We start from the raw sequence: 57,671 nt of genomic DNA on the forward strand, positions 1-57,671 counted from the left end.
AATCACTCAAACATTTTGTTGATAGATTCGAAAAAGGTTTTCTTTTTTATGGGTATATTAGAAACTCTAAATAACATATACTTATGGGACGCAAATCATGGTCTAATGAAAAGCTATTATCTCGGCTTATTACTAATAGGTCAGATAAAACATATTGGTTGAATATTGCAGAATTGAGAATTAGGGCCACTCCTGCTTTTTTTGAACAATGTATATTATTGACTGAGTCGAATATTCCAAAGAAGAGGATGATTGGAGTTGATATTCTTTCTCAATTGAGAGATTCTGTTTCAATTAAACCTTATTCTAAAAAGGTTCTTATTCATTTCTTAAACCTGCTTAAAGTTGAAAAAGACTTGTCAGTTATAAAATCTATCCTATATGGTATAGGACATAATAATGATAATTTAGTGTCAAATGAAGATATAGAATACTTAACGAACTATTGGTTAAATAAAAATAGCTGTGTTAGAGAAGGGGTTGTTTTAGCCTTACTAGGTATTGACAATCCAATAGCTATAGATACTCTTATTAAGTTGTCAGAAGATAGGTATAGTAATATTAGAAATTGGGCAACTTTTGGATTAGGTAGTCAAATAGAAAGAGATACTCCTGAAATTAGACATGCTTTATTCTTAAGAATTTATGATAAACATCAAGAAACAAAATATGAAGCAATACTTGGTTTGGCAAAAAGAAAGGATTCCAATATTAAAAATGTTATAGAACAAGAGATCTTATCTCAATCTTATGGCACTCTTTTGCTTGAAGCTGTTGAAAAGCTACAAGATGTTGTTTTTCTCCCTCTATTGGAAGACACCTTAAAAAGATATCGGAATCAATTAAATGTTAATAATCAATGGAATGATAGATTGGAACATTGTATTAATTACTTAAAATCATTAAATTCGTCAATCGGTTGATATACACAACAAAAGCTACCGAATGTTCGATTGCTTTTTTGTTGTTTAGTTGAACACTCTATCGAATTATCGAACGATTTTATTGGGGATTGGGAAAGGATAATTAAGCTTTGTGATTATATTTGAAAAAAATAGAGTAGCATGAAAAATATATTCTTTCTTATAGTTATTGGTATAACAACAGTAACTAACGTATATTCTCAAGAATTTAAATTGAAAAACTACACATTCGATATTGATCATGAAATTATAGGTGTCGCTTATTGTAATAGTGAATTTTATTGTTTGGAATCCGATGGCAAAGTTTTCAGTATAGATTCTATATTACATAAAAAAACTATTGCAAATGCTCCAATATCATCAACTTCAATTGTCAGTATAAATGATTCTTTATTTGTAAGGACTAAAAATGATTCTACGTTCTATTTAAAAAATAATAAATTCTCCTTTACAAAAAGGAAAAACGATTTTCCTTTTTTCGAGGATGATAAATATATTGTAGAAAAATCGTGTAGTGGAGAGTGGGGTGGATCAATATATTTCATAGACAAATCAGATAAAAAGAAATACGAATGTGCATCAACATGTCCTATTATAGTAAATAAATTAAATGAAACTTATATAGTAACAGCTTCTCTCGCTGATATGGCAGGATCTACTCAGATATTAAAAATAGATGACCCTAAGGCTTTAACTTTATTCAAAAAAAGAAAAAGAAAAAAAATAAATTATGTAGGGGATGACGAATCTAAGACTACGATAGGATCTGAAATTATAGTAGATTCTGTTGGTGTTATGGTCACAACTTCCTTTTTATATGAAAGGAATCTTTTTCATATAGTTGCAGGGAACCAAGGTACATCACTTTGTAAAATTGAAAATAATGAATTTGAAGAAATAGCAAAAATATCAGATGACAGATTTTGGTCGTATAATCCAATTAACGTAAGATACTCTGAAGGTAAGACATTGTCAGTATTTCGGAATAATAATTCAAATGGTTTTTTGTTTATAAAAGAAAATAATGTAACAATATATTCATTTTACAAGAAAAAGAAAATTTTATCGAACTCTCCAAGCAATTGATATAAAACAAAAAAGAACCACTTTTCAGTGATTCTTTCAGTTTAGTTGCGGAAGCTGGATTCGAACCCAGTATAAATACAAAAAAAGCAGCTATGAAAACTCATAACTGCTTTGCTCTTCCTCTTGGACTTGAACCAAGGACCCTCTGATTAACAGTCAGATGCTCTAACCGACTGAGCTAAGGAAGAATTTACTTTTAAGAGAATTGCTTTTATATTTTGCTCTTCCTCTTGGACTTGAACCAAGGACCCTCTGATTAACAGTCAGATGCTCTAACCAACTGAGCTAAGGAAGAGTATTATTCTCTCAAAAGTGACGCAAAAATAGGGTATATTTCTGAATTATGCAATATCTTTACGCAAAATTTTAAGAAAGAATGACGAAAGTACTTGGAATGGGTAACGCCCTGGTAGACGTTTTGGCGATAATTGAAGATGATAGCATCCTCAAACGGCTTGATCTTCCGAAAGGTAGCATGCAACTTATAGATAATTGTAAGCTGAGAATAATTAGTGAGGAAATTAATAGATTTGAAAAAAATATTGTGTCGGGTGGCTCTGCTGCCAATACAATCGTAGGTCTTGCCAGTCTGGGAATCTCTACAGGATTTCTTGGTCGCATTGGAAAAGACTTTTATGGAGAACACTTTAAAAATGATCTTAGCAAGTATACAGTAAAGTCGCACCTTACAGAGGTTGACGAAGCCTCGGGAGTTGCTTCTACTTTTATTTCTCAGGATGGTGAACGTACTTTCGGTACATATCTTGGCGCTGCTGCTCTATTAGATGCTCAGGAGTTGAATAAGGAGGACTTTGATGGATATCAGTATTTCTATATAGAAGGGTACCTTGTGCAGAACTATGATCTGATAAAGAGTGCAATAATACTTGCTAAGGAAGCAGGTGCAAAAATAATATTAGATCTGGCTAGCTATAATGTAGTAGAGTCTAATAGAGATTTCCTGTTGGAGATTATACCCGAGTATGTTGATATAATCTTTGCTAATGAGGAAGAAGCTAAGTCGCTTTTAGATATGATAGCAGAAGATGCGGTAACCGCTTTGTCGAAAGTGGTAGAAGTTGCTATTGTGAAAACCGGATCGGAGGGATCATGGATTCAGAAGGGTGAAGAAAAAGTATTTGTTCCGGCTCATAAAGTAACTTGTATAGACTCTACCGGTGCAGGAGACCTGTATGCATCCGGATTTATATATGGCCTAATAAATAATCTCTCTTTGCCTGATTGTGGAAGGGTAGGTACTCTCTTAGCTGCAAATGTGATACAAAACGTGGGTGCAAAGGTCAATGAAAATGACTGGGAGTTCTTGAAGAAAGAGATTGAGATGATAGGCTAATAGATGAATGGGGTGGAAGGTAAGATCGTATTTGTTACCGGAGGTGCAAATGGAATAGGTAGAAGTATCGTCCGGATGTTTTGCGAGGCTGGTGCAGACGTTATATTCTGCGATGTGGATGAAGAGTCCTCCCAGCTTCTTTGCGATGAACTGAGGGGATATAAATGCGGCTTTATAAAAGTAGATATCTCTAATGAGAAGGAATTATCGAATGCACTCGAAGGTGTAATTGCCAAAAAGGGAAATGTCGATATTATTATAAATAATGTCGGAGTTAGTCGTTTTGAGTCTATCCTTAATCTTTCAGTCGAAGATTTTGATAAAGTTTTAGATGTAAATTTAAGACCTATTTTTATTACTGCGCAGATATTAGCCAAATATCGTGCAGAAAATGAAAGCTTAAATACATTTGGGAGAATCATTAATATGGCTTCTACTCGTTATTTGATGAGTGAGCCTGATTCAGAGGCTTATGCAGCATCTAAGGGAGGGGTTGTATCTCTTACTCATGCTTTGTCTATATCATTAAGTAAATATAGAATAACTGTAAATTGTATCAGTCCAGGTTGGATTGAAACAGGAGATTATAATAACCTTACTTTTGTAGATCACAATCAACACCCTTCGGGCAGGGTTGGCAAACCGGAGGATATAGCAAGAATGTGTCTTTTTCTTAGCCAACCGGAAAATGATTTTATCACCGGACAAAACTTTGTGATAGATGGAGGTATGACTAAAAAGATGATATATGAAGACTAAGGCTGTATTTAACTGGAGTGGAGGGAAAGATTCGTCTCTTGCTCTTTATAAAGTGTTGGAGAAGGGAGAGTATGATATAGTTGCTCTTCTTACAACTATAAATAGTGATAGTAAAAGATCTACAATGCATGCTATTCCAGCTTCGCTGTTGCAAAAGCAGGCTGATAGTATAGGTATTCCATTATATGTTGTAAATCTGCTGCCAAATGGAGAAATGCAAGGGTATGAAGAAGCCATGATTGATGCTGTTAACCATTTTTTATCTCAGGGTGTAACCCACTTTATTTTTGGAGATATATTTCTACATGATGTGAAGACATATAGAGAGAAGCAATTAACCCCATATGGAATAACAGTAGTAGAGCCTTTATGGGGTAAAAGTTCTCCTGAAATAATGGATGAATTTCTGGCTTCGGGGCTACAAACAATTATTGTAACCACTATGGCTGAAGTCTTGGATGAGAGCTATATTGGAAAGTTGATTGATAAGGAACTCGTTGATAGATTACCTGAAACGGCTGATGTTTGTGGCGAAAATGGAGAATATCATACATTTTGTTACAATGGCCCAATATTTAAATATCCTGTTGTTTATACTCTGGGAAATCCGGAGTACCGGACTTATCCTGTGAAAATGGAAGACGGTTCAGAGAAAGAGTTTTCGTATTGGTTCGCTAATTTACATGAATAAGCCGATTGCGTTTCTGAGGAATAAATCGCTATCTTTATCAGTATTATACATCTAGAAAATATAAAACCTTAAGACTATGAAATCATACGATGTTGCTATTATCGGAGGAGGTCCGGCCGGATATACGGCTGCTGAAAGAGCTGCTGCAAATGGACTAGAGACTGTTTTGTTTGAAAAAAATGCTCTTGGTGGTGTCTGTTTGAATGAAGGGTGTATACCAACTAAAACACTACTGTATTCAGCCAAAACTTTAGATTCTGTTAAAAATTCATCTAAATATGGTGTTTTAGTAAATGGAGATACTAGTTTCGATCTGGCTAAAATCATTGCCCGTAAGCAAAAAACAGTTCGTAAATTAGTAGCAGGAATAAAGCAAAAATTAGCAGCCCATGACGTAAATGTTATAGTTGGGGAAGCTTCTTTAGAAGGTAAAGATGCTGATTATAATATCCTTATTTCTTGTAATGGGGAGCGTTATCAGGCAAAGAAAGTATTACTATGTTCGGGCTCGGAGCCCATTATTCCTCCTATAAAAGGATTAGATGGCAGTGGATATTGGACTTCGAAAGAAGCACTGGATAATAAAGAGCTGCCAAATTCTCTTGCTATTATCGGAGGTGGAGTTATTGGTGTCGAATTTGCGTCGTTCTTCAATAGCTTGGGCGTAAAGGTTAGCGTTATAGAAATGCTTCCCGAAATACTTGGAGCAATGGATAACGAATTATCGGCTATATTAAGGACAGAATATGCTAAAAAAGGAATTGCTTTTTATCTTGATACGAAGGTTGTAGAAATACAGGGCAATCAAGTGATAATAGAAAAAAATGGAGAGCAGTCTTTTGTCGAAGCAGAGCAAATTCTTCTCAGTACAGGTCGTCGTCCTATAACATCAAACCTTAATTTGGATAAGTTGAATATAGAGCTTTTCCGTAATGGGGTAAAGGTGGATGAGTGGATGAGAACTTCCCATGAGAGTATCTATGCCTGTGGAGATATAACAGGGCATTCTCTACTGGCTCATACGGCTGTTCGGGAGGCAGAAGTAGCTATTAATCATATTCTGAAAAGAGATGATTTTATGAGCTATAAGGCTATACCGGGAGTTGTATATACAAATCCAGAAATTGCAGGTGTCGGACAGACGGAAGAAGATCTTGATAAGAGAGGTGTCATCTATAAGATTATTAAATTACCTATGGCTTATTCTGGACGGTTTGTTGCAGAGAACGAATTGGGTAATGGGGTATGTAAGCTGATTGTAGATGAAAGGAATATAATAATAGGTTGTCATATGCTTGGCAATCCCGCTTCGGAACTTATCGTCATTGCAGGAATCGCTATAGAGAAAGCATTTTCTATAGAAGAATTCCAAAAGATTGTATTCCCTCATCCCACAGTAGGAGAAATAATACACGAAGCCTTATTTGTGTAGAACAAAATAAAAAAGAGTTGTTTCGATAAGAAGCAACTCTTTTTTATTATTCTTAAATAAAGTCTTATTTCAAGAACTCAGCTAGTTTCTCTGAGACTTGCTCAGCGTTTAATCCTCGTTCTATAATCTTTCCATCCTTGTCTAACAATACCAAATGAGGAATAGAGTTTACACCATAAGCAGCAGCCAACTCACTATCCCAATACTTGAGGTCTGAAATTTGTGGCCATGTAATCTTTAATGTATTGATGCCTTTTACCCAATCTTCATTTGTTTTGTCAAGAGATATACCTACAATTTCAAGTCCTTTATTCTTATATGTTCCGTATAACTCTACAAGTTTAGGCATTTCGGCACGACAGGGAGGACACCATGATGCCCAGAAATCGATAAGGGTGTATTTTCCTTTTCCTGCAAAATCAGATAAAGATACATCTGTACCTGTAGGTGTTTTCCCTTTAAGGTCGGTGAAAATACTACCAACAGATGTTGCTTCTAATGCCTTTACTCGTGTTTCTAGTTTTTGAATTCTTTTTATCGACTTAAATTCAGGGTTTATAGAAGGAACTAGTTCTTTCAACTGATCGAGAGAAAACAAATAAGAATTGTTTGCCAGAAAATAAGCTCCTATTTGGTTTTGTATATTAGGCTTAATAAAATCGAAGAGTATATTTGTTTTTTGTTTCTCTTTTGCCTCATACTCTTTCTCTAATTCAGCCTGTAATTCAGCATTAGCAGTAGTGTCAGCTTTTGCTTTTTCCCATATAGACTGCATTTCTTTTGCTACTATGTCCATTTGCGAAGCAAATACCTGATAGCTATTATTAGTTGTTGTTCCTTTTACAGATGATACACTATCCAGTGTCATTTCTATTTGTCCCGGTTCTACAACCACCAATGCCGATTTTATAAAATCGGGCGCATTTTCCAGAGAGATAAAATGTATTCCGGGTACATCTTTAGCCACACCTTTGAAAACAAACTGTCCGTCTACAACACTTACAGTATCTATATTAATACGATCTTTCCAAATTGAGTCAAGAGTTTGTAGGTACACTTGTTGTCCGTCATATGATCCGTTAGGTAGCTTTCCTGTAATGGTGAAAGCATTCTTTTCTCCACAAGAAGTCATCAATAGGGCTATCGTAGAAAAAAGTAATAAAATCTTTTTCATATTAGCTTTTAAATATAAATTAATATTCGAGTGTTCTTTAACATTCGTTTAGTAATAAGAAAAACAGTTGAGTAGATAAATTGTTCCTTAAACTAACTTAATTTAATTATTTAAGTATCTCTGCAATTTTATCTTCAAGTTCTTTTCCTCTTAGGTTTTTTGCAACAATTATACCGTTAGCGTCTACTAGAATTGTGTGAGGTATCGAGGCTACTCCGTATATCATAGATGCTTGTTTGTTGTCGTCTCCCAACTGTATCCATTTCATGTTGTACTTCTCTACCGCACCCAACCATGCTTGGCGATCATCATCTACAGATATACCTACTATTTCAAGTCCTTTTGCTTTATATGCAGTATAGGCTTTGGCCAGACTAGGCATTTCTTGTATACAAGGTCCGCACCATGATGCCCAAAAATCGATAAGAGTACATTCGTTTTTGCCAGCATAGGCAGATAGAGATACTCTATTTCCGTTTATATCTACTAAAGATACATCGGCAAAAGGTTGTCCTACTTCAGGAATTACGCGGTTCAGATCTTCTTCCAAAGCTTTAATTTCCGGTTGGTTGCGGAATGTGCTGTCGCCCAAAGCGATTAACTCTTTAAGCTCATCGTCGCTGAATGAAGAGTATGATGAAAAGAACAATGTTTGTCCGGCTTTGTTTGCCATATTGGCTTTAGTAAAGTTGAAGGTAACAGTACGCATTTCGTCTTGAACCTCCTGCATCTTTGTTTGGATATCTTTACCATCAGCATCTACAGGAACACCTTGTACGCCTCCGGCTTTTGATACTTCTTTATACAATGCTCCAAGCTTATTCATTGCGATGTGTATCTTATTGAATTCTTCATTCAGTTTTGTGCCCGAAAGAGTGATGTTTACTATCGGAGAGTCTTGTGTTTTGTTGAAATCCACTTTAATAGAGCCCGGCTCTACAATTATGGTAGCTACAGGTGCTCCCTGTTGGGCGACTCTGAGGTCTTCTCCTATAGATACGAAACCTAAGAATGGTTCCCCGTCGGATATGCCTTTTATGGTAAATTTGCCATTCTTCATTATCACAGAATCCACTGTCGATATTTTAATATTATAAGCACTAACGGTATCCATTTTCTGAAGATACACTAATTTACCATTGTAAGCGGTGTCATTAATACTACCATCAATGGTATAAGTATTTTTATTCTGACATGATATCAGAGCAACGATTGCTAAAAGAGAAAGCAGAAATAATGTGATTTTTTTCATTAAGATAAGAATATTAATATTGTATATTTTGCAAAGATAATTAAATAGTTAAGATAGAAATTTAATTAGAATATAATTCGTTCGATTGTTTCGGATAATTATAGTGTTATATTGAGGTTTCACAATTATCATTGTAATAGATATAAATACAATAAATGTTAATCCATTAGTTAATTTTTTATAGCTTTGCTCGCTCTGTTGTTTGTTAAACATTACTCTTAGAGTTATTGTTAATAGAAAAACGAATTGTAAATGAAGAAAAGTATTGTAGTCCTGTTTTTTTTAGCATGCTTGTTTATTATTTTATCTTGTTCTGATAAAGAAAATAGTAGAGAGGAAATTCCTAATCAGATAAAGGCAGATTCACTTAGCGAAACTGTAGAAACAAAGAAGGCTGTTACAGCATCAGATATTCAGATCGAAAAACAATTGTTGTATGATCAATATACTTTGGACGATACCTATCCTTACAAAGATACTGTCCGGTCATTCCAGTGGGATAAGGTTAAAGAACGGCTGGCCTATTTGGAAAATATACAGCAAGAGCCCACAGAGTGGGCACTTTTACAGAATTATAAGAATTTGAACGGAGAAGCACCATTGGTGAAAACGTATAAACGAAATGAATATAAACGCATCGCAGATACATTGGGCGTTGAGCGATACCAATCCATACCGTTATTCTTACCGGAAGATTCTCTTATAGGAGTCCGTTACGCGAGGGATGGCTCACTTGTGAAAATATTAGATAATGATAGCCTTTCTAAGTTTGTCGAGATAGAAACAACTGATATTGGAGGTAATTGGTTAGTGCCGCGAAAATATATAAAAAGGCTGGCCGATTCTGTAACTTTTAATAAAGCGATTGTCGTTGATCGCAACAATGAAAACATAACAGTTCTTGAGAAAGTCGGTTCGAAATGGTTAATCAGAAGCATGAATCCTGTAACTACAGGACTACATAAACCTCCTCACCAGCAAGAAACTCCTCTTGGAATGTTTGTTATTCAAGAGCGTAAATATAAAATGTTCTTTTTAGTAGATGGTACTACCGAAACGGGTGGATTTGCTCCATATGCGTGTCGGTTTACAAATGGAGGGTATTTGCATGGTATTCCGGTAAATGCACCCAGAACCACTTTTATTGAATATAGTCCATCATTGGGTACTACTCCACGATCTCACATGTGTGTACGTAATGCTACATCACATGCAAAGTTTATTTACGACTGGGTGACAGTGGGTGGTACTATTGTTTTTGTTATCGAATAAATTTCAAGAAGGAATAAATGTGTAACCTTTGTCACTTTTTAGTTAAAAAACGGAGTGAGCTCTTGATTTATATTTTTGTTTCTTTCACATAATGGTAGAGGGTATCTATCTGTTTGCTTTTACTATACCAAGATAAGACTGAATCTCAGAAATGACGTCTTGTCAGCGAATGTCTGTCACAACTCTGCTTTTTTGACAGAAATATTTTTTGGCACACATTTCGCTAAAAGTAAAATGAGAATATTTCAAGAAATTATAATATATAAATTTAAATTACTAAAAATCATGAGTATTAAACCATTAGCAGATCGTGTACTAATTAAGCCTGCAGCTGCTGAAGAAAAAAGTGTAGGAGGTATCATTATTCCTGATACAGCAAAAGAAAAACCTCTAAAAGGAGAAGTTGTTGCTGTAGGTAACGGAACAAAAGATGAAGATATGATAGTAAAGCCTAACGATCAGGTTCTTTACGGCAAATATGCCGGAACAGAAATCGAACTTGATGGCGAATCGTATCTAATCATGCGTCAGTCTGATATTCTTGCAATTATTTAATACCGAAACTTATAAATAGATAAAAACTATGGCAAAAGAAATTATTTTCAATATTGATGCCCGTGATGAACTAAAGAAAGGGGTTGATGCATTAGCAAATGCTGTAAAAGTAACACTTGGACCAAAAGGTCGTAATGTAATCATCGAAAAGAAATTTGGTGCACCTCATATTACAAAAGATGGTGTAACTGTAGCAAAAGAAATTGAGCTTGAAGAAGCATTCCAGAATATGGGAGCTCAGCTTGTAAAAGAAGTAGCTTCTAAAACTAACGATGATGCCGGTGATGGTACTACTACAGCAACAGTATTGGCCCAGTCTATTGTTAGTGTAGGTCTTAAAAACGTTACTGCCGGAGCTAATCCTATGGATTTGAAACGTGGTATAGACAAAGCTGTTGTTAAAGTTGTAGAAAGTCTCAAGGCACAGTCGATTACAGTCGGTGACGACTTAGGTAAAATAGAAAATGTTGCTAAAATTTCTGCAAATGGAGACGAGACTATCGGTAAACTTATAGCTGAAGCTATGGGCAAAGTGAAAAAAGAAGGAGTTATCACTGTAGAAGAAGCCAAAGGAACAGAAACTTATGTTGATGTTGTAGAAGGTATGCAGTTCGACAGAGGTTATATCTCTCCATATTTTGTAACAGATACAGAAAAGATGGAAGCAGATATGGAAAATCCATATATCTTGATTCACGATAAGAAAATATCTGTATTGAAAGATATTCTTCCAATATTGGAAGCTGCTCTTAAATCTGGACGCTCACTGCTTATCATAGCTGAAGATATCGACTCGGAAGCATTAACTACTCTTGTGGTTAACCGCCTTCGTGCAGGACTCAAGATTTGTGCAGTAAAAGCTCCCGGTTTTGGAGATCGTCGTAAAGAAATGCTGGAAGATATCGCTATCCTTACAGGAGGAACAGTTATTACAGAAGAAAGAGGTCTTTCTCTTGAGGCTGCTACTTTAGATATGCTTGGTACAGCAGATAAGATTACTGTAAATAAAGATAATACAACCATCGTAAATGGCGCAGGAGACAAGAGTGCTATTGCAGCTCGTGTAGCACAAATTCGCGCTCAGATGGAAAAAACTACATCTGACTACGATCGTGAAAAACTACAGGAACGTCTTGCTAAGTTGGCAGGTGGTGTTGCTGTCCTTTATGTTGGTGCTGCTTCGGAAGTAGAAATGAAAGAGAAGAAAGATCGTGTAGAAGATGCTCTTTCTGCAACACGTGCTGCTATCGAAGAAGGTACAGTACCGGGTGGTGGCGTAGCATATATACGTGCTATCGATGCTATTGAAAACATGAAAGGTGAAAACGAAGACGAAACTACAGGTATTGAAATCGTGAAACGTGCTATCGAAGAACCTCTTCGTCAGATTGTAGCAAACAGTGGAAAAGAAGGTGCTGTAGTAGTGCAAAAGGTACGTGAAGGTAAAGGCGATTTTGGTTACAATGCTCGTGCCGATAAGTATGAAAATCTAAATGCATCCGGAGTTATAGATCCGGCTAAGGTTACCCGTGTTGCATTAGAAAATGCTGCATCTATAGCAGGTATGTTCTTGACTACAGAATGTATTATAGCAGACAAGAAGGAAGATAATCCTGCTCCAATGCCTCCTATGGGTGGAGGAATGGGCGGAATGATGTAATCATCCTTTATGAAATAATTCCCAAAAACGGGCAGGTCTTTTTGGGGCTTGTCCGTTTTCTATTGTTTGTCAAATATGAATATGATCGTTTAGATATAAATAAAGATGCAAAAAGACAACTCGACCTAACAAAACAGACAAATTCGTGATAATCAATACAAAAAACATATACATTGTCCTTAAAAATAGCTAACGGTATAAACCTTATATGAAATAAATTTGTTATTTTTGTACTGCTTTTCGAAAAGGATGTTTTATAACATAATTATTGATTTTCGAGATTCTATGAATAAGGATATACTCAATTTTTTAACTAATAAAAATAAAACAAAATGATTAAAGTAGGTATTAATGGTTTCGGACGTATAGGTCGTTTGGTATTCCGTGCTGCACAAGGCAGAAAAGATATTCAAATTGTAGGTATCAATGACCTTATTGATGTGGAGTATATGGCATATATGCTACGTTACGATACAGTTCACGGAAGATTCGATGGTACAGTTGAAATCAAAGATGGCAAACTTGTGGTAAATGGAAACGCTATTCGTGTTACTGCCGAAAGAAATCCTGCTGACTTGAAATGGGATGCTGTAGGTGCAGAATACGTTGTAGAATCAACAGGTCTTTTTTTAGATAAAGCTACAGCTCAGGCTCATATCACTGCCGGTGCGAAATATGTAGTAATGTCAGCTCCGTCTAAAGACGACACTCCGATGTTTGTTTGTGGAGTAAATACTGACTCTTATGTAAAAGGAACTCAGATCGTTTCTAACGCATCTTGTACTACAAACTGTCTTGCTCCTATTGCAAAAGTACTAAACGACAAATTTGGTATCACTGATGGTTTGATGACTACAGTACACGCTACTACTGCTACTCAAAAAACTGTAGACGGTCCTTCAGCTAAAGACTGGAGAGGCGGACGTGCTGCTGCTGGTAACATTATCCCTTCTTCTACCGGTGCTGCTAAGGCTGTTGGAAAAGTGATCCCTGTACTTAACGGAAAATTGACCGGTATGTCAATGCGTGTTCCTACACTTGACGTATCTGTAGTAGACCTTACAGTAAACTTAGCTAAACCAGCTAAATATGACGAAATCTGTAAAGCAATGAAAGATGCTTCAGAAGGCGAATTGAAAGGCATACTAGGATATACTGAAGATGCTGTAGTATCTTCTGACTTCATCGGTGATGCACGCACTTCTATCTTCGACGCTAAAGCTGGTATTGCTTTAACTGACACTTTCGTGAAAGTTGTATCTTGGTACGACAACGAGTGGGGTTATTCAAACAAAGTTCTTGAACTTGTTGCTCACATGGCTAAAGTTAACGGATAATAAATAATATTATCCTATATATAGAAAGAGCTGTCCAACAGGGCGGCTCTTTTTTGTTTTGTCCCTATTTATCCTATATTTGTATTTTGATGCTATACCCATGAAAAAACTCTTTTTATACATTGCAATAGCAATCAGTAGTAGTATGTGTTTTGCTCAATGCCAAGACAAGGTCTATACTGTTGTTGAGCAAATGCCATTTTTTCCCGGAGGAGAAACTGAGTTGTTCAAGTTTATAAATCAGAACTTAAAATATCCAGTCATACCGGAAGACAAGATAATGGACAATCTCAGTACGAAGATACAGTTCGTAGTAACTAAAACCGGAGAGATAAAAGATATTAAACCAATGAAACCTCAATATGAAGGAACGATCCTAACAGATTCTCTAATTAGTGTAATCAGACGTATGCCCCGCTGGATACCTGGAAAACACAAAGGAGAGAATATAAATGTATATTTTACCATTCCTTTGCATATCAGCCCTAAAAGATAATTCCTTTTGCATTTTATAATCCTCCTATATCTATATAGATAAAGTCATTCTAGAAATATTGGGTATATAAGTAAAAGGTAGAATTTATGCCGTATCTTTAAATTATAACCAACAGCGAATGTTATACTTGAATGGACAATAAATAGGTCTGATACCTTATTCCTGTTTCTTAGAGATTTTTATACCAATCTTTTCTATTCCATTTAGGGGTTCGTCGCGCATGCCATGTTCTATCTTTATTCTATAATTCTTTTTTTCTCGGAATACAATGTCTGTTAGAGGAAAAGAGACCTGATATAGTGTGCCAAAACCTGACCCTTGCCATTTGCCGAATTCGTCGGCTAATTTATATTCTCTCGAAATCTCTGTGTATGTAGAATCGGCGGTGAAGTTGTGCTGAACAAAGAACCAGATATTCTGATATGGATAATTTACGTTGTTGGAGACTTCTATTGCAACACTATATAGTGTGTTTGGGGTAATTGCTGTAGAATCTACATCGAAAGTCAAAGTGTCTTTTTGCTGCCACTTTGCATCTTTTATTTCATGAAAATGATAATACACCTCCTGTTTGTTGCAGGAGATGTTCATCAAACTCACTAAGAGCAGAATCAGATATGTATAGCCGGACTTATGCATCCGGCTTGTTTTGTTCCGGTTTTCCATTTCTGTTGTTCCGGTTACGATTGTTCCTATGATGATTCTTTTTATTCGGATTCGAATTTTGTCCTTGTTCCTGCGCTTGTTGTGGAGCACTATTATTTGCAGCTTGTTGCTTATTGTTAACTTCTATTTTTCTCTTGTTGGTCTGCTGCTGATTATTATTTGGCGTTCCTTGGTTGTTATTATCCCTCGGAATATTGTTTTCTCTTTGCTTGTTCTTTACGAATTTCTTCTTATTTCGGTTGTTTGATCCTGCATTATTGTCGAAGCGATTTATATTCTCTTGCAATATATCATGAGATGTAGGCTTTTCCTCCTGTTCTTGAACTTCAGATACAAGGTGTAAAGGTCTGTCCCCTCTTTTGTTCATTCTTATAACCTCATATACTCTGTCTTTTGGTAATGAGAGGAGATTTGCAGCAAAATGCTTATCAGTAGAATATGTCATCACCCCCGACAAAACATCTGTCTTAAAGTGATAATATGTAGAATCTTTCGTTTCCAGAGGAATATCTCGAGATGGCAACTGGCGCTGTGCTTCCACATATGTGTCTACTTCAAAATTAAGGCAGCACTTAAGCTTTCCGCATTGTCCGGCAAGTTTCTGAGGATTTAGAGGTATGTCTTGAAGACGGGCGGCAGATGTTGATACCGATACAAAGTTAGACATAGAACTGGAACAGCATAGCTCCCTTCCGCATGGGCCGATTCCTCCTACTCGTCCGGCCTCTTGTCTGGCTCCAATTTGCTTCATTTCTATTTTTACACGAAATTCGGAAGCATATACTTTTATCAATTGGCGAAAGTCGACACGTTCATCAGCTATATAATAGAATATGGCTTTATTTCCATCACCCTGAAATTCTACATCGCTAATCTTCATGGCTAATTTTTGTTCCTCAGCTATCTCTCTGGCTCTGAGCATTGTTTTATGCTCTTTCTTTTTAGCTTCTTCCCATTTTTCTATATCATTAGGTTTTGCTATACGATATATACGCTTAGTTTCTCCCCTGTAGTTGTTCTTCAGCATCTGTAGTTCAACGAGCTTCCCGGTGAGGGTAACTTCTCCTATATCATGTCCGGGAGTGGCTTCTACTGCAACGATGTCTCCTTTATATAATTCGACATCGTTACTATTCAGATAATAGCCTTTTCTCGTATTCTTGAATTGAACTTCTACCATCTTAGACTCTGCCAATAACTCTCTCATGTCTTCAAGCCAGTTATAGACTTCCAGTTTATTGCTTCCACTACAGCATCCGCCCTTCGAAGAACAACCTCCACCAGAGCACCCCCCTCCGGAACAGCCACCACTAGAGCATCCTCCTCCGGATTTGCAGGCACAAGATCCACCCTTGCTACAGGCACAGGTTTTTGTTGTAGTTTCTGAAGTAGTAATTCCATCATCTGTAGCTCTTTTGCTAGCTTTGGCACAAGTGCAACCAATAGGTGTTTTGCATGTGCCTTGACAGTCATTTAATGGGTATGTATTTTGGTTTGTCATTTTATTTGTTTTTAATGATTGAAACAAAGCCCCTTTTATGGCTCTGTGGGTCTATATTTATTGTTTTATCAACATTGTTATTTTGAGACAAAGGTCGAAAAAAACCATCTTTGCGTTTACATTTTGTTCTATATGCCGTTCGGCTAATGCAAGTTCATTCATTAGTCCGATTATATTTTTTTCGTTTACGAAAGGAGCAAATCTGATTCCAAAATTAGCTTCGTCCTGAGCCATGTATACAATATCCGGTTGCTTCATGTTGCTTATAAAGTATTCTCGTACCATCCTTTGGCAGTATATAAGAAAACTTTTCTGATTTTCTCGGCCTATACCTCCCAGTTCGTTGCCGATAGCTTTTATCTCTTTTATATTGCGGGCATATGAGGCACGCATCATTTGGATGAACAGATTGAAAAAGAACTTATGTTCTTCGTTCAGGCTAATTGTCTCCAGTGCTTTCAGATAGCTTCCATTTGCAAGATGAGCAACGTTAAGAGCATCTTCGGGAGTTATATTATACTCTGATTCTAATGCCTGTACTATATCATTCTCTTCAATACCATGTATGTTTATTCGCTGACAACGGGACTGAATCGTAGTAATAATATTGTCGGGCGTATCGGATACCAACAAGAATATAGTATTGTCTGTAGGTTCTTCTATTATTTTCAAAAGCTTATTTGCACACGATTCGTGCATCTTTTCGGGTAGCCAAATGATCATAATCTTATATTTGGCTTCGTAAATCTTAAGGCTCAACTTTCTTATTATCTCTTCACTTTCTTTCGCATAAATCAGGCCTTGCGAATTTTCAGCATCAATATGGTCGAGCCATTGTCCAAGATTGAAGTAGCTACTGTTCTTTACAAATTCGCGCCATTCGGATATATAATCATCGCAGACTTCTTTTTTCTTTGCTGCCTTTTTTACTATCGGGAAAACAAAATGCAGATCGGGGTGTGCCAAATGATTATACTTGACGCATGAAGGACATTTTCCGCAAGAGTCGTCATCTGTGCGATTTTCGCAGTTGAGATATTGAGCATAGGCCAAGGCAAGAGGGAACTTACCTATTCCTTCCGGTCCGCAAAAGAGTTGTGCATGAGGGATAAATCCTTCTTTAACCGATCTGGTTAGTCGTTCTTTTACTTCTTTTTGTCCTATGATATCCTTAAAAAACATCTATCTGCTTATATTCAGTGTATTATATTATAAATTAACTAAAACCTTACAAACATGTACACTTTTTCTTTGTTTTATTTTACTGTATCTTTTTCTTTTCTCTGTTAATCTCTCCGTATTTTAACTAAAACCTGACAAAAGTTACAACATTTTAGCATCTTAGAAAAAACTGTCAGAATCTTTTTCTAGGCTTTCTCTTATAGATAAATCAATATACTTCCTTCGCTATTTGTCTTACACTATCTGTTGCCATCAAAGAGTAGAAGTGTAGACTGGGTACACCATGTGCTATTAGTTCTTTACATTGCTTGATTCCCCATTCAATCCCGACTTCTTTAGCGGCTTCGTCAGTTTTACATTTGCGCAATTCTCCTGCCAGTTCTTCCGGAATGCTGGAACGAAATATTCTGGGAAGTACTTCTAATTGGTTCATAAGTACGATTGGCTTCACTCCCGGAATAATTGGCTGGGTAATCCCTTCCTTTCTGCACTTTTCTACAAAAGAGAAATATTTCTGATTGTCGAAAAACATTTGTGTAACAAAATATTCAGATCCTTGTTCTGCCTTCTGCTTCATGTAATAAATGTCCGACTCCATACTCAAAGCATCTTCGTGAATCTCCGGATAGCAAGCCATACCGTACGAAAATGGTGTTGCATTTTTTTCAAATACTGTTCCGTCCGATGCTATTCCTTCATTGAATCTATTGACCTGCTCTTGCAGATCTGTTGCATATTCGTTTCTGTTAGGGTATATCTGTTCGGGGGCAAGGCGTTTTCCATCACCCTGAAGCAGCAACAAGTTATGGACTCTTAGAAAATTCAGATCAATAAGAGCATACTCTGTTTCTTCGCGAGAGAATCCCTTGCATATCATGTGTGGAATAGCGGTTACTCCATATTTGTGCTGTATGCTTGCCGCTATGGCTACCGATCCGGGACGCTTACGTATATTGATTCTCTTTGTTGTACCGTCAGCCATCTGTTGGTCTAGGTATTCGCTATGATGAGTTGTTATGTTTATATATTGAGGGCTGAATTCAATCAGCTTATCTATAATATTGTACACTTTCTCAATATCGTTACCTTTCAGAGGTGGTAATATTTCGAAAGAGAACGCTGTTCCTTTTGTATTTTTAATTAATTCTGTAACTGTCATTTTATATTCTAAATCTTACTTATTTGAAGAAAAATCTGATTATATCGTTTCCGTTGGCTACTAATAGCAACAGTAATATAAATATCATACCTGCCATCTGAGCATATTCCATAAACTTCTCGTTCGGTTTACGCCTTGTTATCACTTCGTAGAGTAGGAACATTATATGTCCGCCATCCAGCGCCGGAATAGGGAGGATATTCATAAATGCTAGAATAATAGACAAGAACGCGGTCATAGACCAGAATGAGTGCCAATCCCAAGCCGGAGGGAATAAATTACCGATACCTGCAAATCCACTCAGGTTCTGAACCCCTTTGGATGAAAATACAAAGCGTATCTGTGCCACATATCCTTTCAGAGTTTCTACTCCCAATACAGCTCCTGCGGGTACTGCTTGGAAGAAACTATAAGAGTCTTTTTTTACTTCATAAACAGGTCTTGTAGAGCCTATACCTATAGTTAAAGCTTCACTAACCAGCACTTCTGTTTCGGTAGTGATAGAGTCGCGTACATAGGAAATCTTTATGTTTTTTCCTTTATTTTCTTTTTTCGATATTTGTCCGACAGCCTCAGTCCATGTTGTGACAGGGTTCCTGTTTACGGCAACTATGCTATCACCTTTCTGAAGTCCGGCTTCTTTAGCTGAAGAAAATACTGAGTCGACTACGGTCGATATCCAATAGTAGTAAGGAGGTGTAGGGTCTTCGGCTTCAATTACATTTTCTGCAAATTTTTCCGGCATAGTTAATGTAACCGGCTGTCCGTTTCTTTCCACTACCACTTCTTTGGCATCAAGGAACTGCATGAATGTATTCATGTTTAAAACTCCGCCACGATTGTTCATGTCTTTTCCATCTACACTGAGGATAATATCATGCTCCTGATAGCCTCCCAATTCTTTTACAGTTTTGGAAAATGTCATACCATTTTTTACCGACTTTACAGGAATGTACGAGTCGCCCCATGTAAATAAGATCATTCCGTATATGATGATTGCCAGAATGAAGTTGAAAAGTACGCCACCAACCATCACTAATAAACGTTGCCATGACGGTTTAGTCCTGAACTCCCAGGGCTGAGGTGGCTGAGCCATTTGCTCTTTATCCATGGATTCGTCTATCATTCCCGATATTTTTACATATCCACCGAGTGGCACCCAGCCAATACCATATTCAGTATCGCTGTTTTTTGGCTTAAACTTGAATAGGGAAAACCAAGGGTTGAAAAAGAGATAGAATTTCTCTACTCTTATTTTGAATAATCGGGCGAATAGGAAATGTCCGAACTCGTGTATTATAACCAGTATGGATAAACTAAGTATTAGTTGTAATGCTTTTATTAAAAATGTTTCCATTAAATATTTCTAGAGTTAATTGATTAAATCTTGTGCAATATATCGTGCCTCCATATCAGTCTGTACATAATCTTCATAAGATGGAGATGTTATAAAACTCGCTTTTTCCATTGTACTTTCTATAATGTCGCTCATCTCAAGAAAGCCTACTTTTTCGCTTAGAAATGCTGATACTGCTATTTCATTGGCAGCATTCATTATACATGCCATATTTCCTTTTATGCGTGCAGCTTCGAACGCAAATGTGAGATTGCGGAAGCGACTGATATCCGGTTGTTCGAATGTCATGGTCTTTAGTTTGAAAAAGTCGAGGCGTTCAAGGTTTGATTTTATTCTTCTGGGATATGATAGTGCATATTGTATAGGCAGGTGCATATCCGGTAATCCTAATTGTGCGATTATGGATGAATCTTCGAATTGCACCATCGAATGGATAATAGACTGAGGGTGCACTACTACCTCTATCTGGTCAGGCTCTACGTCAAAGAGCCATTTTGCTTCTATCATCTCCAGCCCTTTGTTCATAAGGGATGCCGAGTCTATAGTTACTTTTGCGCCCATACTCCAATTGGGGTGCTTCAACGCTTCGGCTTTTGTTACCTTGCTCAGTTGTTCTTTCGAATGATTCCGAAAAGGACCTCCTGATGCAGTAAGTAATATCTTTTCGATAGGAGAATGTTCTCCTGTAAGACACTGAAATATAGCAGAATGTTCCGAATCGACAGGTAAGATCGGCGTTTTATTCTCTAAGGCCAGTGATGTAATAAGCTCTCCTGCCACAACTAGAGTTTCTTTGTTGGCCAAAGCGATTATCTTTTTTGCTTTTATGGCATTAATTGTTGGTTTTAGTCCCGAGTAACCAACCATAGCGGTGAGCACGATGTCGATAGGTTCGCTTTCTACCACTTGAGCAATAGACTCACTGCCTGCCCAAACTTTTATGGGTAAATCGACAAGGGCCTGCTTTAGTTGGGCGTATTTGTTATCATTTGCAATAACTACAACTTCGGGCGAAAACTCACGGGCTTGTTTGATCAGTAGATCTACATTGTCGTTTGCCGTAAGCGCATATATTTCGAAATCCTCGGGATGCTCCCGTACTACATCGAGAGCTTGTGTCCCAATTGAGCCGGTTGAACCTAAGATAGCGATATTTCGTTTCATATAATTCTTTAACTTGTTTGGTATTTTAGTTTAGAAAGATATATAATTTTCAGGATTCACAGCATTGCCTTTATACCAGAGCTCGAAGTTTAATGCAGTTTGAGAATCTTTTTCCGCTTTGTCATCTATCACCGCTATTGCTTCGCCGGTTCGTACCTTGTCGCCGGTTTGTTTGAGAAGGATAGAATTATTCTTGTATATGGATGTAAATCCATTTTTATGCTGTATCTGTATTGTATATCCCGAATTTATATCATATCCCGCAAAAACAATAGAGCCATCGAGTGTTGCAGATACTGTTTCTTTCGATGAATCTTTTATTTTTATAGTGATGCCATAATGATTCTTTGATGGGTCGAACCGAGAAGTTATAAAGCCTTTCGCCGGCTTGAAAAACACCAGCCCTTCCATCGGATTGGTGGGAGATGAAGATAAAACAGAAAGATTGTATTTCTCTTCTTCTTCGTAGTGTTTTGCAAATTGCTTCTCTAGTTCAGTCTTTTTAAGAGATGGATCGTTTTCAGATACCGATATGGTATCAATCATTTTTACAGAGTCGAACTGTCTTTTGCCTGAAAAAATATCCCGCAAATTATTGATGTAAGCTTCTTGATATTTTAGTTGCTGTTCCAGAGAGTCTGTTCTTATTGCTGCACGTAAAGCTTTTTCCCTGATTTCAGAATCCAGATAGCCCGGAAGATAGTATCGTATAGGAGTTGCAATTATAATGGCAGATGTGACTGTTATTAAGAAAAAGGCAAAGATGAGTAATAGCATAGCACCCGAAAATATAGAAGCTTTTATTTTCCATATTTCTTCCAATGTATTCTCGTTTATAACAGAAAGCCTGTACTTGAAATGCAGTCGCTTCCAGAAATTATGTTTGCTCTTCTTACTTTTTGTCATTTGTTGCTTTGGCCTTGTCAGATTATCAAATGTTTGTTGTTTCGAGTATATCTGATGACCAAACCGCAAATTTAAGAAAAAAGAGGTATAGTTTAGTTAGTTATAGTTGTAGAAAACATTAAAATATCCTTTTTTTAATTATTTGCGATAAAACAGCCTCTTTCTTATTTTTTTTAGCTATTTTTGCAGCCTGCATTTTTGTGAGATAACGAGATATCTGGAGTGCAGTTATAATAATTTTATTTTGTTATAAATTGAATATGAGTTTACTAACTGATAAATTGTATCGGTATGATGCGGCGAGAAACGCCCGCTCTGCAGGGATTTACCCTTATTTTAGACAGATACAAAGCGACCAAGACACAGAGGTTGTTATTGACGGCAAGAAAGTGTTAATGTTCGGATCTAATGCCTATCTGGGGTTAACCAACCATCCAAAAGTAAAAGAAGCGTCTATAGAAGCTACAAAAAAATATGGAACAGGTATGGCCGGTTCTCGTTTTTTGAATGGGACGCTCGATATCCATGTGGAATTGGAGAAGAAATTAGCTGAGTTTGTAGGAAAAGAAGATGCTATCGTCTATTCTACCGGATTTAACGTTAATCAAGGTGTTATATCTTGTCTAACAGGGCGTGAAGACTATATTCTCTGGGATGAATTGGATCATGCTTCTATAATAGAAGGTTGCAGGGTGTCTTATTCGACTAAACTGAAGTTTAGGCATAATGATATGTCTTCGTTGGAAAAGCAGCTTCAGAGATGCGAACCGGATAAGGTGAAGCTTATTGTTGTAGACGGAGTGTTTAGTATGGAAGGAGATGTTGCAAAGTTACCTGAAATAGTACAATTGGCTAAACGGTATAATGCTAGTGTAATGGTTGATGAAGCTCATAGCTTAGGTGTTATGGGTACAAATTATAGTGGAAAGGGCTTGGTGGAAGAGTGTGGTCTTGCCAACGATGTTGATCTTATTATGGGCACATTTAGCAAATCGCTAGCTTCTATCGGAGGATTTATTGCAGGGAATGAAACTGTTTTAGATTACCTGAGACACAACTCCAGGGCTTATATATTTACAGCAAGTGCTACTCCGGGTGCTACAGCGGCAGCCAGCGCAGCATTGGATATTTTGAAATCAGAACCTGAAAGGATCAAAGCGTTGTGGGATATAACACATTATGCACTTGATGGATTTCGTGAAATGGGATGCGAAATAGGACATACTTCAACTCCTATTATACCATTGTTTATCAGAGATAATGAGAAAACGTTTATAATTACAAAAATGCTCTTCGAAGAAGGTGTGTTTGTGAATCCTGTAGTTGCTCCTGCGGTTGCTCCTGCGGATACTCTTATCCGTTTTTCTCTGATGGCTACACATACAAAGGAGCAGGTAGATGCTGCTTTGCAAAGAATAGAAAGAGTATTCAAAAAGATGGGTGTTTTGTCTGGAATAAATGCTTAATTCGAGATAGAATATATCGTCTTTTTTTTATAAAATAATATAACCCTCTATCCGTTAAAAGATAGAGGGTTAATTTTTTTTTTTTTGTTAGATATTGCGGATGAATATTAAATTAAAATCATTTTTGCTTATAATTGCTGTTCTTTTTTCTGTAGAGGTATTTTCTCAAGACTATATAATGTCCGACGATTACTATTCTTACAATGAAGATATAGCAGGGTCGGGTATAAAAAAAGTTTGCATCTTTAAGTCGTTGACAGGAGTTACTCTTAAATACGAATCGACGGCTCTGTCTGTCAATTTTTATAGTTACCGTTATTCTATATCGGATAAAGAATTAGTAACAGATGTGTCGCCTTCATCCAGTGGAGGTGTTACGACCTATACACTGTCGAATCTGGTCGATAGCAGAGGATATATGGTTGAAGAAGATGGTGTATTGAAAGCGGCCGTATGGATTATAGACTATGGTCTGCATCAGCCCGTTTTTACGTCGATAGATGTGGTTGAAAGTGAAGATAAGTGTGAGAATATAAAGTTATATGTGACGAAATCGGATGAACTCTCTTTTTATACAAACGGTGGTGCAAAGAGGGATGTGAAAAGGAAATATACAATACATTACGATAATCAAGTATGGAATGAAGATAATTTGCAATTTGAAAATAAAGAAGTTGTAGTTCCTGAAAGAGAGGTTGGGGCAGAGGTTCTTGTTTCGGCTCCATTGAAAGATACTAAGTTTGTATTGCAGGGGGATCAATTCGCTAAATATTTTGGAGTGGCAAAGCAATTGGAATCAGCTGCATATTCTGCAATCTCGGTTAAGGCGCATATTGTAACGGTTCAGGAAAAGAGAAATGTAGCCAACGAAAAGAAAACGGAAGGAAGTGATCTCGGAGGTTCTGCTCCTGTTACGATAAATTTTTATGGGCATGGAAATGAACCTGTAGTAGATTATTATACATGGCTGATATATAATAGCAGAGATATGAACAACCCTGTAGATCGTTATACGGATCAGGATATAAAATATACTTTCGAGGAGTCCGGAGACTTTGTTGTGAAGCTGGAGGTGGCCGGACGTTCGTCAATGTGTATAGATACAGCCAGTGTGAGTTTTAATATATCAATATCGTCTCTTGATATTCCTAATTACTTTTCTCCGGGCGACTCTCCCGGATCTAATGATGAATTTCGGGTTGCGTATAAGTCGCTTGTGAAGTTTAAATGTACCATCTTTAATCGTTGGGGCAAAAAGTTGTATGAATGGAGTGATCCGGCTAAAGGTTGGGACGGTAAATATAATGGACGGTATGTAACTACCGGAGTTTATTTTTATGTCATTGAGGCTTTAGGTTCTGATGGTATCAGATATAAGCGGGGAGGTGATATTAATGTTCTTCGCGGCAGATAAATGGTGTTATAGCCACCCATTGTTCTTATACCATTCAACGGACTCTTTTAGTCCTGCTTCCAGATTGTATTTCGGAGAAAAGCCTAGATCTTTAATCAAAGGTTCTGTATCACATACCCAATTACGTTGTTTCATAATTTTGTACTTGTCTCTGTTTAGGGTAGAAGGCTGTTTCGTTATTTTTGAGATATCTTCTGCTATTACCGATATTCCTTTCAGTAGCCACAACGGAACTTTGAGGCTGATAACATGCTTCTTGTTGATGGTCTTTTTTACTAGCTGTGTATATTCTTTGTCCGTGTATATATCGCCATCGGCAACAAAATAGCTTCTGTTTTTTATGTCGCTTTTTAGGGCAAGAAATGCTGCATCGACTAAGTCTTTTACATAAATAAACGTTAGGTGTTGGGGCTTAAATCCGGCTCCGACGTCTAACCCCGATCTTACAGTTTTTATCATCAGAAAGTAGTCCTTTTCCCGTGGTCCATACACCCCTGTTGGACGTAAAATTATATAAGGGAAGTCTTCTGTTGATTGTAGATATTGTTCAGCTTTTAGCTTGCTTTTTCCATATGCGGTGTTTGGATTGGGGGTGTCTGATAGCTTTATTGGGGTGTAATTATTCTCGTCACCAACGCCAAATGCACTGAGGCTGCTCATTAATATGAACTTGTCGGGTGTGGCTGCTTCTCGAAGAGTGTCTATTAAATTAACAGTAAATCGAAAATTTATTTTATCGAAATCATCAATGTTTAGGCACTTTGTTATACCAGCATTGTGTATCACGTAGTCGAATCGTCCACGCTTAGTAACAAAATCTTTTAGCTGCGCTTTTAGTCGTTTTTTGTCTCCATAGTTGAGGTCTATAAAGTTTATCCGTTCATCTTTCAGGTAGTCTTTGTTGCTGCTTTGGCGTACGCCTGCCCATACTTCATAGTTTTCACTCAGAGCCTTCTCTACTAGAAAACTTCCGATAAAGCCACTGGCTCCTGTAATGAGTATACGTTTTGTCATTTTTCTTTTGAATAATGGGCGGATTTAGTTGGATTTGTAACGTGAATCCCTATTTGCAAAGGTAAATAAAAAAGGACAGATGACATTTAATCTGTTCTCTAAAACTTTAAGTGAAAAATAAATAGAACTTTAACGTTATAAATATTTGTAAGTTTGAAAAATATAACTAAATTTGCATCCCGATTTTGCATACGAATAACTAAAAAAATAAATATAAAAATACGATAGCGATGTCCAAAGTTTGTCAAATTACAGGAAAAAAAGCTATGGTTGGCAACAACGTTTCTCACTCTAACAGAAAGACTAAGAGAAAGTTTAATGTCAATCTTTTCAGAAAGAAATTCTACTGGGTAGAAGAAGATTGTTGGATCAGCCTAAATATTTCAGCTGCAGGTCTCCGTACAATCAATAAAATTGGTTTGGATGCTGCGCTGAAAAGAGCGGCTTCAGACGGGTATTTGAACGCATAAAATCAGGAGGACCTAGAAAATGGCTAAGAAAGCAAAAGGAAACAGAATCCAGGTGATATTGGAGTGCACAGAGCACAAAGAAAGTGGTATGCCGGGCACATCACGTTATATCACAACAAAAAACAGAAAGAACACAACTGAAAGACTAGAGTTGAAAAAATACAACCCTGTTCTTAAGAAAGTAACTGTTCATAAAGAAATTAAATAAAACGACATAAACCATGGCAAAGAAAGTTGTAGCGGGTTATCGTGATGCATCGTCAAAAGATGGTCGTAACTACGCAAAAGTAATTAAAGTGGTAAAGTCGCCTAAAACAGGTGCTTACACTTTTAAAGAAGAAATGGTTCCTAACGAATCTGTACAGAATTATTTTACGAAATAATCTTGTTAAAAATATTTAAAACGCCTCCTTCGACTTAAAGTAGGGAGGCGTTTTTGTTTTCCATTTTGTAGCTTTGTATAAGGCTTGATTAGAGAGGTTTATTTTGTTGAGACGATCTCTGAAGGATGCTTTAATAATCAAAAATAATAGAAGATATGGGTTTGTTTGATTTCTTTTCGAAGCAAAAAAAAGAAACTTTAGATAAAGGTCTTGAGAAGACTAAGGAGTCGATGTTCTCCAAGCTGTCTCGTATTGTTGCGGGCAAATCGAAGGTCGATGATGATGTTCTCGACGACTTGGAAGAAGTTCTCATAACCTCAGATGTGGGCGTGAATACCACACTGAAAATTATAGAACGTATCGAAGATCGTGTTGCTAAAGATAAATATGTCGGAGCAGAGGAGCTTAATTCGATATTGCGAGACGAAATAGCAAGTTTACTAACCGAAAATAATACAGTAGATGCTGATGAGTTTTCTATTCCGAATGATAAGAAACCATATGTGATAATGGTTGTTGGAGTGAATGGAGTCGGCAAGACTACAACCATAGGAAAACTTGCAAATCAGTTTAAGAAAGCCGGCAAATCGGTATATCTTGGTGCTGCGGATACCTTTCGTGCAGCAGCGGTCGAACAGCTTGTGGTATGGGGTGAAAGAGTGGGCGTTCCTGTGATAAAACAGGCTATGGGTTCAGATCCAGCTTCTGTTGCTTTCGACACACTGAGTTCAGCAAAATCGAACAACGCAGATGTTGTAATTATTGATACAGCAGGGCGTTTGCACAATAAAGTAGGCCTGATGAATGAACTTTCTAAAATAAAGAAAGTAATGGATAAGATAGTTCCGGGCGCACCACACGAAGTATTGTTAGTTCTTGACGGATCGACCGGGCAGAATGCTTTTGAACAAGCAACCCAGTTTACCGCTGCTACCGATGTGACAGCATTGGCGATAACAAAACTGGATGGAACAGCTAAAGGAGGTGTTGTAATAGGTATCTCCGATCAATTCAAAATTCCTGTCAAATATATTGGTCTGGGTGAGGGAATAGATGACTTACAAGTGTTCAGACGGAAAGATTTTGTGAATAGCTTGTTTGGAGAGTAAATAAAAATCAATAGAAAAGAGTTTGACTCTGTTTCTGTCTATTCTGAAAGCGGAAACAGGAGTTCTAAAATAGGTCTGTGACCTTGCACGATGAAGAAAAACAGAATAGATGTAATAACACTTGGGTGTTCTAAAAATTTGGTAGACTCCGAGTTGTTGATGAAGCAATTATTGGCTAATGGTTATACTGTGAAGCATGACCCGGATAAACCCGAAGGCGAAATAGTGGTGATTAATACCTGCGGCTTTATTGGCGATGCAAAAGAAGAATCTATAAATATGATTCTTGAGTTTGCCGATGCTAAGAAGAGAAGGAAATTAAATAAGCTTTTTGTAATGGGTTGCCTTACCGAAAGGTATATGGACGAACTGAGACAGGAAATTCCGGAAGTAGATGCTTTTTATGGTAAATTTGGCTGGAAAGCTTTAATTTCCGATTTGGGAAAATCTTATCATCAGGATCTTGCACTGGAACGTAGTATTACTACTCCTGCTCATTATGCCTATCTGAAAATATCTGAGGGATGTAATCGTACTTGCTCTTACTGCTCTATTCCTATAATGACAGGCAAACATCAGTCGCGATCGATAGAAGAAGTTGAAGGTGAAGTGCGCAGTCTTGTAGCTTCGGGAGTTAAAGAATTTCAGGTAATTGCACAGGATCTGTCTTTTTATGGTTTAGATAATTATAAAGAGGCAAAGCTTCCCGAACTGATAGAACGTATTGCTAAAATAGATGGAGTAAAGTGGATTCGTTTACATTATGCTTATCCGGCAAACTTCCCTTATGATTTACTTCGGGTAATGCGTGAGAATGATAATGTATGTAAATATCTGGATATTGCGCTGCAACATATCAGTGATAATATGCTGACAAAGATGCGCCGCAATATATCTAAAGAAAAGACATACGAACTGATCCGAAAAATAAAGGAAGAAGTTCCCGGTATACATATTCGCACTACTTTGATGGTTGGACATCCCGGCGAAACACATAAAGACTTTGAAGAGTTACTTCAATTTGTAAAAGATGTGCGATTCGAAAGAATGGGTGCGTTTCCCTATTCTCACGAAGATGGAACCTATGCTTATTCGCACTATAAGGATGAGATCACGGATGCTGTAAAGCAAGAGAGAATGGATTTATTGATGGCTTTACAGGAAAGAATAGCCCTTGAAATCAATGAAGAGAAAATAGGGAAGGAAATGACTGTGATTGTCGACCGAGAAGAACCTGACTACTATATAGGGCGTACAGAATATGATTCTCCTGAGGTTGATCCGGAAGTGCTGATAAAGAAAAACAAGCCGATAACTATAGGAGAAATGTATAAAATAAAGGTCATTGGCGCTCAGCCATTCGACTTGTACGGAGAAGTTATTTAATAAAAACCTTTAACTATGACAAACCAAGAATTAATAGCGACACTGGCCAAGCGTCTGGATTGGACTCAACGGCAGACATCGGAAATACTTGAAGCTACAGTTTCTATTATAAATAGTAATATGGAGGAAAGCAATTCTATTAATATTCAAGGCTTTGGTTTGTTCGAAACAAAAAAGAAAGGCGAACGTATATCTGTAAATCCGGTTTCTAAACAACGCTTTCTCGTCCCTCCTAAAATATCACTCGCTTTTCGTCCCGGACAGACTATAAAAGATAACCTGAAAAAACTAGAAGTAAATGAATGAAAGATTAAGCCTTCAGGATTTGATTGATTTACTTGCAAAGCAGCAGAATATTACTAAAAAAGATGCTGAATTGTTTTTGCGTGAACTTATTGCGGTTATATCCGAGAATATAGAAAAAGGAGAGTCTGTAAAAATAAAAGATTTTGGTGTATTCAAATTAGTTAAGGTAAATGCACGTAAAAGTGTAGATGTGAATACGGGAGAGGCTATAGAGATTCCTGCTCATTACAAACTCAGCTTTGTGCCCGATAAGCTCTTGAAAGAAGCTGTAAACCGTCCGTTTTCTCATTTCGAAAGTGTAGTGCTTGAAGATGGTGTAACTTTCGATGATATGGAAAGTACGACAGATGATTCTGATGAGGAAGAACAGGATGCTGTAAGTAATAACGAGGAGGAAAATATAGAAAAAGGTCTTAATGAAGATATCTCGAATATCGTAGAGGATCATAGTGAAACTGAGCCTGAAATAATAACGGTTTCATATACAGAGGAAATAATAGAAATTCCTGTTGAGGAGGAAAATCAATTTGAAACTAAAGCAGAAAATTCTGATTCTCTAGTCGGAGAAAAGATTGAAGAGATTTTGCCGGAGGTTGAAGATCGTGAAGAAATTATTCCGCATAAGATAACGTATGCGGAAAGTACATATATGTCTGCCGAAGAAAGTGTTTTTGAAGAAGAAAATGAGAAATCAAGAAATAAAAAGAAAGTAATTGGGTATACTATTGCTTTTCTTCTGATCGCATTGATTGGTGTTGGTATATTTTTCTCTGAAAATATAAGGAGATATCTTCAAGATGGTGTTTGGGAGAAAGAAACAAAAATTGTTATTTCTTATGAGAACAAACCTCTTAAAGATATAACATCAGAGAAAAAAGATTCTATAGGTGCTGTAATTATAGTGCCGGTAGCGGATTCCTCTGCTATACAGAAACCAATAGAAACCAATCACAGACCACAAACACAGAAGCCACAAACAGACAATAAACCTTTGACAATGCTTACTATTGCATCCGGACATACTTTGCGAAACATCTCGTTGGAGTATTATGGACATAAGTCTTTTTGGATCTACATTTATGAGGAAAATAAGGACAAAATAAAGAATCCTAACAATGTACCTTTAGGAACACAGCTGGTAATACCTGCCCCATCAAAATATGGAATAGATGTGAAGAATAAAGATTCAGTAAAGAAAGCTAGAGCAAAAGAAGAAGAAATATTTGCTAAAATGGGCTTATAATCATAGGTATTCCACTTCCATAAAATGGGTTGCACGTTTACCTTCGGGAGGAACTTCCGTATAGTCTCCATACTGTTTTCTTAGATAAGGGTCTACCTTTCCCGGAGCTGAAAAAACATGTCCTTCAAATTCTATTTTGCTGACAGGTAGCATATCGCTGATCGGACGATCGAAATAAATATTGATCCCATAATGATATATGGCTTGGTCCGGTTTTGTCAAAGCACTTATTACTCTGGCTATACCTAGAAGTATGATACCTATCGGATATAAGAATAAAGAGATTGTATATTCATAGAAATATTTTAAAGACTGGAAAGGTCTACCTCTTTTTAATCTTCTGAATGCTCTCCCATAAAAGAAATCGACAATCCTCTTCATTCCCTTGTAGCCTCTCTCCAATGGGAAAAGGTCTATATATACGCCCTTTTCCTTGTATCTGGCCATATCTTCCTCTTCCGAGTGTATAATGGTATGCTTGTCTCTCACTTTCGAAAAAAGAGTGCGGTAGCTCTTCTCTCTAGGGGTTTGCAGATAAAGGCTGTTGGGAAGTTCTTTTGGCAATATTTTCAATAGCTTCTTGTAATCGGGATAGAGCAACTCGATGTCTATATCATCGTCCCAAGGGATAAAACCGCCATGCCTCACAGCACCTAACAGGGTACCCCCACTTATCCAATACGGAATATCATGTTTGTCGCATATATTGGTCACAACAATCAGTATATCCAACATTTTCATCTGAAGGGTTCTAAGCTCAGAACCTTCAGGGTTGTATTTTGCTCTTAGATCTTCTGTTTGAGGGTGCATATTGGCCTATAATTTATATTCTTTTACGAAGCATATTAGATAAAATCAGATAGCCTTTTAGGCTCAGACCGACAGGTAAAGATAATGCTTTCAGATATAATTTTTGTTCTTTGCAGGCAAAAATCCAGCGAAAAGCAATAGTTGCCAAAAACGTATCTTTATTGTATTCCTCGCTTCGTATTCCGTATTCAGCTACTTTGTGCAGCCAAAGCCTTAGTTCTTTTAAATACACATTGTGGGGCAAGTTGACAATGTTTTTATCTCTTATCGAGGAATGAATAGACAGCTCATAGTCGGAAGCATTTATGCCAATATTTTTCAGTTCCCGCTTAGAGATCTTATCCACCAAAGAGTCTAGCTGCTCTTTTTTCGATTTGCTTATATTGCTGCTATGCCATCGGTACAGGGTAAGATGTTGTGGCAAATTTTGCATCTTATATAATTGTGACAGGCGGCACCACAGCTCATAGTCTTCGGCCAAAGGGTATTCTTTATCATAAGGATTACGTATAAGAATGTCCCGCCTTATCATAATGCTAGATTGCACAAATGTATTGGTAAACAAGAGAGAACATTTTATTTCGTCAGACGAAACAGACATATTTATCCGTTTCATCTTTTTGCCCATCTCATCTATCATCGTGCACCATGTGCCACACAGCCCGTAATCCGTATTTTTATCTAAGAAAAGAACTTGTTGAGTAAGTCTTTCGGACATGGAAATATCGTCACTATCCAAAAATGCAATGTATTCGCCCGAAGCCTGCTCTATCATCCGATTTCGTGTGTATATAAGCCCTTTGTTTCCTTCGTTCTTCAAATATTTTATTCTTTGGTCGGTATACGCAAGGGCTATCTGTTCGCTGTTGTCTGTAGAACCATCGTTGACAAGTATCAGTTCCCAATCGGTAAACGACTGGTTTATAATACTGTCGATAGCAAGAGAAAGGTACTTCTCTGCATTGTATACAGGCATTAATACAGAAACTTTTGGCATAACGGTATAAATAACAGTAAGTATTATTAGGTCTGAGACCTTAGTTTAATCCATCCTTCGGGATAGAAACTGTCTAATAATAAGTTTTTCTTTTCATCTACAAACCATTTATCGGGAGCTATCACTATCCTCTCCTTATTCCTGTTGAGCCATGCTCCCCACCAGCTGAAACTGCTGTTGGCTATTATATTATGTTTGCACAAGCTCATCAGTTGCATGTCTATATAGCTAAGGCTATCCTTGTTCCAGTCAATAAAATTGACAGTATTGCCCCCAAAATCAATATTATCTCTCACCCATTCCATGTCGTCCGAAAACACAAAAAAGGAAGAAGTAGTATGTATTGTAGAGATATGGGCTATAGCCTTCCGGTAATATTCTTTATCGCAGGTGATGAAATTTGATGCAGCATGTTTATTGCTTATATAGTCTCCTCTACGTATGTGCACGGATACAGATTCTGTTTGAGCTATTCTTGTTGCAATTTCGATATTCTCGCCTTTTAGAGGAACTTTGAATGAAAAACCTGTATGTATCTCTTGAGAAATACTCTTGAAATATTTTTCGTTTTGAAAATATCCCGACATCAGGATATTGCCTTTTATTTTCTCAAATACGGGTTGATATAAGATAGCGTATGTATCAGTGAAGAATCCTAATTTTAGGAAAAAATCTCTGTGTTTTTGAATAAAGGGTCTTCCCTTTATCAGAAGTTTCCCTTTTAATGAAGACGTGAATTTATACTCTGTATCAAAAATATCGAGTTCAAAGTTCCTGACAGTTGTTTGTGTCTTTTTAGACAGATTATATGTATCGATGGCTAAATCTGTATTTAGTCGTTTTGCTAAGGCTTTAGCGGCCGCATACTGAAACATTTGGTTCCCGAGCCCTCCTGACAATAATACAGTGACCATCGTCTTATTTCTTTATTAAAGTGAAAATTCCACAACCATAGTTACAACCGAAGTTTGATGTTATTTTGTTCTCATCCATTGCTACCTCTTTGTGCAAGTCGCCTTTGTCATCTACATATGAAAATGCTTTCAGATTGTATCTATCGCTGAATAATTCCAGCAAATAGCTTACCGAAAATACTCTGTGTGCATTAAATTCTACTCGCTGAGGTCCTATGGGAACCGAGAAATAAAATGTACCTCCTGTCTGCAACATATCGTACATATTATTCAGCCCTTTGAGATAGCCTTCCGGGTCTATAGGATCGCCATAGCGCCCCAGCCCGAAGTGCTCGACGGCATGTAGGGAAGAAATAGAGTCACAATAGCATTTGTGACTGTCTGCTATGGGATTCATCATATCTGCCTGAAGAAATTTAATATTGTCTATGTTGCTGGTCAATATTCGTATATCTATTACTTCTATTTCTCTGAAAGAAGCCACATGGGCAACGAAACCGTCAATTCGTGAGCCTATATCTACATGTGTTTTAGGTTGCGACTTAAATATATATTGAGCTATCAATAAATCTTGATAGTAATAGTGCTTAGATGGAGCACCTCCTTCTTCGTATCTGTCTGTCAGACACGGAAAAGTGCTGGTAATCGGAAAAGGAGTCCCTTTTTCTTTTGTTTGTCTTTTAAATTCTTTTCGCGATCGCCTATACCAAGACAACGAACTCAGACTCCGAAGAATACGTCTGGGATAAAAACCGAATATTAGTTGGATCGACTTTAACATGGATTTATTTTAAAGATTGTTTTATAAAATCAATGGTTTCTTTTATAATTACCGAACCAAGAACTTTCACAATGAACAAATATACACAACTTCCTGCAAAAAAAGGAATGAGCAACTGCAGGTATATATTGTTTATTTCTGTTCGGTATAGTAACAGCATCGGTAGAAAAGATACAATGGCTATCCCCAGATACGGAGAGATGTCGAAAAGTATTTCTTTGATTGTGTAAGATATCGTTCTCCCAGATATATACATACCAAAGAAAAACGATATAGCACTCACTCCTGATATACATGTAACCAACCCCAATACTCCGTATTGAACCCCAATGGCGATGGAGCATAGAAGCAGTATATTTCGGAACAGTTCTATTTTTAACAGTAATCCTGATTTTCCTTTATATTGTAATAGTGAGCTTATTAGAGAGTATAAAGGGAAGAATGCACCTCCCACAGCCAGCACCTGTAAGAAAGGAGTAACATCTGCCCATTCGGGTGGTAAATATATGCCTACAATGGGCTTCGCCGTGACGATCAGCATTATTGCTACAGGAAAGGATATAAAGGCTGTGATGCGTACTACTTTACGAAATATCCTTTTTTCACGTTCTTCATCTTCATCTATATTTGTAAGTAAGGGATATGCAACACTCTTTATGCCGTCGCTGATTATAGATTGAGGTATATTGTTCAGCTTACCCGCCTGATTGTAGGCCGCTACTTGCATAAAATCAAATTTCTTACCAATAATAAGAGGAACTATGTTGCCGCATATTTGATTGAGAAGGGTGGTTAAGAGCAGCTTGATGCTATACGCCGACATCTTCCTGATATGAATGACAGAAAACTGCATCTTTGGTTTCCATCGCACAAAGAACCATAGGAAGACAGTTCGTAAGAAACTTTGTAATACTAATTGTGACGCTATACTCCATATTCCAAATCCTTTGTAGGCCATTGCTATCGCAACTAATCCCGAGATGACTCCTGCTAACAACGTAATACGTGTGTTGGTCTTAAAATTCATGCTTTTTATCAGATGTACATTTTGTACTATTCCGAAAGCACTAAATACAAATGCCAGAAATATAAATCGGGAGAGGTCTGTAAGTATGGGCTTTTCGTAAAAAGAACTGATTAGTGGCGCAGAGAAAAACAATAATATGTAAATAGATAAGCTGACTACGATATTGAAATAGAAAACAGAAGAGTATTCTTCCTGAAGCACATTCTTTTTTCTTATCAGGGCAGAAGAAAAGCCACTTTCTTGAAGAATGTTGGCAATCGCAGTGAAAACAGCAAGAATACCGACTATACCAAAGTCTTCCTTGAGAACAAGGCGTGCCAGTATATAGAAAAATATAAATTGTATTACTTGTTGCCCACCCTTATCTACAAAACTCCAGAATAGGGCGACACCAGTTTTTCTTTTTAAAGAATCGGCCATTTATTCTTATTTGATTACAAGCTGTAAAGGTATTAAAAATACGATGACTTCAATGTTGCTATTACCTCCGTATTGTGGCTAAATTATTCAGCCTCTTCTTTTATGTCGGAGTAGAGGGAGTAGGACTGGTCGGCATGTCGGACATACTTTCCATCCGAAACAGCTTTATTTGTATATTTTTCGGGGATGAAATAGCCCATCATCTCGGCCAGAATATATATTGTACTCGAATTATTTATTAATTTTTCCGCTGTATCTACTTCTTGGTATTTGGCTGATACAGAGTCTATCTTATTTGTATTCCTGTTTATTGTAATCAAAGGAATATCGAATTGAGCAATGCCATTTTTCCAAGGGCCGTGTCCTCTACCAATTATCTCTCCATGGTCGGAAAAGTAGAAAAGCAGAGCTGTGGAGTCTTGTTGCATTATATTATATATTTCATGCAAAACCCGGTCGGTATGGTGTATCGACCGATCGTAATTATTCAGTATCGTATTATTTCCCGGTATTGCTTTCACATCGGCGGCATCGTAACGATCCGAGTAATTATTGTGACTACCTACAAGGTGTATTACAAAAAACTGTCTGTCTTTGTTGTTATGCTCCTTTTTCAATAATGGGATCAGGGTAAGGTCGTCATTCGCCAAATAGCCCCCTTCTGTAAAAATAGCCTTGTCGGCACAGGCGGCTATATATCCCAGATAAGAATCTTGTATGCCTGATGAGCCTTGGTTTGAAATCCAAAAGGTATTATACTTCGCATCACGAGCCAATTCGAGGAGAGTTTTATTGGTGTAAAACGGCTCCATATTTGTAGGAGAAGCAAAAGACAGTGCCATTCTTATTGCATTTCGGGTGAAAGGAGCAGAAGCCACACCATTGTAAAAACTTAGCTGATTGGGCGCTGCGGAATATAAACTATCTACGAACGGAGTAGTATTTGTCGGATATCCGTACAGAGACCAATGTTTGCGATAGGCACTCTCTCCTATTACCAAATATATTTTTTGTGGAGTCTGCACTGTATCGTTCAGAACAATACCTTCGGGCAATGTCTTATTGCTCTGATCGGAAAACTCGCGCAACATTGACATTTCTTCTTCATAGGCAAGGATAGTGAATATATTACCGTACAACACAGGAGCATACATGTTAACTTTGTCTTGTATCACTCTGATCGGGACTTCCTTAAACAACTCCTCCTCTTCCATCCATTTTATCCGTTTATAGCAGATTACGGGTAGAAATACGAAGCAGTAAAAGGCGAGATAGATTGCGGATATTTTAATAGATATTTTTGCTTCTTTCAGTTCCTTTTCGGCAACATACAATAGGGCTGAGGTTGCGACTATCCCAATAATTGCTCCAAGCAGTACTTCTCCTTTGACCATACTGACAGCTTCGGCCATGTGGGTTTCGAGGATGGAAGCCATTATTTCGAGAGAAACATCTGACTTGAGAACAAAGGCAAAATAGGCGTTGAAGACTAATATGAAAGCAAATATTATGGTAGGTATGAGCCTATACTTAATCTTTGCCAGAAGGTTGAGAATGAAGAATAACGACAATATAAGGCATGCTATTGCAATACTGAATGAAAACTTTATGGGTACAAGAACGATGAGGCTGATGTACAGTAAAGAGAGTATGGTAAACTTGTATTTAACTACAAATTTACCTACTCTCTTTATATATTCTTTCATTGTCGTCATTTTGTACTCGCCAGATTTGTGACTGAAACAGATAGCGAAGATACAAATATTTTTTTTCGAATGGTTTATTTGCTAAGTGCCTCTTTTAATGCAGCTACTGCCTCTTTTATGCCGGCACTTTCTTTTAGTAATGTTATAAATTTACTTCCTATAATGGCTCCGCTGGCATTTGCCTGAGCGGCTTCCAATGTGGCCTTGTTAGATATGCCGAACCCTATAAGGCGAGGATTGCGAAGGTTCTTTTCGTTTATGCGGCGAAAGTATTCCTGCTTTTGCTCATCAAAGCTTTTTTGTGCGCCTGTTGTAGCGGCCGAAGATACCATATAGATAAAACTGTCGGTATGTTCATCTATAAGCCTGATGCGTTCGTCTGAAGTCTCAGGTGTTATCAGCATTACTATTTTTACATCGTACCTGTCAGCTATAGGCTTATATTCTTTTATATAGTCATCGAATGGCAGGTCGGGGATAATAGCTCCGTCTATGCCGATTTCCTTACATTGCTTACAAAAGTTATCGAATCCGTATTGCATTATCGGATTCAGATAGCCCATCATTATAAGCGGAATGTTCACTTCTTTGCGTATGTCTTTTAACTGATCGAATAAGGTTTTCAGTGTCATACCATTGCGTAGAGCAATTGTTCCACTGTCCTGAATTGTTGGGCCGTCTGCCATCGGATCTGAGAATGGTATGCCTACTTCTATCAAGTCGATACCGTTTGTTTCCAGTTCTTTAATGATTGCAGGAGTATCGTCCAACTGAGGAAACCCCGCAGTGAAATAAATAGAAAGTATATTTTCGTTCTTTTTTTCAAATAATTGCTTAATCCTGTTCATCTTTTATTTGTTTTATAAATTGTTTCAATAATTCAATATCTTTTACTCCCGGCTCAGTTTCAAATTTGCTATTGAGGTCTAGCCCATACAACAGCGGGTGTTTGATTTCTCTTATTCTTTCAGCATCTTCTGCCGATATTCCACCGCTTAAGAAAAAAGGAGTATTTCCTTTATATTCGTTAAGTATTTCCCAATCGAATTTCAGCCCCGAACCTCCATGCTGCGGTGTCTTGGTATCGAACAGAAAATATCCCCACAACCCTTCGTATGCTTTGGTTTGTTCTATATCCGAAATGTCTGCTATACTGAATGCTTTTATTATAGGCAATGTCTCATTCAGCTCTTTGCAAAATGAGGGAGATTCGTTTCCATGCAACTGAATAAGGTCAAGTCCATATTCATTGACTTTTTCCAGAATAAAATCTCTTTCGGCATTCACAAATACACCGACTCGCTCTATATACCGAGGCAAAACACTGAGATCGGACAAAGTCAGCTTTTCGACATAGCGGGGCGATTTCTGATAGAATATCATACCCATAAAATCTATAGGTAGTTGAGCTAATTGGCTGATGTTGTCGGGCGATTTCATCCCGCAAACTTTTATCTTCATTGTAGCTGTCCTATAAATTCCTCTAACGCCTTGCCCGGATTGGATGTTTTCATGAAATTTTCGCCCATAAGGAAACCTCGATATCCTACTTGCTGTAATTGTTTCACTGTTTCGGGTTTGGATATTCCGCTTTCCGATATTTTCACAAATTCGTTTGGTATCTTATCCGCTAAATCGAACGATACCTGTATGTCTGTAACAAAAGTACCTAGATTGCGGTTGTTTACGCCTACTACATCTACTTTGTCGTTTATGTGTTCCAATTCTTTTTCGTTGTGAATTTCTAAAAGAATATCGAGTCCCAATTCTTTTGCTTTAGAGGAAAGAAGGATGGTTTCTTTTATCGACAGAGCCGAAGCGATAAGTAATATGGCACTTGCCCCAACAGATTTTGCCTGATAGAGTTGATACTCGTCCACTACAAAATCTTTTCTTAGCAAAGGAGTTTTTGTCAGTTCCTTAGCTCTTACCAAGTCTGCTAAGTTTCCACCAAAAAAGTCCATATCTGTAAGCACTGAAATGGCACTTGCACCATTTTGTGAATATGATGGGATAACGTCTTCTATCTTTGCATTTTTAAATATCCAGTCGCGTGAGGGTGACCGCCTCTTAAATTCTGCAATAATACCTGTAGAGGAGTTGATCAATGCTTGTTTGAATGAAGCGACTTGTTTGTCGTATGATATATTTTCCGCTAATGCTTTGATGGAAATTTCTGCTTTTTGCTTTTCTACTTCTATCTTTTTATTAGCAATGATTTTATCTAAAATAGTAGACATTTTTATATTTTATTTTTTAATCTCTTTTCAATACTTTTATCATAGATGCAAGTACAACTATACATATCCCGAATAGTCCGATGAGGGCATAGGAATATCTGAGGTTGGTAACGCTCGAAATATAACCTATCAATGGAGGTCCCATAAGGAATCCTAAAAAACTGACACTGGACACTATGGTAAGTGCTATACTTGTCGGTATTTTCGTCTTTTGTCCGGCTACGCTGTATATTGTAGGTACAATACCTGCCGTACCCAGACCGATGATCATGAACGCAATAATAGTAGTGACAAAGTGCGGCAGAGCTACAGCAGTGAAGAGCCCTACTGCAATAAGTGTTCCTCCTGTTTGTAAAACACGCTTTCTACCCCATTTCTGTGTTGCTTTGTCTATCAGGAAACGACCGGTTGCCATTGTAACCATATAGGCGGCTAATCCGATAGGTGCTATGTTTTTTTGAGTGCCTACTACATCTATAAGATAGAGTCCGCTCCAGTCGGACATTGCTCCTTCTGCAGCCATTCCGCAAAATGCAACTGTGCCGAGAAGAAACAAAAATGTTTCGGGCTTGTTCTTTTTCTTTGCGGCAATGTCGGCAGGGTCTTTTTCTTTTTTCGGATCGGCTTGCAGGTATGGTTTGTTTATGATGAGCGTAATAAGAACAATAAGCCCGATGATTCCGAAATGGAGAACAGGACGCATATGTAGTGTCGACATTAATAGACCTATTGCGGCACCTGTCAGTCCGGCGAAACTCCATCCACCATGAAAAGAGGCCATGATGGGCTTGTGGTACATGTTTTCTATTGTTACAGCCTGTGTATTGATGGAAATGTTACAGAAATTTCCGAAAAAACCGAAAATAATCAGGCTCAAGATCAGTGCGTATTCGCTGGCTGAAACTCCTACAAGCAAAAGAGCCAATACATATCCTATGAGGGCAAATGGAAATATCTTTTTACTTCCTATTTTTGATATAATCAGGCCCGATATTGTCATACCACATATCTGCCCGATAGGAATCATCAGAAGGATAGTTCCCCAAGCTGCATCGCCCAGCCCAAGCGATGTTTTTATGTCGGGTATGCGGCTCGCCCAGCTCGAAAAGCAGATTCCGGTACAGAAGTACAGGCAAAATATAGCAAGTCGGGCACGTTCTTTAGAAGTTGAATCCATTTTATTATTTCTGAGCAATAATTTCTATTTTATTCATCCATTTTTCTCTTTGTTCGGCCGTGGAGTTTTTTATTACTGCAAAGTAGGTAGTACGTATGTTTTTAATTCCACAAAATGCGCCAATATCTTTTCGTATCATTTTTCCTCCAATATCTGTCACTATCCATTTGTAGTACCACACAGGAGAATCCATTGTACTGATAATTTCGGACGTTTTCCCTGTTAGTAATTTCTTCGGGAAAGGAGACTTTTCCTGATACTCGAACGTAAAGCCCGGAAGAAAAACTCTTTCTATAAATCCTTTAAGCAATGCGGGAGGAGATGCCCACCATGTAGGATATATCCATACTATGTGTTCTGCCCATTGCAGTTTATCCCATGCCTCGATAAGATCCGGCTCCAATTCTGTACGCTTACGATACCCGTACATAAGAATAGGATTGAATTGCATTTCGGAAAGGATAATTTCTTTTACCTCGTTCCCTGCTTTCAGGCTCCCTTTCTTGTAACGGTTATGTAAAGCGAAGCAAAAGCACTCTTTGTCGGGATGGCCATTTATTATAAGTACTTTTTTCATATTAGTAGTATGATTCTTTTATTGCTTTGTATCGTGTATCAAAAGTAATCAATTCTTCTTCAGTAAAGGCGTTAATCATTGTTCTATACACTTTTTCTGTTATAGATGGATTGAGTCCTAAATCTGCGGACAATACCTTTACTTTATCTATGACCGCATCAACACGTTGTAGAGATGTAACGTCATCAACAGAGTTTTTAAACTGTGCTGCCTGAGATACAAACAGGCTTCGTTTAGCTATTAGTTTTACTAACTCTTCATCTATCCGATCTATATTTTGACGAACTTCGTCTAACGAATTGCAACGCTTGATCATAATCTATTCCCTTTATGAATTTAACTCCAAAAACTTCTTGAATGTTTCCCTTGTTCGTCCGCTTTCAATAGATTCTCTAGCCTGCGCAATTGCTTCCTCGAAAGAAATAGTAGAGTCTATTGTCTGAATAGCTGTTGCAGCATTAGCTATTACAGCATTCTTTTGTGCTGTTGTAGCTGTGTTGTTGATAACATTATCAAATATTTTGGATGCTTCTTCGGGCGAAGTCCCTCCGTCGAGTTCCTTTTCGGTGCAGCGGCTAAGACCTATCTGCTCGGGAGAATATATTTTCTCTCCGAATTTATTGATTAACTTAAAGTCTCCGGTTAACGATATTTCGTCATATCCGTCGAGGCTGTGAACAATGGAGTAATCTACATCTGTTTGCTGATACATATAGAAGTATAGACGAGCCATTTTCAGGTTAAAAACTCCCAGTACAGTCCGTTTCGGTTTAATGGGGTTTACTACCGGTCCCAGCATATTGAAGAAAGTTCTTACACCTAACGCTTTTCGAACGGGAGCAACTACTTTCAACGCATTGTTGAATAATGGAGCGTGCATATAGGCTATGTTTATTTTATCCAACGATTCTTCCAGTTTACTGACATCAGAAGTAAACTTTACACCATGCTGTTCCATTACATTAGATGCCCCACTGACAGAAGTGGCTCCGTAGTTACCATGTTTAGCCACTTTATATCCTGCGCTGGCCACAACAAAACAAGAAAGTGTAGATATATTGAATGTGTTTTTGTTATCGCCTCCTGTTCCTACAATATCAATAGGATTGTAAGCAGCCAGTGCATCCACATTTGCCCGCAAGTCGAGGAGTGCATCCGAAAATCCCAGAAATTCGTCTACACTGATACTCCGCATGAGAAATACACTGATAAATGCAGCTATTTCAGATTCATTATATCCTCCTGCGGCCATTTTGGTCAGAATTTCCTTTGCTTCCGTACGGTTGAGGTATTGATGTTCGAATAGTCTGTTTAGTATTTGTTTCATAAGCCCCTCCAAACCTCCCCGAAGGGAGGTTGTGTTTATATTAATTAAAATTACACCAGTTTTTCCAATGTATCTGTTGTTTTAGCGATCTCTTCGTCGGTCAGATTGTAGTTCTGCATTTTACCGGTAAGGAATTGATCGTAAGCAGTCATGTCTATTAATCCATGTCCCGACAGATTGAATAAGATTGTTTTCTGTACGCCTTCTTCTTTTGCTTTTTTTGCTTCGCGTATGGCTGAGGCTATAGCATGAGTAGATTCGGGTGCAGGTATAATACCTTCTGTATTGGCAAATAATTTACCTGCCTCGAAAGTTTCCAACTGAGGGATATCCTGTACTTCTACATATCCATCCCGGTGCAATTGGCTGACAATTGTTCCAGCTCCGTGATAACGCAATCCACCTGCATGTATATCGGCTGGTTGGAAATCGTGCCCCAGTGTGTACATCGGCAATAATGGGGTAAGACCGACAGTGTCACCATAGTCGTATTCAAATTTTCCTCTCGACAGTTTAGGTGTACTTGCTGGCTCGGAAGCTATAATGCGTACTTCTTTTCCGTCTGTCAGTTTGTGGCGTAAGAAAGGGAAGCTAATACCAGAGAAATTAGATCCTCCACCAAAGCAGCCGATTACAATATCAGGATACTCGCCCGCCATCTCCATTTGTTTTTCACTTTCCAGTCCTATTATAGTCTGGTGCAGAATGACATGGTTGAGTACACTGCCCAGAGTATAGCGTGTATTTTCTCCTTTGATGGCTGCCTCTACTGCTTCTGATATAGCAATACCCAGACTCCCCGAGTTATTCGGATCTTTTGCTAATATTGCTCTTCCCGATTCTGTCAGGTTACTTGGCGAAGGTATCACGTTTGCACCCCATGTTTGCATCATCATTCGGCGATATGGCTTTTGGTTGTAACTTACTTTTACCATATATACTTCGAGATCGAGCCCGAAGATACTGGAAGCAAAGCTCAATGCTGCACCCCACTGTCCGGCTCCTGTTTCAGTAGTAAGGCGTTTTATGCCTTGCATCTTATTATAGTATGCCTGTGGCAGAGCCGAGTTCAACTTGTGAGAGCCGATAGGACTTACTCCTTCATTTTTAAAATAGATATGAGCAGGAGTATCAAGCGCTTTTTCCAGACCTGTAGCTCTTACCAGTGGAGTTGGTCTCCATATTTTGTACAATTCTCTTACTTCATCGGGAATTTCTACCCAACGCTCTTGTGTAAGTTCTTGTTTTATTAATTCTTTAGCAAATATGGGTTCCAGATCGGCAGGGTTTAATACTTCTTTTGTTTTAGGATTTAGCGGTGGCAAAGGTTTATTCTTCATGTCCGCTACAATATTATACCAGCTTCTGGGAATGTCGTTTTCGCTTAAAAAGATTTTTTTACTCATGATTTTTGTTAGATTTATTTAGTTATTTAAGAAATTTCTGATAATTGTTTCCCCTGCAGGAGTAAGTACCGATTCGGGGTGGAATTGCACTCCATGAATATCGAACGTTTTGTGTTTCAGTGCCATTATCTGTCCGTTGTTGTCTATGGCTGTGACACTAATGCAATCAGGTAATTTATCGTTACTTACAATCCAAGAGTGATAACGCCCTACTTCAAGTTCGCTGCCTAAAGTGTCGAAGATATAATCGGGTTCGATGACCTTGATTTGTGTGGCTACCCCATGATACACATCTTCCAGATTGGTAAGTGTTGCCCCGAAAGCTTCTCCTATTGCCTGATGCCCTAGGCAGACACCAAGTATAGGTTTCTTTCCTGCATATTCCTTTATCAGTGGCAATAAAAGACCAGCTTCGGACGGAATACCCGGGCCGGGAGATAGGATGATCTTATCATATTTTGCAACGTCTTCCAACGCTATTTTGTCATTTCTGATTACATCCACATCTTTAAATCCCAATTCTTTTACCAGATGTACAAGGTTGTATGTGAAGGAGTCGTAATTGTCGAATATTAGTATTTTCATTGCTCTTAATTCTTTAGTTGTTCAGCAAATTTCACAGCTTTAGTCAATGCACCTAATTTATTTTTTACCTCCAGAATTTCTGTTTCGGGGTTCGATTTAGAAACGATTCCTCCTCCTGCTTGATAGTAGAGAGTATTGTTGCGGCTAAGGAAAGTCCGTATGGTAATAGCCTGATTCAGGTCTCCGTTGAACCCAATATACCCTATGCAGCCTCCATAAACGCCACGCATTTGTTTTTCTATGTCGCGTATCAGTTGCATAGCTCTCACTTTGGGCGCTCCGGAGAGTGTGCCGGCAGGAAAAGTATCGGCAAACACTTTCATATTGTTCCTGTCTTTATCAACAATACCGCTAACCCGTGACACCAAATGGATGACGTGTGAATAGAATTGTACATTCTTATAAAATTCTACTTTTACATCGTCGCAATTGCGACTGAGGTCGTTGCGGGCCAAATCGACCAACATTACATGCTCGGCATTTTCTTTTTCGTCTTTTAGTAGCTGTTCGGATAATTTGCGGTCTTTTTCATCGTCTCCTGTACGGAAATATGTACCTGCAATAGGGTCTATGTATGCTTTACCTTTAGTTATCTTACAGTGAGTTTCGGGCGATGAGCCAAATATGCGGTACGAACCGAAATCGAAATAGAAAAGATAGGGTGAAGGATTGATGGAACGGAGCGACCGATAGACCTTAAAGTCGTCTCCTGCAAATTTTTGAGTGAAACATCTGGATAAAACGATCTGGAATACATCGCCACGTTTGCAGTGTGCTATTCCTTTTTCTATCATTTGGTGATGTTCTTCGTCTGTTATCATAGACTGTTCTGTGCCTATGGTTTCGAAGTTGTAAGAGGCTATATTGTTATTGTTCAGTATTCCTTCCAGTTCGTGTGTTTTTTCACTTGTGCCTTCCACTACATTTTCAACGATAGTCAATTCGTTTTTCAGATGGTTGATGACAAGGATGAAGCGATATAGGATATAGTAAAATTCAGGAATATCTGAGTTGTTGAGTTTTGTATTCACAGGGTCTACATCTTCGAAGTAGCGAATGGCATCGTAAGATGTGTAGCCCAAAAATCCGTTTATATTTGTTTTGTTTTCGCCCTGAACATCGAACTGATTGATAAAATCGTGAAATTTATCTGTAAGGTTCTGGTGAGCATATAATGTTTCCTGTTTTACTGTATTGTCAGGATATGTATAAGTTATCTGATCGTTGTCGACTCTGAAACGTGCTATCGGGCTGATACCTATAAACGAATAACTGTTTTCGCCTCCATGATAATCGGAGCTTTCCAAGAGGGCTGATTCCGGATATACATCTCTTACTTTGAGATAGATGCCTACAGGTGTTTGCAAGTCGGCAAGAAGATTTTTTGTTTTTACGTTTATTTTAAACTTTTCCATACTATGCTTTTTTATTACTTGCTATTAATGATTAAAAGCGTTGATATAAGTTTCCATATCTTTATCACCTCGTCCCGAAAGGCATAATACAACAACAGCTCCTTTTCGGAAATTTACTTTTGGCAACGCCCCTAAAGCGTGTGCCGATTCTATAGCCGGAATTATTCCTTCCAGTTTTGTCAGTTCGAAGGCTGCATCCATTGCTTCATCGTCCGTTACGGCTAAAACCTGAGATCTTCCTGTTTTGGCAAGATATGCATGCATAGGGCCTATTCCGGGATAATCTAATCCTGCCGAAATAGAGTATGGCTCTTCTATTTGTCCATCTTCCGATTGCATAATCAGAGTTTTGCTTCCATGAATAATACCTAATTTGCCAAGATGTATAGTGGCTGCCGATTCTCCCGAATTCAATCCTTTTCCGGCGGCTTCTGCCAGTATAATTTCTACGTCGGGTTCGTCTATAAAGTGGTAAATGGTTCCTGCGGCATTACTTCCTCCTCCTACACATGCCATTACGTAGTCGGGGGTTTCTGTTCCTTCTTTCTCCAGCAACTGCTTGCGTATCTCTTCGCTGATAACAGATTGCAGGCGGGCTACCATGTCAGGGTAGGGGTGAGGCCCTACTGTAGATCCTATAACGTAGTAAGTGTTAGATGGGTTACTACACCAGTCGCGTATGGCTTCGTTTGTAGCATCTTTTAGTGTCATATTTCCACTGGTGACAGGTACAACTGTGGCTCCCAACATTTCCATTTTTTGTACATTCAGCTTTTGGCGTTCTACGTCCGTTTTGCCCATGTATACAATACATTCCATATTCATAAGGGCACAGACAGTTGCAGTTGCCACACCATGCTGTCCGGCTCCTGTTTCGGCTATGATGCGGGTTTTTCCCATACGGCGTGCAAGTAGTATTTGTCCTATTGCGTTATTTATCTTGTGCGAGCCTGTATGGTTGAGGTCTTCACGTTTCAGGTATATTTTGCAGCCATATTTTTCAGAAAGTCTTTTAGCTAAATAAAGGGGGGAAGGACGTCCTACATAGTCCTTTAGTAAGGCATCGTATTCTTCTCTGAAAGATGGTTCATTAATAATTTCCAGATAAGACTTCTTCAATATTTCTACATTGTCGTACAGAATTTCAGGAATGTATGCACCTCCAAATTCTCCATAAAAACCATTTGTATCAACTGTGAATTTTTCCATTTTTTATATTGTGTTTATTTTATTCCTTACAAAAAAAGCCTGTCGTGAGTTACGACAGGCTTTGTATTTTATCTTATAATTTTTCTACCTATAAATACATACCGGTTTTGCTCACGACTTTTTGAGTTGTAAGAGCCACCACCAAAATGTATTTGTCAATAGAAAGTTCATTTTTTATTCTTTTGTTTCCACAAAGATAAATCTAATTTGTAAAAAAGCAATGAAAATAGATTTTTTTTTGATTTATGCTTATTTTTTCTTTTCTGCCGTTTCAGGGTAGTTTGGACTGGTTAATATGTTTTTTTCAAATATATTGAGTTTTCCATCCTTAACGTATGGCTCACCTCTTTCGCTAAGGTGTTTTGTCATATAATCCCTCCATTGCAACAACTCTTTGTTGTATTTCTTGTTTTTTGCGAGATTTTTTGTTTCGCCCGGATCACTCTTCAGGTCAAATAACTGTTCTTCTCCTGTTCTGAAAAACCAAATATATTTTATTTTCCCATCGGTAAGTCCTGCCCAGTAATTGTTATGCTCGTAGATTGCAGCATGTTCCATATCTATATAGGGTCGCCATGATGAGTTTGGAGCTTTTAGTAATGGCAGAACTGATTTGCCATCCATATCTTCGGGTTGTTTTATGTGTGCAGCTTCGAGGAAAGTAGGCAATATATCTCGTAATTCGACTACTTGCTCCAATCTGGCTTTTTTGCTTGCTGAATAATTGGAATCTCTGGGTGCTTTGACAATGAAAGGGATATGAGAAGAACCTTCATAGGCATAGGTTTTGCGCCAATGGTAATGATCTCCCAGCATATCACCATGATCGGATACGAATATAATGATAGAATTGTCATACAATCCTTTTTCTTTCAGTGTTTCAATTATTCGGCCTATCTGATCATCTACAAATGTTATCGCACCGTAATAATAGCGTCGTGACTGAATGGCATGTTCTTCTCCAAAATTGCCGAAAGGCGCATCTTTTGTGTTTTTTCTGTCGGCAAAAGAACTGCACCAGTCTCCAATATGTGGGTGTATGACTTCCTTGTCTTTATACATGTCTGCATAGCGCTGAGGCGGATCGTAAGGACTGTGGGGGCGGGCAAATGATATCTTTAAAAATAAGGGTTTGTCTAAATCGTAATTTTTGATGAAACGAATGGCTTCGTTTCCTGTCCATTGGGTAGGATGGAGGTTTTCTTCCAGCACATATTGTGCTCCGGCATGCTCGTTCCAACCTATACCTGTGGCATCAGGATCTTTTCCCGGAGCTTCCATTGCAAACCATTGACGATAGTCGCTTACAAAGTCTTTGGACTCTACCCTTCCCGATTCGTCAAGGAATGTTCCATGAAATCCGTGTTTGTTTCGTTGAGGGGTATAGTGCATTTTTCCGATTCCAAAGGTATAATAGCCCGCTTCTTTTAGCATTTGCGGCATTTCGTAAGGATACTTCTCTGCAACTTTATAATAACCCAGCATACCATGTTTCCAAGGAGAACAGCCCGTTAGTAGCCCTGCGCGTGCAGGTGTACTACTTGGAGTAGAGGAGTAGGCGTGCATAAAAGTGGTTCCATCTTCGGCTATGGCATCAATGTTTGGAGTGTGTATGAAAGGATTGCCCATTGTTCCTACACAGTCGAATCGTTGTTGATCGGTCATTATAAGAATAAGGTTGGGCTTTTGCTTTTCCTGACCAGTCATATATAGAGAAATGCCTGTTAGAGCTAAAGGGAGTAAACCGTGTACTTTCATTATTTGATGGGTTTTAGATGTGTTGTGTTAAACGCTACAAAGTAAATGAATTTATCTTAATTAACTATTAGGCACTATTAATTTGATCGTATTTATTGTTTGGGTAGACTTAGTTGTTTATTTTCGTAAGCTTAATACTAACTTATGAAATAATGACTAAAAAAACACTATTCACACTTTTCTTCATTTTATTTGCTTATATGTCTTATGCACAAGAAATAGCTTTTAAGTTTAATAAAGACAGTCGTTTTAAGATTGTTCAGTTTACCGATGTACACTACAAATACGGAAAACCTGAGTCAGCTGTCGCAATAGATTTGATTAAAGAGGTATTGGATGCAGAAAAACCTGATCTGGTAGTATTCACGGGAGATGTCGTATGGGCTAAGCCTGCGAAAGAAGCTCTTGATGAAGTGTTCAATACAGTTGTTGAAAGAAAGATTCCTTGGGCATACATATTCGGGAACCATGATGATGAATTTGGTATGTCTCGTCAGGAGATAATGGACTATGTAAGTCAGAAACCTTATTGTGTGGCGCGTGCTGGAGATAAATCTCTGGATGGTGTAGGTAATTACATACTAGAGGTAAAAGACAAAAAGGAAAATAAAATAGAGGCTTTACTATACTTTATGGATTCTAAAGCTTATAGTAAGATAAAGAATGTAGGACATTACGATTGGTTTGGATTCAATCAGGTAAATTGGTACCTGCAAGAAAGTGCAGCGTATACTGCTGCAAATAAGAATAAGCCTTATCCGGCATTAGCCTTTTTCCATATTCCTCTCGCAGAATATCCTCTGATGACTACAGCTAAAGATGCTAAAATCATAGGAGAGAAACGGGAAAACGAATGTAATGGCAAGCTTAATAGTGGTATGTTCGCAGCAATGCGTACGAGTGGAGATGTGATGGGTACATTTGTAGGACACGATCACGACAATGATTATATAGGAGAATATTATGGTCTGTATCTGGCATATGGTCGCTACTCGGGAGGTAAGACTGTGTATAATAATCTGGGAAAGAATGGATGTCGTATAATTGAGTTGAAAGAAGGAAAAAGAGAATTTTCTACATACATACGTCTTTTGGGAGGAGAAACCCTGTATCCGGTAGAATATCCCAAGACATTTCCCATAAAATAACTTATCCTTTATAAGAGAAATGAAGGTTATGGATACTTTTTGCACATTCATAACCTTCTTCATATAATGAGGTCAGCTTGTCTGTATCTTTTTCTATACGATCTACATTGATTGGCTTTAGCGGACGTATAACGAAAACACGACCTTCATCTTCCAATTTTTCTATCAACTCTAACTGGGAATTATACAGTGTGTTCCTATTGCTTAAGGCTTTTCTCATTGCCGGATATTTACGGTAAATGAAAGATGGTATTTTTATGTCTTTGCTCTCTTTTCTGTATCCTTTGTTTCGGGTAAGAACAACAACATTTTTTTCATATCCCTGTCCTATTGACCTTATTACAGGTATAGAATCGCAAATACCTCCATCCAACATTGGTATGTCGTCTACATAAGTAATCGGGCAGAGTATAGGCAAACTGCTCGATGCCTTTACTATATCTATGACTCTTTCTTTATCGTTTTTTTCTTCAAAATATTCAGCTTGCCCTGTGAGGCAATTAGATGTTACCATCTCGAATCTGGAATCGGATCTGAAATAGGTAGCATAATCGTAGGGTATTATATTTTCGGGGAATTCATGAAAGAGCAAATCAAAGTCCATAATGTTTCCCTTCTTGAAGTAGTGCTTTAATCCGATGTACTTGTATTTTGCAAGTAGATCTATGTTGCTATATTTCGCCCTTCCTCTTTGGTTCGACATATACGACAGCCCATTGCATGCTCCGGCAGATACTCCAATAGCATATGGAAAATGAATCTTATTGTCCATGAAATAATCCAGAACACCGCAAGTGAAAACTCCACGCATTCCTCCTCCTTCGAGTACCAGCCCTATATTTTGTGTCTCAATCATTATTCAAAAATACGGATTTTCTACTAAACTGAAAAGTAAAGGCCCGAAATCTGACTTGTCAGAGTTTCGAGCCTTTGTCGTATAAAGAAAAGTAGTGTGTATAAATGCTGCTCAACGCAGTGTAATTAATTCATTATTTATATTTGTCTTTTGTGTCGAAATAAAATCTCCGTCTGTATTGTAATTGTATGCCATTTGTTCGGAACGGGTTGCCCATTTGTTTTTCTTTTCATCCCACCTTGTATGAGTAACGTAAATAATAAGGCCATCATTGTATTCGTACTCATGTTTTTGATTATTTACCCATCCATATAGACTACTCCAGTCGTATTCTATTTTCGATAATATATTATTGTCGGAGTCGTAACTGTAGGTGGTTTTCTTTATGGCTTGAGAAGTTATAGTATTATATAATATATATTCTTTGATAGTGCCATTCTCAGTTTTTTCGATATTTGTATAGATTATTTCGCCTTTGTTACTTGCTTGAGCTGAGAATACGGATAAAAATGCTATAATAAGAGCAGTCAATATATAAGTTTTCATAATTGTAATTTTTTTAATATTGGAAATTGTTTTTCTTACTTAAGCGCTTTCATTATATATGACGAAAGGTTATGCAGAATAGTTACAATTATTTTGAAGAAAATTATATTATTTTTTTTACTTCTTCTGTATTTGTTTGTGAAATAGTGCTTTATGTAATATAAAAAGCCTCACATTTGCGAGGCTTTTTATTTATATTATAAGATGATATTAAGTATTTGACCTAGAGCTTTGCTATAATATCGGGCAAATGATAATTTGCTCCTACAAAGTCTACTAAAGATTAATCTACTTAATAAGCTCGGGCGAAAACCACACGCTGTGCAGAAGGCTTACCCGTTACCATACATTTGCCGGGAGTTTTATCTCCTTCGAGAGGAATACAGCGGATGGTCGCTTTTGTTTCATTCTTTATCATTTCTTCGGTTTCTGGTGTCCCATCCCAATGAGCCATAATAAATACACCTTCTTCTATTTTTATTTTAAACTCTTCGTAAGTGTCTACCGAGATTGTTTGTTTTGTTCTGTAGTCTGCTGCTTTTTTGTAAATATTCTCTTGAATATCGTTTAAAAGGTTTTTGATATACAGATCCAGTCCATCGCAAGAAACAGTTTCTTTTGTTAAAGTGTCGCGACGGGCTACTTCTACAGTGTTGTTTTCCATGTCTCGAGCTCCCATTGCAAGGCGTACAGGTACCCCCTTCAATTCGTATTCGGAAAATTTCCAACCTGGTTTCTTGTTGTCAGCATTGTCATATTTTACACTAATGCCAAGAGATTTCAGTGATTTGACTATACCTTCTACTTTTTCATTTATTTTAGCTAGTTGTTCATCTCCTTTATAGATTGGAACTATCACTACCTGATATGGCGCAAGCTTTGGTGGCAATACAAGACCATTGTCGTCTGAATGTGCCATTATTAAAGCTCCGATAAGCCGGGTGGAAACTCCCCATGAGGTAGCCCATACATGATCCATTTTACCTTCTTTATCTGCAAATTTTACATCGAAAGCCTTTGCGAAGTTTTGTCCTAAGAAGTGTGAGGTACCCGATTGCAAGGCTTTTCCGTCTTGCATCATGGCCTCTATGGTATATGTGTCTACTGCTCCGGCAAAGCGTTCGGAAGCAGATTTTACTCCTTTTATTACAGGCATTGCCATATATTCTTCGGCAAAGGTGGCATATACTTCCAGCATTTTGCGAGCTTCAGCCTCGGCTTCTTCTTTAGTTGCATGGGCAGTGTGTCCTTCTTGCCACAAAAACTCGGCAGTACGAAGAAACAAACGGGTACGCATTTCCCAACGTACAACGTTTGCCCACTGATTACACAATATAGGCAGATCTCTGTACGACTGTATCCAGTTGCGATAAGTATTCCATATAATGGTTTCGGATGTAGGACGAACTATAAGTTCTTCTTCCAGCTTGGCTTCGGGGTCTACAATGACGCCTTTGCCATTGGGATCGTTTTTGAGACGGTAATGCGTTACTACAGCACATTCTTTGGCGAATCCTTCCACATGGTCAGCTTCTTTGCTAAGAAACGATTTAGGAATAAAAAGCGGAAAATAAGCATTGACGTGTCCTGTTTCTTTGAACATATCATCAAGCTGGCGTTGCATCTTTTCCCAAATAGCATATCCGTATGGTTTAATCACCATACATCCTCTTACAGCAGAGTTTTCTGCCAGATCTGCTTTTAATACCAAATCGAGGTACCACTGACTGTAATCCTGACTTCTCGAAGTGAGTTCTTTTAATTCTTTTGCCATAATATATGTAATAGTCTATAATTATCTGAATAGAGTGCAAAGTTAGCAAAAGCCCTTAATTAAACAGTATGTCGGCTTTATTTTATATTTTTGCTTGTTGAAACGGCTTTCAAGTGATTCGTAATAATTATTGACACATTTAGTAGGGGTAACTAAAATAGCCTCGCACTAAATGGCAGTTGGTCATAAGGCTAATAAAACTTTATCTATAAACCGATGGACAAAGTGATATAAAAAGAGAAAAAATGACAAATAGAGAAAATAGTAAAAAAGTGTACAAGTTTGTCAGGTTTTAGTTAAAATCATATTTTGCCGAGACATGTAAAATCCTTGTTTCGGAAAGAGGAGAACTTCTGATTAACGTAAAGTAAATATATAATGAAATATACAAATATACTTCTCGATCTTGACGATACTCTTATCGACACTGTAGGTAATACTTATATTACAGTAAAAGAAATTTATAATGACTATCAATTTGCAAACTATTTCCCATCGTTCGAAGATTTCTATACTATTTATAAAACGAATGTAAGTAATTTGTGGGAGATGTATGGAAAGGGAAAAATTTCGAAAAAAACATTGCAATATGAGCGTTTTGTCGCCCCATTGAGTATTGTTGAAGAAATAAGTGTGGAGCAGGCTTTGGCGATCAATGACGACTTTGTGATCCGGATAATGAAGTTGGATAGCCTTATCGATGGAGCAAAGGAACTTCTTGATTATTTGCATCCTAAATATAAAATACACATTTTATCGAATGGCTTTACCGAGATGCAGTATAAGAAAATGGATAGTGCAGGTTTATCTTCTTACTTCGACAAGGTAATTCTTTCCGATGTTGTCGGAGTCAATAAACCTCACCCTGAAATTTTTCAATTTGCATTGAACCAGATAGGAAAAGAAGCAAATGAAGTGATTATGATCGGAGACAATCCCCATGCCGATATTGCCGGAGCTTACAATAGTGGTATAGATCAGATTTGGTTCAATCCAAATAACGCGTCGGTTGCGGATATTATTCCTACTTATACGGTAACTAATCTATTAGAGATCCGAAATATTCTATAAGAATATTTTTATTCTTTTATTTACTTCCAAAAGTGCTGTAGACAACAGGATGGATAGGAAGAAGTACAAAGGGAACATAGTTATGTCGGCCTTATACGGGAATCCTGTAATTATAAATATAGCCATGATATGGATGAAGTAAACCGAAGATGCCAGTTTTGAGATGTAGCCATCGTCATCAGGTTTATACTTAGCATACTTCAATACCGATAGAAATATTAACGGACACAAGATAGGCATCACTAAGTATAGCTCATCTTTTACAGGATCAATTTCTCCCACTTTAGAAAAGTAGACGAATGCAGATTCTGCAAGTAGTGGAATAAAGAGTATTGCTGTAATAACAAGCATCCCCGTGTTTTTGAAGAAGGCTTTGTCCTCCAGTCTCATTTTGTTGATGTAATATCCTGCAAACATGAATGGGAATCCCATCATCAAGAAGGTTCTTACAATAGTAGGATACATGAAGATGTGTATGTCGAACAAATATATTTTCTGTATGGCATAGCTTATGAAAAATAGGATAAGTGCTATTGTCAATAATATAGAGAGTTTAAACTTTCTTGTCAGATATATGACTATAGATGCTCCTATCAGACTTGCTATATACCATAGGTGATAGTAGCCTGTGAATATGTTTATGAGGAGTAGTTTTTTACCTCCTCCTGTCATGTACCATAGAAAAGGGGAGTAGATAACCATCCATGTAGCGTAGATAATAAATAGCCGAATAATGTATTTTTTGACTTTTGCTTTATCATTAACTATATTGGCAAAATAATATCCGTTCACAATAAGAAATAATGGTACGGCGACACGGGCAAATCCGTCGGAAATGAGCCATCCGAAAAGTCCGTGTTCAGAAATATTGGTATGAGTGGTGATAACCAGTATGCTAAGAACCAGTTTGGTGTAGTCGAGAGTAATATTTCTTCCCGGAAGAGCCATTTATTTGCTGTTTTAGTTATGCTGTAAGGGTAAACAGAGCGTTTACGCCACAAAGATATAATAATCAGCATTAAAAATAGAATGCCATTCCGAGAAACTGTCCAGATATTCTGGTTTTCCTTGGTGTATGCGGCTTTCTAAAAACAAAGGTTGAACAGAAATGCTCAACCTTCGCTTTAAGGTTTCTGATCTATCGTATTTTAATTCAAATATTTCTTTAGGTCCTTTGCCCAATTGTTTATGCGGCTTTCAGTTTCGTTATATTCGTTGTCCTCGTCAAGAGCTAATCCAACGAATTTGCCATCGACAATAGCTTCTGAATCATCGAACGTATATCCGTCGGTAGATACAGAGCCTACTATTTCTACCTTGCCTTTTAATGCTTTATACAGAATGTACATTCCACCGGCAAAGCTTGTAGAGAAAGAAGCGCTATCTCCTAACCCAAAAATAGCTACTTTTTTTCCGGTGAAGTTCATTTTTTCAAATTTGGGAAGAAATGATTCCCAATCATCCTGCAAGTCACCAACCCCGGTCGTAGATGCTCCTAAGATTAAGAAGTCGAATGGTGCAAGGTCGTCTATACTTACACTTTCTGCATTGAACAAGGCTGCATCATCGAACAATGCTTGTATTTTTTCTGCTACCGCTTCTGTGGCTCCGGTAGAAGAGCCATAAATTATTGCAATTTTACTCATAACAAGTTAGATATATTATGTTGATTATCACTTATCTGGAATAGTTCAAAATAGAAGGAGCCATAAAGCTCTGTACTATTCCTCTTAAAACCAGATACATGATAAACGCAAACCATAAGATATTGTTCGCAGAAAAATTATAAAAAACAAGGTAGATCAAAAAGAAACTACATACAGCTATCAGCATGGAATTTCTCATCTCCCGTGAAGCTGTCGCTCCTACAAAAATACCATCCCAGAGGAAAGCTGAAAATCCTGCAATCGGAATCAATCCTACCCAAAAATGGTATTGCTCACTGAGGGTTATTATACTTTCTTTATCGGTAAGAATTCTTAATATAGGTGTGAGATATAAGGCATAGATAATAGTGAACAAGCAGGCAATACCTCCTCCCCACATGAATAATTTTCTCACTAGAAGCTTTAGTTCTGAATTTTTATTAGCTCCAATAAACCTTCCCGTTAAGGCTTCTGCTGCATAGGCAAATCCGTCCATCATATAAGAAAATAAAATAAACATTTGCATCAATAGTGCATTCACTGCAAGTATTTCGCTTCCTTCCTTAGCTGAGGCAGACATGAAGAAGGTAGTAACAGCTACCAGAGCCATTGTTCGGATAAAAATATCACTGTTCACCTTGAAGAAGGGTATGTAAGATCTCAGATTCTTGAGAGTAACAGTATCGATATATTCTTTTAACCTTCCGAATTTTAGATTCCATATTATAATGGAAGAAATAAATCCGGAGTATTGGGCGCATACGGAAGCTAGAGCAACTCCATTTATTTTCATCCCTAAACCGTATACAAATATGAAACTCAAAGTTATGTTCACTATGTTTATTCCAATAGCTATAACCATCGGCACTTTTGCGTTTTGCATACCCACATACCAGCCATTGAACGCATACATTCCCAGTATGGCCGGGGCTGCCCATATATATATGAAGAAATATTCGCGGGCATGAGTCTTTACTGAAAGCCCTGCATCGAGGAAATAAAGGCCAATGGCTGCAATAAAGTATTGTAACAATATGATCAATGCGCCAGCACTCATAGCCACTATCAGTGAACGCATCAGTATGGTCATTTGCTCCTTGTAGTTTTCTGCTCCGTATGCCTGAGCTGTGAAGCCACTGGTGCCCATTCGCAGAAAAGAGAAACTCCAATATATGAAATTGAATATCATGGTAGCTAAGGCAATGGCTCCGATATAGTCTTCCGAGTCGAGGTGACCAACGATGTATATATCTACCATACCCAGTAGGGGGACGGTGATGTTAGAGATAATATTCGGTATTGCTAGTCGCAATATACTTCTGTTCATAATGTAAGCAAATGTAATATTGTTGTTGTAAACACACAAATGAGAAAAAAAGACACATTTCTTTTCTTCTGTTTTTATTTGTTATTTTCCGGCTATTCATCAGGTCGTTATTTTTTCTATAGATAAAGTTTTTGGATTAGCATAAAAGATCGGCATGAGATTATTTTGTTCTACTTATTCCAAAATATTATATCTTTATATCCTCTAATATAAAACGACACAAAATGGATGTGAAGA

57 protein-coding genes and 2 tRNA genes (1 of these 59 running past the window's edge) are annotated in these 57,671 nt (G+C 37.7%); 23 read left to right on the top strand and 36 right to left on the bottom strand.

From position 1 onward, the window contains the following. The first annotated feature begins 83 nt into the window (after positions 1 to 83). Both BGC7_RS13810 and BGC7_RS13815 read left to right on the top strand, forming a co-directional pair. Positions 84 to 923 carry a hypothetical protein gene (locus BGC7_RS13810; RefSeq protein WP_050702195.1) on the top strand — a complete coding sequence of 280 codons (840 nt, stop codon included), beginning with the start codon at positions 84 to 86 and terminating at the stop codon, positions 921 to 923. Positions 924 to 1,064: 141 nt separating this feature from the next. Then, positions 1,065 to 2,009, top strand: coding sequence for a hypothetical protein (locus tag BGC7_RS13815; protein ID WP_050702196.1), 945 nt, complete (start codon positions 1,065 to 1,067; stop codon positions 2,007 to 2,009). Positions 2,010 to 2,123: 114 nt separating this feature from the next. Here BGC7_RS13815 and BGC7_RS13820 read toward each other — a convergent pair. Together BGC7_RS13820 and BGC7_RS13825 are read right to left on the bottom strand one after the other, a co-directional pair. After that, positions 2,124 to 2,197, bottom strand: a tRNA-Asn gene (locus tag BGC7_RS13820). Positions 2,198 to 2,230: 33 nt separating this feature from the next. After that, positions 2,231 to 2,304: transfer RNA gene (locus tag BGC7_RS13825), tRNA-Asn, on the bottom strand. 81 nt (positions 2,305 to 2,385) lie between these two features. On the opposite strand from BGC7_RS13825, the gene BGC7_RS13830 reads away from it, so the two are divergent. From BGC7_RS13830 to lpdA, 4 genes are all read left to right on the top strand, one after another. Next, positions 2,386 to 3,363 (top strand): adenosine kinase, encoded by a 978-nt coding sequence (locus BGC7_RS13830; RefSeq protein ID WP_050702197.1) that lies wholly within the window; start codon positions 2,386 to 2,388, stop codon positions 3,361 to 3,363. A 3-nt stretch (positions 3,364 to 3,366) separates the two neighbouring features. Further along, entirely contained in the window at positions 3,367 to 4,122 is a 756-nt protein-coding gene (locus BGC7_RS13835) for an SDR family NAD(P)-dependent oxidoreductase (RefSeq protein ID WP_050702198.1), read from the top strand. After that, on the top strand, positions 4,112 to 4,813 hold the full coding sequence (locus BGC7_RS13840; RefSeq protein WP_050702199.1) for a Dph6-related ATP pyrophosphatase: 702 nt from the start codon (positions 4,112 to 4,114) through the stop codon (positions 4,811 to 4,813). The genes BGC7_RS13835 and BGC7_RS13840 overlap by 11 nt, the downstream gene beginning before the upstream one ends. A 76-nt stretch (positions 4,814 to 4,889) precedes the next feature. Beyond that, the gene (gene lpdA, locus BGC7_RS13845) at positions 4,890 to 6,245 is read left to right on the top strand and encodes a dihydrolipoyl dehydrogenase (protein ID WP_050702200.1); all 1,356 of its coding nucleotides are present in this window, start codon (positions 4,890 to 4,892) and stop codon (positions 6,243 to 6,245) included. A gap of 64 nt (positions 6,246 to 6,309) precedes the next feature. Here lpdA and BGC7_RS13850 read toward each other — a convergent pair whose 3' ends face one another. After that, complete coding sequence (locus tag BGC7_RS13850; RefSeq protein ID WP_050702201.1) at positions 6,310 to 7,419, bottom strand: AhpC/TSA family protein; 1,110 nt, start codon at positions 7,417 to 7,419, stop codon at positions 6,310 to 6,312. A 106-nt stretch (positions 7,420 to 7,525) separates the two neighbouring features. Further along, positions 7,526 to 8,671, bottom strand: coding sequence for a TlpA disulfide reductase family protein (locus BGC7_RS13855; protein WP_050702202.1), 1,146 nt, complete (start codon positions 8,669 to 8,671; stop codon positions 7,526 to 7,528). A 252-nt stretch (positions 8,672 to 8,923) separates the two neighbouring features. Here BGC7_RS13855 and BGC7_RS13860 point away from each other — a divergent pair, with 252 nt between their 5' ends. The 5 genes from BGC7_RS13860 (at position 8,924) to BGC7_RS13880 (ending at position 13,991) form a co-directional block, all read left to right on the top strand. Then, positions 8,924 to 9,943, top strand: coding sequence for a L,D-transpeptidase (locus BGC7_RS13860; RefSeq protein WP_050702203.1), 1,020 nt, complete (start codon positions 8,924 to 8,926; stop codon positions 9,941 to 9,943). Between the two features lie 285 nt (positions 9,944 to 10,228). Further along, the gene (locus tag BGC7_RS13865; RefSeq protein ID WP_050702317.1) at positions 10,229 to 10,498 is read left to right on the top strand and encodes a co-chaperone GroES; all 270 of its coding nucleotides are present in this window, start codon (positions 10,229 to 10,231) and stop codon (positions 10,496 to 10,498) included. Positions 10,499 to 10,526: 28 nt separating this feature from the next. Then, positions 10,527 to 12,158, top strand: coding sequence for a chaperonin GroEL (groL, locus tag BGC7_RS13870; protein ID WP_050702204.1), 1,632 nt, complete (start codon positions 10,527 to 10,529; stop codon positions 12,156 to 12,158). 332 nt (positions 12,159 to 12,490) lie between these two features. Continuing rightward, a complete protein-coding gene (gene gap / locus BGC7_RS13875) occupies positions 12,491 to 13,495 on the top strand; it encodes a type I glyceraldehyde-3-phosphate dehydrogenase (protein WP_050702205.1) in 1,005 nt (334 codons plus the stop codon). A 100-nt stretch (positions 13,496 to 13,595) separates the two neighbouring features. Further along, positions 13,596 to 13,991, top strand: coding sequence for an energy transducer TonB (locus BGC7_RS13880; protein WP_050702206.1), 396 nt, complete (start codon positions 13,596 to 13,598; stop codon positions 13,989 to 13,991). Positions 13,992 to 14,147: 156 nt separating this feature from the next. Here the strand turns inward: BGC7_RS13880 and BGC7_RS13885 are convergent, their stop codons facing one another. From BGC7_RS13885 to BGC7_RS13915, 7 genes are all read right to left on the bottom strand, one after another. Further along, the gene (locus tag BGC7_RS13885; RefSeq protein ID WP_050702207.1) at positions 14,148 to 14,657 is read right to left on the bottom strand and encodes a gliding motility lipoprotein GldH; all 510 of its coding nucleotides are present in this window, start codon (positions 14,655 to 14,657) and stop codon (positions 14,148 to 14,150) included. Then, positions 14,623 to 16,158, bottom strand: a complete 1,536-nt coding sequence (locus BGC7_RS13890; protein WP_050702208.1) for a PSP1 domain-containing protein — start codon at positions 16,156 to 16,158, stop codon at positions 14,623 to 14,625. Before BGC7_RS13890 ends, BGC7_RS13885 begins: the two co-directional genes overlap by 35 nt. Positions 16,159 to 16,215: 57 nt before the next feature. Then, a complete protein-coding gene (holB, locus tag BGC7_RS13895) occupies positions 16,216 to 17,340 on the bottom strand; it encodes a DNA polymerase III subunit delta' (RefSeq protein ID WP_050702209.1) in 1,125 nt (374 codons plus the stop codon). A gap of 208 nt (positions 17,341 to 17,548) precedes the next feature. After that, positions 17,549 to 18,499: a methylenetetrahydrofolate reductase gene (locus tag BGC7_RS13900; protein WP_050702210.1), complete on the bottom strand. Its 951-nt coding sequence runs from the start codon at positions 18,497 to 18,499 to the stop codon at positions 17,549 to 17,551. Between the two features lie 19 nt (positions 18,500 to 18,518). Continuing rightward, positions 18,519 to 19,856 carry an RIP metalloprotease RseP gene (rseP, locus tag BGC7_RS13905; RefSeq protein WP_050702211.1) on the bottom strand — a complete coding sequence of 446 codons (1,338 nt, stop codon included), beginning with the start codon at positions 19,854 to 19,856 and terminating at the stop codon, positions 18,519 to 18,521. A gap of 15 nt (positions 19,857 to 19,871) precedes the next feature. Continuing rightward, positions 19,872 to 21,020: a 1-deoxy-D-xylulose-5-phosphate reductoisomerase gene (locus tag BGC7_RS13910; protein WP_050702212.1), complete on the bottom strand. Its 1,149-nt coding sequence runs from the start codon at positions 21,018 to 21,020 to the stop codon at positions 19,872 to 19,874. A 30-nt stretch (positions 21,021 to 21,050) separates the two neighbouring features. Next, the gene (locus BGC7_RS13915) at positions 21,051 to 21,926 is read right to left on the bottom strand and encodes a murein hydrolase activator EnvC family protein (RefSeq protein WP_050702213.1); all 876 of its coding nucleotides are present in this window, start codon (positions 21,924 to 21,926) and stop codon (positions 21,051 to 21,053) included. 260 nt (positions 21,927 to 22,186) lie between these two features. On the opposite strand from BGC7_RS13915, the gene BGC7_RS13920 reads away from it, so the two are divergent. Together BGC7_RS13920 and BGC7_RS13925 are read left to right on the top strand one after the other, a co-directional pair. After that, positions 22,187 to 23,392, top strand: a complete 1,206-nt coding sequence (locus tag BGC7_RS13920; protein ID WP_050702214.1) for a serine palmitoyltransferase — start codon at positions 22,187 to 22,189, stop codon at positions 23,390 to 23,392. 100 nt (positions 23,393 to 23,492) lie between these two features. Beyond that, entirely contained in the window at positions 23,493 to 24,806 is a 1,314-nt protein-coding gene (locus tag BGC7_RS13925) for a T9SS type B sorting domain-containing protein (protein ID WP_050702215.1), read from the top strand. Positions 24,807 to 24,812: 6 nt separating this feature from the next. Here the strand turns inward: BGC7_RS13925 and BGC7_RS13930 are convergent, their stop codons facing one another. Next, a complete protein-coding gene (locus tag BGC7_RS13930; RefSeq protein ID WP_050702216.1) occupies positions 24,813 to 25,820 on the bottom strand; it encodes an NAD-dependent epimerase/dehydratase family protein in 1,008 nt (335 codons plus the stop codon). Between the two features lie 230 nt (positions 25,821 to 26,050). Between BGC7_RS13930 and rpmB the strand changes: the two genes are divergently transcribed. The 7 genes from rpmB to BGC7_RS13960 all read left to right on the top strand — a co-directional run bounded on the left by rpmB (position 26,051) and on the right by BGC7_RS13960 (position 30,717). Next, the gene (gene rpmB / locus BGC7_RS13935; RefSeq protein ID WP_050702217.1) at positions 26,051 to 26,290 is read left to right on the top strand and encodes a 50S ribosomal protein L28; all 240 of its coding nucleotides are present in this window, start codon (positions 26,051 to 26,053) and stop codon (positions 26,288 to 26,290) included. Positions 26,291 to 26,309: 19 nt separating this feature from the next. After that, positions 26,310 to 26,498: a 50S ribosomal protein L33 gene (gene rpmG / locus BGC7_RS13940; protein WP_050702218.1), complete on the top strand. Its 189-nt coding sequence runs from the start codon at positions 26,310 to 26,312 to the stop codon at positions 26,496 to 26,498. Between the two features lie 13 nt (positions 26,499 to 26,511). Next, the gene (locus BGC7_RS17690) at positions 26,512 to 26,673 is read left to right on the top strand and encodes a DUF4295 domain-containing protein (protein ID WP_082206772.1); all 162 of its coding nucleotides are present in this window, start codon (positions 26,512 to 26,514) and stop codon (positions 26,671 to 26,673) included. A gap of 155 nt (positions 26,674 to 26,828) precedes the next feature. Next, the gene (ftsY, locus tag BGC7_RS13945; RefSeq protein WP_050702219.1) at positions 26,829 to 27,782 is read left to right on the top strand and encodes a signal recognition particle-docking protein FtsY; all 954 of its coding nucleotides are present in this window, start codon (positions 26,829 to 26,831) and stop codon (positions 27,780 to 27,782) included. Positions 27,783 to 27,872: 90 nt separating this feature from the next. Next, complete coding sequence (rimO, locus tag BGC7_RS13950; protein ID WP_050702220.1) at positions 27,873 to 29,168, top strand: 30S ribosomal protein S12 methylthiotransferase RimO; 1,296 nt, start codon at positions 27,873 to 27,875, stop codon at positions 29,166 to 29,168. A gap of 15 nt (positions 29,169 to 29,183) precedes the next feature. Continuing rightward, complete coding sequence (locus tag BGC7_RS13955; protein WP_050702221.1) at positions 29,184 to 29,474, top strand: HU family DNA-binding protein; 291 nt, start codon at positions 29,184 to 29,186, stop codon at positions 29,472 to 29,474. Continuing rightward, complete coding sequence (locus BGC7_RS13960; RefSeq protein WP_050702222.1) at positions 29,467 to 30,717, top strand: HU family DNA-binding protein; 1,251 nt, start codon at positions 29,467 to 29,469, stop codon at positions 30,715 to 30,717. The genes BGC7_RS13955 and BGC7_RS13960 overlap by 8 nt, the downstream gene beginning before the upstream one ends. On the opposite strand, the gene BGC7_RS13965 is transcribed toward BGC7_RS13960, so the two are convergent. The 18 genes from BGC7_RS13965 to BGC7_RS14050 form a co-directional block, all read right to left on the bottom strand. Next, a complete protein-coding gene (locus BGC7_RS13965; RefSeq protein WP_050702223.1) occupies positions 30,718 to 31,527 on the bottom strand; it encodes a LicD family protein in 810 nt (269 codons plus the stop codon). Between the two features lie 13 nt (positions 31,528 to 31,540). Beyond that, positions 31,541 to 32,524: a glycosyltransferase family 2 protein gene (locus BGC7_RS13970; RefSeq protein WP_082206775.1), complete on the bottom strand. Its 984-nt coding sequence runs from the start codon at positions 32,522 to 32,524 to the stop codon at positions 31,541 to 31,543. A gap of 26 nt (positions 32,525 to 32,550) precedes the next feature. Further along, the gene (locus BGC7_RS13975) at positions 32,551 to 33,438 is read right to left on the bottom strand and encodes an alpha-1,2-fucosyltransferase (protein WP_050702225.1); all 888 of its coding nucleotides are present in this window, start codon (positions 33,436 to 33,438) and stop codon (positions 32,551 to 32,553) included. Positions 33,439 to 33,442: 4 nt separating this feature from the next. Further along, a complete protein-coding gene (locus tag BGC7_RS13980) occupies positions 33,443 to 34,219 on the bottom strand; it encodes a DUF268 domain-containing protein (RefSeq protein WP_050702226.1) in 777 nt (258 codons plus the stop codon). Between the two features lie 4 nt (positions 34,220 to 34,223). Beyond that, on the bottom strand, positions 34,224 to 35,666 hold the full coding sequence (locus BGC7_RS13985) for a lipopolysaccharide biosynthesis protein (RefSeq protein WP_050702227.1): 1,443 nt from the start codon (positions 35,664 to 35,666) through the stop codon (positions 34,224 to 34,226). Positions 35,667 to 35,749: 83 nt separating this feature from the next. Further along, positions 35,750 to 37,372 carry a phosphoethanolamine transferase gene (locus BGC7_RS13990; protein ID WP_242034412.1) on the bottom strand — a complete coding sequence of 541 codons (1,623 nt, stop codon included), beginning with the start codon at positions 37,370 to 37,372 and terminating at the stop codon, positions 35,750 to 35,752. Between the two features lie 74 nt (positions 37,373 to 37,446). Beyond that, complete coding sequence (gene trpA / locus BGC7_RS13995; protein WP_050702229.1) at positions 37,447 to 38,220, bottom strand: tryptophan synthase subunit alpha; 774 nt, start codon at positions 38,218 to 38,220, stop codon at positions 37,447 to 37,449. Beyond that, complete coding sequence (locus tag BGC7_RS14000) at positions 38,207 to 38,833, bottom strand: phosphoribosylanthranilate isomerase (protein WP_050702230.1); 627 nt, start codon at positions 38,831 to 38,833, stop codon at positions 38,207 to 38,209. The genes trpA and BGC7_RS14000 overlap by 14 nt, the downstream gene beginning before the upstream one ends. Then, the gene (gene trpC, locus BGC7_RS14005) at positions 38,830 to 39,612 is read right to left on the bottom strand and encodes an indole-3-glycerol phosphate synthase TrpC (RefSeq protein WP_050702231.1); all 783 of its coding nucleotides are present in this window, start codon (positions 39,610 to 39,612) and stop codon (positions 38,830 to 38,832) included. The genes BGC7_RS14000 and trpC overlap by 4 nt, the downstream gene beginning before the upstream one ends. Before the next feature lie 16 nt (positions 39,613 to 39,628). After that, complete coding sequence (locus BGC7_RS14010; protein ID WP_050702232.1) at positions 39,629 to 40,789, bottom strand: MFS transporter; 1,161 nt, start codon at positions 40,787 to 40,789, stop codon at positions 39,629 to 39,631. Positions 40,790 to 40,793: 4 nt separating this feature from the next. Next, entirely contained in the window at positions 40,794 to 41,366 is a 573-nt protein-coding gene (locus tag BGC7_RS14015) for an NAD(P)H-dependent oxidoreductase (protein WP_050702233.1), read from the bottom strand. Position 41,367: 1 nt separating this feature from the next. Then, positions 41,368 to 41,682, bottom strand: a complete 315-nt coding sequence (locus tag BGC7_RS14020) for a chorismate mutase (RefSeq protein ID WP_050702234.1) — start codon at positions 41,680 to 41,682, stop codon at positions 41,368 to 41,370. 12 nt (positions 41,683 to 41,694) lie between these two features. Then, positions 41,695 to 42,693, bottom strand: coding sequence for an anthranilate phosphoribosyltransferase (trpD, locus tag BGC7_RS14025; RefSeq protein ID WP_050702235.1), 999 nt, complete (start codon positions 42,691 to 42,693; stop codon positions 41,695 to 41,697). 50 nt (positions 42,694 to 42,743) lie between these two features. After that, the gene (locus tag BGC7_RS14030) at positions 42,744 to 44,102 is read right to left on the bottom strand and encodes a TrpB-like pyridoxal phosphate-dependent enzyme (RefSeq protein WP_050702236.1); all 1,359 of its coding nucleotides are present in this window, start codon (positions 44,100 to 44,102) and stop codon (positions 42,744 to 42,746) included. 15 nt (positions 44,103 to 44,117) lie between these two features. Then, positions 44,118 to 44,684 carry an anthranilate synthase component II gene (locus BGC7_RS14035; protein ID WP_050702237.1) on the bottom strand — a complete coding sequence of 189 codons (567 nt, stop codon included), beginning with the start codon at positions 44,682 to 44,684 and terminating at the stop codon, positions 44,118 to 44,120. A 5-nt stretch (positions 44,685 to 44,689) separates the two neighbouring features. Beyond that, positions 44,690 to 46,099, bottom strand: a complete 1,410-nt coding sequence (locus BGC7_RS14040; RefSeq protein ID WP_050702238.1) for an anthranilate synthase component I family protein — start codon at positions 46,097 to 46,099, stop codon at positions 44,690 to 44,692. A gap of 24 nt (positions 46,100 to 46,123) precedes the next feature. Next, positions 46,124 to 47,308, bottom strand: a complete 1,185-nt coding sequence (gene trpB, locus BGC7_RS14045; RefSeq protein ID WP_050702239.1) for a tryptophan synthase subunit beta — start codon at positions 47,306 to 47,308, stop codon at positions 46,124 to 46,126. Positions 47,309 to 47,557: 249 nt separating this feature from the next. Next, the gene (locus BGC7_RS14050; protein WP_242034433.1) at positions 47,558 to 49,015 is read right to left on the bottom strand and encodes an arylsulfatase; all 1,458 of its coding nucleotides are present in this window, start codon (positions 49,013 to 49,015) and stop codon (positions 47,558 to 47,560) included. A gap of 203 nt (positions 49,016 to 49,218) precedes the next feature. On the opposite strand from BGC7_RS14050, the gene BGC7_RS14055 reads away from it, so the two are divergent. Beyond that, positions 49,219 to 50,214 carry a metallophosphoesterase family protein gene (locus BGC7_RS14055; RefSeq protein WP_050702241.1) on the top strand — a complete coding sequence of 332 codons (996 nt, stop codon included), beginning with the start codon at positions 49,219 to 49,221 and terminating at the stop codon, positions 50,212 to 50,214. Between the two features lies 1 nt (position 50,215). Here BGC7_RS14055 and BGC7_RS14060 read toward each other — a convergent pair whose 3' ends face one another. From BGC7_RS14060 to proS, 3 genes are all read right to left on the bottom strand, one after another. Further along, positions 50,216 to 51,070, bottom strand: coding sequence for a patatin-like phospholipase family protein (locus BGC7_RS14060; protein WP_050702242.1), 855 nt, complete (start codon positions 51,068 to 51,070; stop codon positions 50,216 to 50,218). 111 nt (positions 51,071 to 51,181) lie between these two features. Then, positions 51,182 to 51,643, bottom strand: a complete 462-nt coding sequence (locus tag BGC7_RS14065; protein WP_347339018.1) for a DUF3836 domain-containing protein — start codon at positions 51,641 to 51,643, stop codon at positions 51,182 to 51,184. Positions 51,644 to 51,908: 265 nt separating this feature from the next. Beyond that, a complete protein-coding gene (gene proS, locus BGC7_RS14070; protein WP_050702244.1) occupies positions 51,909 to 53,390 on the bottom strand; it encodes a proline--tRNA ligase in 1,482 nt (493 codons plus the stop codon). 378 nt (positions 53,391 to 53,768) lie between these two features. Between proS and BGC7_RS14075 the strand changes: the two genes are divergently transcribed. After that, on the top strand, positions 53,769 to 54,461 hold the full coding sequence (locus BGC7_RS14075; RefSeq protein ID WP_050702245.1) for a YjjG family noncanonical pyrimidine nucleotidase: 693 nt from the start codon (positions 53,769 to 53,771) through the stop codon (positions 54,459 to 54,461). On the opposite strand, the gene BGC7_RS14080 is transcribed toward BGC7_RS14075, so the two are convergent. The 3 genes from BGC7_RS14080 to BGC7_RS14090 form a co-directional block, all read right to left on the bottom strand. Further along, positions 54,456 to 55,409, bottom strand: coding sequence for an acyltransferase family protein (locus tag BGC7_RS14080; protein WP_050702246.1), 954 nt, complete (start codon positions 55,407 to 55,409; stop codon positions 54,456 to 54,458). The two genes, BGC7_RS14075 and BGC7_RS14080, sit on opposite strands and share 6 nt — an antisense overlap. 200 nt (positions 55,410 to 55,609) lie before the next feature. After that, the gene (locus BGC7_RS14085) at positions 55,610 to 56,107 is read right to left on the bottom strand and encodes a flavodoxin (RefSeq protein ID WP_050702247.1); all 498 of its coding nucleotides are present in this window, start codon (positions 56,105 to 56,107) and stop codon (positions 55,610 to 55,612) included. 31 nt (positions 56,108 to 56,138) lie between these two features. Then, positions 56,139 to 57,434: an MATE family efflux transporter gene (locus BGC7_RS14090; protein WP_050702248.1), complete on the bottom strand. Its 1,296-nt coding sequence runs from the start codon at positions 57,432 to 57,434 to the stop codon at positions 56,139 to 56,141. Positions 57,435 to 57,658: 224 nt separating this feature from the next. On the opposite strand from BGC7_RS14090, the gene ung reads away from it, so the two are divergent. Continuing rightward, positions 57,659 to 57,671, top strand: partial view of a uracil-DNA glycosylase gene (gene ung / locus BGC7_RS14095; protein WP_050702249.1) — the start only. The gene runs 650 nt beyond the window's last position; only the first 13 of its 663 coding nucleotides appear in the window; its start codon is at positions 57,659 to 57,661; its stop codon lies beyond the right edge, outside the window.

Origin of the sequence: Dysgonomonas sp. BGC7, assembly GCF_001261735.1 — a bacterium.
Taxonomy (GTDB): Bacteria; Bacteroidota; Bacteroidia; order Bacteroidales; family Dysgonomonadaceae; genus Dysgonomonas.

Bases quoted from the DNA above. Each gene is read 5' to 3' on its own strand.
- BGC7_RS13810 (WP_050702195.1), top strand. From the start codon at position 84: ATGGGACGCAAATCATGGTCTAATGAAAAGCTATTATCTCGGCTTATT.
- BGC7_RS13815 (WP_050702196.1), top strand. From the start codon at position 1,065: ATGAAAAATATATTCTTTCTTATAGTTATTGGTATAACAACAGTAACT.
- BGC7_RS13830 (WP_050702197.1), top strand. From the start codon at position 2,386: ATGACGAAAGTACTTGGAATGGGTAACGCCCTGGTAGACGTTTTGGCG.
- BGC7_RS13835 (WP_050702198.1), top strand. From the start codon at position 3,367: ATGAATGGGGTGGAAGGTAAGATCGTATTTGTTACCGGAGGTGCAAAT.
- BGC7_RS13840 (WP_050702199.1), top strand. From the start codon at position 4,112: ATGAAGACTAAGGCTGTATTTAACTGGAGTGGAGGGAAAGATTCGTCT.
- lpdA (WP_050702200.1), top strand. From the start codon at position 4,890: ATGAAATCATACGATGTTGCTATTATCGGAGGAGGTCCGGCCGGATAT.
- BGC7_RS13850 (WP_050702201.1), bottom strand. From the start codon at position 7,419: ATGAAAAAGATTTTATTACTTTTTTCTACGATAGCCCTATTGATGACT.
- BGC7_RS13855 (WP_050702202.1), bottom strand. From the start codon at position 8,671: ATGAAAAAAATCACATTATTTCTGCTTTCTCTTTTAGCAATCGTTGCT.
- BGC7_RS13860 (WP_050702203.1), top strand. From the start codon at position 8,924: ATGAAGAAAAGTATTGTAGTCCTGTTTTTTTTAGCATGCTTGTTTATT.
- BGC7_RS13865 (WP_050702317.1), top strand. From the start codon at position 10,229: ATGAGTATTAAACCATTAGCAGATCGTGTACTAATTAAGCCTGCAGCT.
- groL (WP_050702204.1), top strand. From the start codon at position 10,527: ATGGCAAAAGAAATTATTTTCAATATTGATGCCCGTGATGAACTAAAG.
- gap (WP_050702205.1), top strand. From the start codon at position 12,491: ATGATTAAAGTAGGTATTAATGGTTTCGGACGTATAGGTCGTTTGGTA.
- BGC7_RS13880 (WP_050702206.1), top strand. From the start codon at position 13,596: ATGAAAAAACTCTTTTTATACATTGCAATAGCAATCAGTAGTAGTATG.
- BGC7_RS13885 (WP_050702207.1), bottom strand. From the start codon at position 14,657: ATGGAAAACCGGAACAAAACAAGCCGGATGCATAAGTCCGGCTATACA.
- BGC7_RS13890 (WP_050702208.1), bottom strand. From the start codon at position 16,158: ATGACAAACCAAAATACATACCCATTAAATGACTGTCAAGGCACATGC.
- holB (WP_050702209.1), bottom strand. From the start codon at position 17,340: ATGTTTTTTAAGGATATCATAGGACAAAAAGAAGTAAAAGAACGACTA.
- BGC7_RS13900 (WP_050702210.1), bottom strand. From the start codon at position 18,499: ATGACAGTTACAGAATTAATTAAAAATACAAAAGGAACAGCGTTCTCT.
- rseP (WP_050702211.1), bottom strand. From the start codon at position 19,856: ATGGAAACATTTTTAATAAAAGCATTACAACTAATACTTAGTTTATCC.
- BGC7_RS13910 (WP_050702212.1), bottom strand. From the start codon at position 21,020: ATGAAACGAAATATCGCTATCTTAGGTTCAACCGGCTCAATTGGGACA.
- BGC7_RS13915 (WP_050702213.1), bottom strand. From the start codon at position 21,926: ATGACAAAAAGTAAGAAGAGCAAACATAATTTCTGGAAGCGACTGCAT.
- BGC7_RS13920 (WP_050702214.1), top strand. From the start codon at position 22,187: ATGAGTTTACTAACTGATAAATTGTATCGGTATGATGCGGCGAGAAAC.
- BGC7_RS13925 (WP_050702215.1), top strand. From the start codon at position 23,493: ATGAATATTAAATTAAAATCATTTTTGCTTATAATTGCTGTTCTTTTT.
- BGC7_RS13930 (WP_050702216.1), bottom strand. From the start codon at position 25,820: ATGACAAAACGTATACTCATTACAGGAGCCAGTGGCTTTATCGGAAGT.
- rpmB (WP_050702217.1), top strand. From the start codon at position 26,051: ATGTCCAAAGTTTGTCAAATTACAGGAAAAAAAGCTATGGTTGGCAAC.
- rpmG (WP_050702218.1), top strand. From the start codon at position 26,310: ATGGCTAAGAAAGCAAAAGGAAACAGAATCCAGGTGATATTGGAGTGC.
- BGC7_RS17690 (WP_082206772.1), top strand. From the start codon at position 26,512: ATGGCAAAGAAAGTTGTAGCGGGTTATCGTGATGCATCGTCAAAAGAT.
- ftsY (WP_050702219.1), top strand. From the start codon at position 26,829: ATGGGTTTGTTTGATTTCTTTTCGAAGCAAAAAAAAGAAACTTTAGAT.
- rimO (WP_050702220.1), top strand. From the start codon at position 27,873: ATGAAGAAAAACAGAATAGATGTAATAACACTTGGGTGTTCTAAAAAT.
- BGC7_RS13955 (WP_050702221.1), top strand. From the start codon at position 29,184: ATGACAAACCAAGAATTAATAGCGACACTGGCCAAGCGTCTGGATTGG.
- BGC7_RS13960 (WP_050702222.1), top strand. From the start codon at position 29,467: ATGAATGAAAGATTAAGCCTTCAGGATTTGATTGATTTACTTGCAAAG.
- BGC7_RS13965 (WP_050702223.1), bottom strand. From the start codon at position 31,527: ATGCACCCTCAAACAGAAGATCTAAGAGCAAAATACAACCCTGAAGGT.
- BGC7_RS13970 (WP_082206775.1), bottom strand. From the start codon at position 32,524: ATGCCAAAAGTTTCTGTATTAATGCCTGTATACAATGCAGAGAAGTAC.
- BGC7_RS13975 (WP_050702225.1), bottom strand. From the start codon at position 33,438: ATGGTCACTGTATTATTGTCAGGAGGGCTCGGGAACCAAATGTTTCAG.
- BGC7_RS13980 (WP_050702226.1), bottom strand. From the start codon at position 34,219: ATGTTAAAGTCGATCCAACTAATATTCGGTTTTTATCCCAGACGTATT.
- BGC7_RS13985 (WP_050702227.1), bottom strand. From the start codon at position 35,666: ATGGCCGATTCTTTAAAAAGAAAAACTGGTGTCGCCCTATTCTGGAGT.
- BGC7_RS13990 (WP_242034412.1), bottom strand. From the start codon at position 37,372: ATGAAAGAATATATAAAGAGAGTAGGTAAATTTGTAGTTAAATACAAG.
- trpA (WP_050702229.1), bottom strand. From the start codon at position 38,220: ATGAACAGGATTAAGCAATTATTTGAAAAAAAGAACGAAAATATACTT.
- BGC7_RS14000 (WP_050702230.1), bottom strand. From the start codon at position 38,833: ATGAAGATAAAAGTTTGCGGGATGAAATCGCCCGACAACATCAGCCAA.
- trpC (WP_050702231.1), bottom strand. From the start codon at position 39,612: ATGTCTACTATTTTAGATAAAATCATTGCTAATAAAAAGATAGAAGTA.
- BGC7_RS14010 (WP_050702232.1), bottom strand. From the start codon at position 40,789: ATGGATTCAACTTCTAAAGAACGTGCCCGACTTGCTATATTTTGCCTG.
- BGC7_RS14015 (WP_050702233.1), bottom strand. From the start codon at position 41,366: ATGAAAAAAGTACTTATAATAAATGGCCATCCCGACAAAGAGTGCTTT.
- BGC7_RS14020 (WP_050702234.1), bottom strand. From the start codon at position 41,682: ATGATCAAGCGTTGCAATTCGTTAGACGAAGTTCGTCAAAATATAGAT.
- trpD (WP_050702235.1), bottom strand. From the start codon at position 42,693: ATGAAACAAATACTAAACAGACTATTCGAACATCAATACCTCAACCGT.
- BGC7_RS14035 (WP_050702237.1), bottom strand. From the start codon at position 44,684: ATGAAAATACTAATATTCGACAATTACGACTCCTTCACATACAACCTT.
- BGC7_RS14040 (WP_050702238.1), bottom strand. From the start codon at position 46,099: ATGGAAAAGTTTAAAATAAACGTAAAAACAAAAAATCTTCTTGCCGAC.
- trpB (WP_050702239.1), bottom strand. From the start codon at position 47,308: ATGGAAAAATTCACAGTTGATACAAATGGTTTTTATGGAGAATTTGGA.
- BGC7_RS14050 (WP_242034433.1), bottom strand. From the start codon at position 49,015: ATGACTGGTCAGGAAAAGCAAAAGCCCAACCTTATTCTTATAATGACC.
- BGC7_RS14055 (WP_050702241.1), top strand. From the start codon at position 49,219: ATGACTAAAAAAACACTATTCACACTTTTCTTCATTTTATTTGCTTAT.
- BGC7_RS14060 (WP_050702242.1), bottom strand. From the start codon at position 51,070: ATGATTGAGACACAAAATATAGGGCTGGTACTCGAAGGAGGAGGAATG.
- proS (WP_050702244.1), bottom strand. From the start codon at position 53,390: ATGGCAAAAGAATTAAAAGAACTCACTTCGAGAAGTCAGGATTACAGT.
- BGC7_RS14075 (WP_050702245.1), top strand. From the start codon at position 53,769: ATGAAATATACAAATATACTTCTCGATCTTGACGATACTCTTATCGAC.
- BGC7_RS14080 (WP_050702246.1), bottom strand. From the start codon at position 55,409: ATGGCTCTTCCGGGAAGAAATATTACTCTCGACTACACCAAACTGGTT.
- BGC7_RS14085 (WP_050702247.1), bottom strand. From the start codon at position 56,107: ATGAGTAAAATTGCAATAATTTATGGCTCTTCTACCGGAGCCACAGAA.
- BGC7_RS14090 (WP_050702248.1), bottom strand. From the start codon at position 57,434: ATGAACAGAAGTATATTGCGACTAGCAATACCGAATATTATCTCTAAC.